The sequence below is a fragment of the Paenisporosarcina quisquiliarum genome (assembly GCF_043641925.1).
GTDB lineage: Bacteria > Bacillota > Bacilli > Bacillales_A > Planococcaceae > Paenisporosarcina > Paenisporosarcina quisquiliarum_A.
This window is the reverse complement of the sequence record NZ_JBHZRU010000001.1, coordinates 230,687-288,357: the sequence shown is the minus strand read 5'-3', so window position 1 is coordinate 288,357 and position 57,671 is coordinate 230,687. Positions and strand designations below refer to the sequence as shown.

The window sequence follows — 57,671 nt, the reverse complement described above, 5'->3', positions numbered from 1 at the left end:
CGGACAACTAAATCACCTGGTAAGTCATATGCACCTTCTTGAACTAATTGTACCATATTATATTGTTTAAACGCTCGATCAGCTAGTTCTTGATGGGATTTCCAATCATTTGAATCATTCAGCGTCACAACAATAATTTCTTGCTCGTCTTTTTTAAAGTATGTAGCAAGCGTTCTTCCCGCTGCTTTTGTATATCCTGTCTTTCCTGAAATAGCTAAAGAATTTGAACGGACGAGTTTATGTTTGTTTTCCCAGTGTACACCTTCGCTTCGATAATAATCAGTGCTCATAATTTTTTTCAGTTCTTTATTCCCCATTGCATTTTTCAACATTAGAGCTGTATCAAAAGCCGTAGAGAGATGTTCTTCATGATGAAGACCAGATGGATTTCTAAAGACAGTTTGTTGAAGTCCAGCGATTCTTGCTTTTTCATTCATCAAATCCACAAAGCCTTCGACAGACCCGCCTACATGCTCAGCTAACGCTACAGCTGAATCATTTCCAGATCGAAGCATAAGACCGTATAACAATTTTTCAATTCGTTGATTATCGCCTGCTTTTAAATAAATGGAAGATCCCTCTTGCGTAGCTGCATTAGAAGAAATTTGGGCTTCCTCTTTCATATTCACTTCTTCTGCAGTGACATAAGCCGTCCAAATCTTGGTTAAACTCGCAATTGGCATTTGTTCATGAGCATTATTACCAAATAGCAATCGACCTGTATTCGCATCAATAACCGCATAAGAAGATCCATACGCTTCAGTATTCGGACTGACATAAAGGAACATAAGAACGACTAACAAAAAAATAGAGAAGATTTTTTTCAAGCATGAACACCTTTCGTTTTTTAATCTTGTTGATCTCCAAACGTTTCTTGAAACTTCGTCATAAATAAATCCGTTTGCCCATCATCTTCTGAGTCAACGACTTCATCTGGTAAAGGCGGTAGCTCTTGTAAGTTCATTAATCCAAATGCATTCAAGAATTCATTTGTCGTTCCATATAGAATTGCTCTACCCGTTCCTTCAGCTCGACCAACTTCATGAATCAAACCTTTGGCTACTAATGTATGTATCGGTCTTTCACTTTTAACACCTCTTAAATCTTCCACTTCAATTCTCGTAATCGGTTGTTTATAAGCAATGATTGCTAATGTTTCAAGTGAAGCTTGAGAGAGTGATTGATTTGTAGGATTTTCAACTAACTTTTGAATAATTTCAGCATTCTCTTTTTTAGATATTAACTGATAGGTTCCTGCTAACTCTTTTATCTCAATTCCTCGTACATCAGAACTAGCATAGTCGTTTTGAAGGGCTTTAATCGCTTCCATCAGATCCTTCGAATGTTCTTCAGTAATAATTTCTAATTGTTTAATTGTCAGTCCATCATCGCCTGTTACGAAAAGTAGACTCTCTATTTTACTCATCAACTGTTTCAAGAGATTCATCCTCCCACTTTTCAATCAATAGTTGTACGTCTAAATCTTCAAAGTTCTTTTGTTGGGAAACGGTAATATACTGTCGCTTCATTAACTCCAAAATGGATAAGAATGTTACGACCAACGTTGTTTTATCATGCACTGGAAAGAGGTCACTGAACGAACAACGGCCTCCCCTCGTTTTAAGTGTGTGAAAGACGGATTGCATTTGATCTTTCACGGAGAGTTCTTGTCGTGCAATCTTTGTTGTAAGTGGCGCTTTTAAAACATTTCTTCTCAGCATTTTTTGAAAAGCACCAAGCATATCATAGACATTCAATGAATCATCAAAAAAAGATAACTGAGATATTTGTTGAAGATCTGTCAAATCACTTGGAGGTCTTGTGAAATATTGTGCCCGAGTTTGCTCCAGTTCTTGAAAAGTTTCAGCAGCTTCTTTATATTTTCTATACTCGATTAGACGATTAACCAGCTCGTCACGCGGATCTTGCCCTTCCATTTGAAGGTCGAGATCGTCCACTTCTCCTTCATGGATTGGTAATAACATTTTACTTTTTATAGCTAAGAGTGATGCGGCCATGACCAAATATTCACTTGCTTCATTCAATTCCATTACCTGCATTGCACGTATGTGGTCCATATATTGAACTGTCAGTTCTGCCATTGGAATATCATAGATATCAATTTCCAAACGATGTATTAAATGCAATAATAAATCGAGAGGACCTTCAAACGCCTCTAATCTAACTTTGTAAGACACAGTCTCTCCCCCTAGCAATATATAATCAAACTTTAGTATAGAGGAATGGTGAAAAGAATGCATCCGTTGTTTCATCCACTTTTTTTGCAATTTATTCTTTATTTCAATGAACAACAAGATTATTTTGAATGTCATGAAGTACTAGAGGAGTATTGGAAAAGTGTTTCACCTAATGATAAGTCACATGCTTTAACTGCGTGGATCTTACTTTCAACAGGAATGTACCATTGGAGAAGGAATAACAGAGCGGGCGCAAAACGGTCTTTAGAAAATGCACAAAAACGATTTTCATTGGATCTATATAGTGAATATTATAGTGGAATAGATATGGCAGAAATGCATTTGAACTTAGAAAATTCTATTGCCCTCATTAATCAATCAAAAGAGTTTAAACCGTTCACCCTTTCAATCCTTTCCGATGAGTTAAATCAACGAATTCAAAAACAACAGATGCCGTTAGCTTTAATTGGTGAAGAACTTATACACAAACATATGCGAAGAGACCGCAGTGAAATACTAAAAGCTAGAGAAGAAAAAAAGAAGGGTTGTTCCAAAAGTCATGAAAAGTGACTTTAGGGGCAACCCTTTTCTATTTAAGAAATGGAGGATTTTCTTTGCGGTGGACGCTTTCCGGGGACGTGGCCAACAGGATGTTGGTTTCAAAGACGTTGCCACACGATGTGGCGTTCTTAGTCTTTGATCCTCTAATCCGTGCCAGGGTCTTCAGCTCGTGCTGTTCCCCCCTGGAGTCGCCACCTCCATTCCAATCATGGATCATAAAAAAATTTTCATTAACAACTATATATGTACATCAAAAATTATCATTGGCATATCCCTGATTTTATTCTATTTAATAAATTGCTTTTTCTAGTTGACACTAGACTAAAGTGGATACTTATCAAAACTTCTGTTTTTGGTTCAGAATCGCTTTGCTTACTTCCAAATATGTAATTCCTTTAAAACTGAAATCATTGCATTAAAAAAGGAACCATCACTCAGTCACTAAAGACTTAGCAGATAGTTCCTTCTTTTTAGTTCATGCATTTATCAATGAAAGGCTTGGTAATTTCAGTAGAAGTTACGACTGTACAAGGTAAAAATTGTTGAACACTGTTCACCATTGCTTTGCCTATACCATCTCCACGATGTGACGGATTAACCGTAATGTGCTGAATCACACAAACGTCTTCAACAGACTCCACACCTATTAAGCCAACAAAGTCTTCTTCTTTTTTCCACATGAATAAATGCCAATTCGGATTTGTCTCATATAATTGCATGGAAACCTGCAATTTTTTCAAAGCTTTTTCCTCTGGCATAAACGATAAAAGACCCATCGCTATTTTTTCACATGTTTTTTTATAACGTACTAGCATATTTGATATCCCTCATTTTTGATCCCTTTAAGCACCATGACAATCCTACATGATAAAGAAAAGAATTTCAACTTAAGTTCCATTGATTAGCGATTTGGAGCAATGAAAACCCAATATATAATACCCCATATTATCGCGATTAAACCTATAAATATGAACAACATGACATTTTGTTTTTTCATTTTACACCACCAATTGAGTCATCGTATAAAGAAACATCTAAACGTATCAAATCTTCTAATGATTCCCTTTTAATGACTAAACGATGGTTTCCATTTTCAACAAAAACAACAGCTGGTTTAGCAAGACGATTGTAGTTACTTGCCATAGAATAGCCGTATGCACCGGTGCAAAAAACAGCTAAATAATCACCTGCATTCGCTTTAGGAAGATTAATTTCTTCAATTAATTTGTCACCAGATTCACAGCATTTCCCTGCAATCGTATAAGTTGTATCGGCGGTTGAAAGCATATTATTGGCAATCGCAGCATCATATTTAGCTTGATAAAGAGCCGGTCGAATATTGTCTGACATTCCTCCGTCTACAGCTAAATAGGTACGGGTTGATGGAATCTCTTTTTGAGAACCTATTGTATACAACGTAGTTCCAGCGTCACCAACTAACGAACGACCTGGTTCAATCCAAATCTCAGGCATCGGATAATCGACTTTATTTAACTCATCTCTGATCGTTTTAATCATATCTTCAACATATACCGATGGCTCTAGCGGATCATCTTCTTCGGTATAACGAATTCCAAATCCTCCACCTAAGTTAAGAACCTCACATATAAAATCATCTTTTTGATGCCAATCCTTCATTTTATTCATCAGTTTTTTAGCGGCTAATGAAAAAGCAACGGTATCAAAAATTTGAGAACCTATATGACAGTGCATACCTAATAGATGAATTGATGAATGGTCTTTTACTGATTGAAAAGCTTGATCAGCTTGTCCATTCATTAAGTCAAATCCGAATTTCGAATCTGCTTGACCTGTCGTAATATAGTCATGTGTATGGGCTTCAATTCCAGGAGTAACACGTAGTAAAATTCGTACCTCTACGTTTTGCTCACTTGCGATTGCTTTTAAACGATCGATTTCATGGAAATTGTCTACAACAATACATCCAATTTTGGAAGTGATGGCAAACATAATTTCTTCATCACTTTTGTTATTTCCATGAAAATGAATTCGTTCAACCGGGAAACCAGCACGGATTGCCGTAAATAGTTCTCCACCTGAAACCACATCTAAAGATAGTTTTTCTTCAGCTGCAAGTTGGTACATTGCAATACTTGAAAAAGCTTTACTAGCATATGCAACTTCTGCTTTTACGTTTTCTTTTTTAAAAGTTTGAATAAAAGCTCTTGCTCTTTGTCGAATTAAAGAAGTGTCATAGACAAATAACGGAGTACCATAAATTTTAGCTAGTTCAACAGTGTCAACCTGTCCAATTTGTAATACGCCTAAATCATTAATTGATTGCGTTCCATATAAATGCATCTTCATCTCTCCTGGTGATTTTTCAATATATGAACCTTACCATAGGAAAAGACTTAGATGCAATGTATGGACTATGATCTTTTACGATTAGGAGACTGAACAATAAATGGCCTTAATGCACCTGAAGATATCGGAAACCTCACTAATATTCGGCTAAATGCTTTCGGGAAAAACGGGACGAGGGGCCATAAATATGGGACGCCCATAGGTTTTAAAGAAGAAAAATACATAAATAATAGGAGTAACCCTACAAAGTAACCTACTCCTCCAAATATAGCTGTAATTACTAACAACATATTTCTAAAAATCTTCGTTGCAACACTGAGCTCATATGAAGGAATAGCAAAAGTGAAGATTGCAGCAATTGCTGTGTAAAGAACAACTTCAGGTATGAACAAGCCGACATCAATGGCAATTTGACCAATTATAATAGCGGCAACTAATCCCATAGCGGTAGACAAGGGCGTCGGTGTGTGAATGGCTGCTAACCTTAAAAACTCTAACCCAAGATCCGCAAAAACTAATTGTAAAAATAGAGGGACTTCTGCCATTTCTTTTGGACCAATAAATGAAAGGAAATCGGGTAAGTGTTCCTTCTCTTTTACGAGTAAATACCAAAATGGTAAAAACGTTAAACTCATCCAAAAGCCTGCCATTCTCGATAAACGAACAAACGTTCCAATCAATGGTGCTTGTCTATATTCTTCTGCATGTTGTAAATGATGAAAAATGGTTGTGGGTACAAGTATGACTGAAGGAGAAGTATCGACGATTATGGCAATATGCCCTTCCAGCAAATGAGCAGCGCAAGTATCTGCCCGCTCCGTATATCTCACAAAAGGAACCGGATGGAATTTTTGTTTAAAAAGCCACTCCTCTAATGATTTATCAGTCATTGTCATGCCATCGTGTTGAATTTCTTTTAAGCGTTTTCTTAAGAAATTTATATGCTCTTTACTTGCTAGTCCTTTAATATACCCAATAGCAATATCTGTTTGACCCCTTGTCGAAATTTTCGTTAGCTCAAATCTTAAGGAAACATCACGAATTCTTCTTCGAATCAGAGCTGTATTTTGCAGTATATTCTCAGTAAATCCATCCCTTGCTCCTCTAATGACTTTTTCATTATCCGGTTCTTCAGGCTGTCTTCCAGGATAGGATCGAACATCTACTGTAAAGACGAACCCCTGTGAGGTTACAATTCCTAATTGACCACTTAATATTGCCGAAACCCAGGCATCCTTAGAGTCGTAAATTGTTACCGAGTGGTAGGGAAAACAAGTGTTCATAGCTTCAAACTCGTTTAACTCATGCTTTCTTCTTAATTGATTCGCTGTAGGCTGTGTCAATGTCAATAATTGAGTTAACATACTGCTATCGATTAAGCCGTTCATATAAATCAAGAGAGTGGGCATGGACCAAATATGCATGTCCTTAATGCCCACATCAAAGCTTTCACCATCACCAAATTGGTCTTTTATAAAATTTTTAGCTGCTTCGATATTTGTAAATAGAGACTGTTTTATCGGAATTCATCCTTTGCAGTTGTCTGTTTTGGTAACAACCAACTCTTAAGCTGTGTCAGTATTTTCTTTTCTAATCTTGACACTTGAACTTGTGAGATTCCCAACCTTTCTGCAATATCACTTTGTGTACAATCTAAGTAATAACGCAAGTAAATGATCATTTGTTCGCGTTTGCCTAACTTTGAAATAATATCCCTAAGAGGTATATGGTCAAATGACCGCTCTGACCTTTCATCTCTTACTTGGTCCATCAAAGTTAAAGCATCGCCTTCACTTTCAAATAATTGCTCGTGCAACGAGGCTGGATCTCTTAAAGCATCCGAAGCTAAAACGATTTCATCCATTGTTACTTCTAACTTTTCAGCAAGCTCAGTTAATGTAGGTTGTCTTTCATGCTGTCTAATGAAATCATCTGTAGCATGACGTATTTTAAAACTCAGTTCACGAATGGAGCGGCTTACTTTAACCATTCCATCATCTCTTAAAAATCTTTGTATTTCTCCAATAATCATTGGAACTGCATACGTTGAAAACTTCACTTCATACGATAAATCGAACTTATCTACAGATTTCATTAATCCGATACATCCAATTTGAAACAAATCTTCTAAATCGGCTCCCCGCGAAGCAAATCGTTGCACAATTGACCAAACAAGGCGCGTATTGCCTTCAACCATTGTTTGTCTAGCTAACTTGTCTCCTTGTTGTGATGCATAAATAAGTTCTCTCATTTTCTCCTGTGTCAACAACACGGGTTGTTGTTCAATCGGGGCTGTCATCGTTCACCCATCGTGATTTTAGAGTGAATGGGTGAAAAATCTTTTGAAAAGGTAATCGCAGTTCCTTTCTGAGGTTCTGACCATACCGATAAGTGGTCTGAAAAACTTTCCATAATGGTGAAGCCCATTCCTGAACGTTCTCTTTCAGGCTTAGTCGTGAACAAAGGTTCCATGGCTTGTTCTAAATCGGAGATTCCACGACCTTCATCACTGATTGTCATGGTGATTTTTCTTCCATCTCTTTTCGCTCGAATCGTCACGATTCCTTGAGCGTCCTCTTCGTACCCATGAATGATTGCGTTTGTAACCGCTTCTGAGACGATTGTTTTAAACTCAGCAAGCTCATCAATCGTAGGGTCTAAAGATGCGATAAAGCTGGTCATAACCATTCGCGCTAAACCCTCATTTTCACTAATGGCAATAAACGATAGCGTCATTTCATTGTCCATTTAAAATCCCCCCTAACGCATCAATTGTTTCTTGTTCTGTTGTTTCCCACACATATGACCCTAAACCAGAATATTGAAAGATTTTTTTCATAGTTTCAGATGGATGCAAAATAACCGTTTGACCATTGGAAGGTACAAAATCTCTCATTCTTCCTAAAATTAAACCAATCCCTGAACTGTCCATGAAATGTAACTCTTGTAAATTCCAAATAATTGCCCTTAACTTACCTCTGTATAAAGATTGTGATATTTCTTCACGAATTAGTTGTGTCGCATGATGATCCAATTCACCTCGTAACCGGATAATGGCGATGCCGTCTTCGACAAATAACAGTTGATGTTTCATTTCTCATCCTCCTTTCGGTGTTTATTCGAGGTGATTAATCGTTATTCCTTCGCGTTGACAAATAAAGTAAAAACTTCTTATTTATCGACAATTCCTGCACATTGCCACCACTCCTAGTATGGAAAATCTTTCTTACATTTAAACAACCAAGATAAAAAAAGACCTTCTTTTTTTAAAAAAGAAGATCTGAACCTGCATAAAAATAAAACGATCGATTTCCATATCAACGGATGCTTTCCGCGAAGGCCAACACTGAGTGACCCTTCACCAACAGATACACCTCCTGCCTAGCGAAGCGAGTAGGGCTAATTTGGGCTGCACACTCTGCTTTCGCAGCCTTTGCTGTTGGATCGCCTTTCTCCCGAGATCGTGCTACCTCAACAATTACAACTGAGATGGCGATTCTTCTAACCAAGAATGCCTATTTTCTAACTGAGAACCCCATAATTCTAACTGAGATCACCAAATCTTTAACTGAGCGACTATTCACCAACAGAAACCTCTGCCAAGCGGAGCGGGCAGGGCTAATTGGGGCTGCATGCATAGCTTTCGCAGCCTTTACTTTTGGTTAGCCTTTCTTCTGAGATCTAGTTACCACAACAATTACAACTGAGATGGGGATTTTTCTAACCAAGAATGCCTTTTTTCTAACTGAGAACCCCATAATTCTAACCGAGATCGCCCAATCTTTAACTGAGCGACCATTCACTAACAGAAACACCTGCTAAGCGGAGCGAACAGGGCTAATTGGGGCTGCACGCAAAGCTTTCGCAGCCTTTACTGTTGGATCGCCTTTCTTCTGAGATCGTGCTACCTCAACAATTACAACTGAGATGGCGATTCTTCTAACCAAGAATGCCTATTTTCTAACTGAGAACCCCATAATTCTAACTGAGATCACCAAATCTTTAACTGAGCGACTATTCACCAACAGAAACCTCTGCCAAGCGGAGCGGGCAGGGCTAATTGGGGCTGCATGCATAGCTTTCGCAGCCTTTACTGTTGGATCGCCTTCGTAAAGGGTGTCATTTCATTTTAGATACAAAAAAGAGGTGTTCCGAAAGTCACTTTTCACGACTTTCGAAACACCTCTTCTTACTTATTTTATTCGGTAATAATTTCTTCGATTAAGTTTGGTGGTGTAACCGGTTCTGCAGAGAACTCAATATGCTTATACAAAATCTCCAAAACCTGCTGGATGTTTTCTGTGTTTGCGTGAATGGTGGCTAATGATTCTCCCGCTTCCACTGAATCCCCTACTTTTTTGTGAAGAACAATACCGACAGCTAAATCTATTTCGGATTCTTTGGTCGCTCTTCCAGCACCTAATAACATCGCTGCTGTTCCTACTTCATCAGCTTCGATGAATGAAACAAATCCACTTTCCTTTGAAGGGACTTCGAATCTAAACGCTGCTTGAGGGAGTAATTCAGGTTGATCCACAACTGCTGGATTTCCTCCTTGAGCTTGTATGAAGTCTTTAAAGACATCTAATGCTTTTCCATTTTCAATCACTTCAAGAAGCATTTTTCTCGCTTCATCTAAATCTTTCGCTTTTCCACCAACAACAACCATTTGGCTTCCAAGTACTAAACAAAGTTCCGTTAAATCGGCAGGACCTTTACCTCGCAATGTATCAATTGCTTCTTTCACTTCTAAAGCATTTCCAATTGCAAAACCTAGAGGTTGACTCATATCTGAAATAATCGCCATTGTTTGTCTACCAACATTATTCCCAATTTGAACCATCGCTTTAGCTAAGGCTCTCGAATCTTCAACCGTTTTCATAAATGCACCTTCACCCGTTTTAACGTCTAAAACGATTGCGTCAGCACCTGCAGCAATTTTTTTACTCATGATTGAACTAGCGATTAATGGAATGCTATTCACAGTACCTGTCACGTCACGTAAAGCATAAAGCTTTTTATCTGCAGGTGTTAAGTTACCACTTTGTCCAATAACAGCTAATTTAAACTCATTCACTTGTTTTGTAAATTGCTCGGTCGTTAATTCGACATGGAAGCCTTCAATTGCTTCTAATTTATCAATTGTTCCTCCAGTATGTCCTAAGCCACGACCACTCATTTTAGCTACAGGAACACCACAAGCCGCAACTAATGGACCAAGGACAAGTGTTGTTGTATCACCTACACCGCCAGTAGAATGCTTATCTACTTTAATACCTTCTATTTCAGTCAGATGAATTTGATCTCCTGATTCGACCATCGCAAGTGTTAAATCTGCTCGCTCTTGATCGTTCATATCTTGGAAATATATAGCCATTAATAGCGCACTTACTTGATAATCCGGTATTTCACCTTTTGTATATTCATTAATGAAGAAACGAATTTCTTCATTCGTTAATGCAGATCCGTCTCTTTTCTTTTCTATTAAATCCACCATTCTCATGAATGATCACCTATCCTCTATTTTAAATATGAAAGAAAACTACGACCGAATTTCGGCATTTGCACTTGGAAGTTTTCTGCGATTGTAGCACCAATATCAGCAAACGTTTCACTTGCAGGAAGTTCAGTTCCTTCTGTAAATCTTGGTGAGTATGCTAAAACGGGTACAAATTCACGTGTATGATCCGTTCCTTCAAATGTTGGGTCATTTCCATGGTCCGCAGTAATAATAAGTAAGTCGTCATTTGTTAACGCTTCTAAAACTTCTGGAAGTCTTGCATCAAATGCTTCTAACGCCTCACCGTATCCAATAGGATCACGACGATGTCCATAAAGAGCGTCAAAATCAACTAAATTCAGGAAACTAATGCCATGGAAAGGTTTTCGAACAACTTCATTTAGTTTGTCCATTCCATCCATATTGTCTTTTGTTCTTAATGATTCAGTTACGCCTTCACCATTGTAAATATCAGCAATTTTACCGATTGCTATGACATCATAATTAGCGTCTTGAAGTTCATTCATAACCGTGCGTTCAAATGGTTTTAAAGCATAGTCATGACGATTAGTTGTACGTTTGAAGTTACCTGGCTCTCCTAAAAACGGACGAGCGATAATTCGACCCACTAAAAATTCAGGCGATAATGTTAATTCACGAGCAATTTCACAAATTTTGTAAAGCTCTTCTAAAGGAACAACCTCTTCATGGGCAGCGATTTGTAACACAGGGTCTGCTGATGTATAGACGATAATCGCACCCGTTTTCATATGTTCTTCACCAAGTTCGTCTAATATCTCAGTACCACTTGCAGGTTTATTCCCAATTACTTTACGTCCAGTCTTTTCTTCTAATGCTTGAATTAATTCTTGAGGAAATCCATCTGGGTAAACTTTAAAAGGCTTATCAATGTTTAAGCCCATGATTTCCCAGTGTCCAGTCATCGTATCTTTACCTACAGATGCTTCTTGTAACTTACCAAAATGAGCGGTTGGTTTATCCACTGGGGAAATCCCTTTAATCGGTCTAATATTTGATAGACCCATCTTTTCGATATTAGGCATCTTCAGTCCACCCATTCGCTCTGCAATATGTCCGAGCGTATCTGAACCTTCATCTCCGAAGCTTTTAGCATCTGGAGCTTCTCCAATACCTACTGAATCCATTACAACTAAATGTATGCGTTTAAATGTTAGATTTTCCATTAGAATCCTCCTTTAAGCTTATAAATGTATCTTAACAAAAGTTTGGGTATATTACACGTCAGACTTCTGACATGTGCAATTAAATTAAGCTCTAGGATGAAATTGTTTATAAACTTCTTTAAGTCTAGTTTTACTAACATGTGTATAAATTTGCGTAGTGGAAATGTCAGCATGTCCGAGCATTTCTTGAACAGCCCTTAAATCCGCTCCATTTTCGATTAAATGCGTAGCAAAAGAATGTCGTAAAGTATGCGGTGTGATTTCGTTTTTTATTCCTGCTTTTAGTGCATGCTCTTTTAATAATTTCCAAAACCCTTGTCTAGTTAGTCCAATTCCACGCTGATTAATAAAAAGTGCATCCGTTCGGACTTCTTTTTTAGCTAGTTTTGGTCTACCTTCACGTAAATATTCTTCAACTGCTCCTAAAGCTGTTCGGCCTAGTGGAATAATACGTTCTTTGCCACCCTTTCCGTAACATCGAACGAAGCCCATCGTTAAATGTACATCCTCTATTGCAAGCGATATACATTCACTAATACGCATTCCACTTGCATAAAGAAGTTCTAACATTGCTCGGTCTCTTAACCCTTGTGGTTTGCTACGATTTGGGGCTTCCAGTAATTCTTCAATTTCTTCAAGCGAAAGAATTTTTGGAAGTGTTCGATCTTGTTGAGGGATTTCTAAATGAACGGTTGGATCACTAGATGAAACCTTTTCTCTAAGCAAAAATTGATGAAATGAACGAATAGATGATATATGCCTAGCCAAAGTTCTAGCCGAATGACCAGATGACTTTAAATTTTGTAAATGCGCCAAGATATGATGTCTTTCAACATCTTCAAGGGACTTAATCTGTTGTGATTCTGAAAGATCAGATATGTAGGATTTTAAATCTTTTTCATATGAAACGAGCGTATTTTGCGCTAATTGCTTTTCAACTCGTAAAAAATGCAAATAATCTTGAATCGAATCGGTCATATTTGTCGTCATTTATATGTCTCCTTAAACGAAAAAAGGACAGCTAGCAGCTATCCTTGTTAGTCGTTATTTTTCTTCTTCTAAAGGCTTACTTTCATTATCATGACATCTCCAGCATATACCATGGAATGTTAAGCGATGATCTTTAATTTGGAAGTTCCATCTTTTTTCTACGATTTCTTCCACATCTTCAAGCAAATCCTCCTGGATTTCATCAACAGCACCACATTCAATACAGACTAAGTGGTGATGGAAATGTGCCGCTCCTTCTTGTCTTAAATCATATCTAGAAACACCATCACCGAAATTGATTTTATCAACGACTTTCAGTTCTGTTAATAATTCTAATGTACGATAAACAGTAGCTAACCCAATATCAGGTGCTTTGTTTTTAACAAGAAGGTACACATCTTCAGCGCTTAAATGATCTTCTTCATTTTCTAATAATACTCTAACTGTCGCTTCACGTTGTGGCGTCAGTTTATAGCTCGCACCAGAAAGTTGCTTTTTAATTCGGTCAATACGGCTTTCCATGTGACGCCCCCCTCAAACTTCTTTCATTATAACAAATGAACCTTTCTTTTTTCAAGATAGAGAAAGGCTTATAGATTATAATGATTATTATTATAATTTAATAGAAATTATAATACGTGAATGTAAGGGAGAACAAATAATTCAATTGCGATAACCAATAAGTAGATGCAACCCAACACGCCGATTACCTTTAATTTTTGATTGGTTAACTGAGGATGCAATGCATGTGGTGGTACCATCAAGTAGCCAATTAACAATAAAAGGGAGCAATAAAGTAATTGGAATGGAAACCACCATAGCGCATAGGACCAAAATTCAGTCTCTTGAGCAATCAAGTATCCTGAGCAAATCCCCCAAAATACTGATCTCATTGTACCAATCAGCAAGATTATATACCTTAAAATTAAATGTGTAGCAAACAGGAGTAGCAGAAAAATGGATACTAATTGAGGAAGGATAGACGATAACTTACTTGGTACTTTATCATCCAAGATTCTAGGATCCATCCACTTAATCAACTGATTCACTTGTTCATTTGGCATATGCGAAAATAGCCATAGCCCACCTAGATAACCAACAACCAATAATCCTAGTAAATAAATAAGAGGAAAAGAACGGTTCAACATTACCCACCTACCTTTCTCGATAGAGTAATGTATGCATGTCCTACCTTATTTATTTCGTAAATATTCTTTTGTCCACAAAATACTAAAAGCAGTTTTGGCATCATAGATTTCACCATTCGCCATCATTTTTTCTGCTTCTTCGATAGATGTATGGAGAACATCCAAGAATTCATCTTCATCAAGTTGTGCTTTTTCTTCAGGTACATACAAATCTTCAGCTACATACAAATGAATAATTTCATCTGCAAATCCTGGTGAAGTTGCAAAGCTTTGAATATACGTCAATTTGTGGCAGCCGAATCCCGTCTCCTCTTCTAATTCTCTTCGTGCAGTAACCTCAGGTGATTCACCAGCTTCTAATTTACCAGCTGGCGTTTCAATAATTGAACGTTCGAGTGCTTTCCTATATTGATGCACTAAAAGAATTTTACCCTCGTCCGTGATGGGAATGATTGCAACAGCCCCTGGATGTTTAATTAGCTCTCTTTTTGACGTTTTTCCATTTGGCAATGAAACCTCATCAACTCGCAAGGATATTACTTTCCCATCGTATATTGGGGTGGATGTAATTGATTTTTCTTCGTATTTTTTCATATGTATCATCCTTTCTGTTTTACTAATCAGTAGCGTAATTGTACCATGAATGACATGAGGAGGATGCTTAATGAAGAAACGAGAATTAGGTAATAGTGGTTTATATGTTTCAGAAATCGGTTTAGGTTGTATGTCATTACCGACTGATAAGATTGCAGCTAAATACATAGTAGATGCTGCAATTGATCAAGGCATTTCTTATTTTGATACGGCAGATTTATACGATCGAGGAAAGAATGAAGAAGTAGTTGGCTACTCTTTAAAAGGAGTACGAGATCAAGTTATTCTAGCTACAAAAGTCGGCAACAAATGGAATTCTGATGGGTCAAGCTGGTCGTGGGATTCATCAAAGATATATATCAAAAACCAAGTTAAAGAGAGCTTAATGCGATTGCAAACTGATTACATCGATTTGTACCAGCTTCATGGTGGAACAATGGATGATAACTTGGATGAAGCGATTGATGCTTTTGAAGATTTAAAGAACGAAGGGCTCATCCGTGCATATGGAATTTCTTCGATTCGACCGAATGTCATTAAACACTTTTTAGAGAATAGTCATGCTTCCTCCGTCATGATGCAATATAGTATGCTTGACCGTCGACCTGAAGAGTGGTTGGAAACGATTTCTTCTTATGGTGCTTCAGTGGTTACTCGTGGTTCTCTTGCAAAAGGTTTATTAACGGATGAAGCAATTACACGAGCATCTGCTTCTGAGGGGTATGGGACGTATTCTAAAGCAGAGTTGTTAGAAATGCTCCAGCAATTACAAAGTGACTCAATAGATTTGCATTCAGTAGCTACAGCCTTTATTCTAAAAAACCCACAAATTTCGAGTATTCTAGCTGGTGCAAGTTCATTAGATCAATTAAACGAAACAATTCGAGCATATAAACGAACTGTCACCGACGAACGTTTGCTGGAAGTTTCTCATTTATTAAGACAGGATGTATATAACGAGCATCGAGATTAAACATATTTTTAATTACTTTCGTTCTTTCTAGAAGTAAGCGTTTAATTCAAGAAAAAGAAGAGCGAATCGAAGTGAAGTTTTCACTTTGATTCGCTCTTTGCACTATATTTCTAATACTTATTGCCCCTCATACCGTAATCGTCTAGTAATTCTTCGAAGGATTTATTCTTTTCACGTTGTACTCGTTCAAATTGTAATTGAGCTTCACGTTCTTCTTCTTTTATTTTTTCTGCTTCCTGCAATTCTTTCTTAGCCAATTTGAGTTTTTCTAAAACATCCATATTTAAATGTTCCGAATATGATTCTTTTGGCTTCTGTGATGAGGGTGAAGATTGATTTCGTTTTTGTTGTTTCTTTTTCGCCATTTTCTCACCTACTACTTAAGGTCTTTTAATAATTGTTGCCACACCTTGACCGCCACCGATACAAAGCGTAGCTAATCCAGTTTTAGCATCTTGTTTAATCATTTCATGTAAAAGTGAAACGAAAATACGAGTACCACTTGCTCCGATTGGGTGTCCAAGAGCAATAGCTCCACCATTGACATTCAATTTTTCATGATTAAATGATAATTCTCGGTCAACTGCAATAGACTGAGCAGCGAAAGCTTCATTGGCTTCCACTAAATCCATATCAGCCATCGATAATCCTGATTTTTGGAAAACATTTTTGACTGCTTGAACTGGTCCGATACCCATTACTGATGGATCAACGCCTGCTGAAGCATTTGCAATAATTGTTGCTAATGGTGTTAAGCCTAGTTCATCAGCTTTTTCTTTAGACATAACCACAACAGCAGCTGCACCGTCGTTGATTCCTGATGCATTACCAGCTGTTACACTGCCTTCTTTTTTAAATGCAGGTCGTAAACCAGCTAATTTTTCTGCAGTCGAACCTTGTTTTGGATATTCATCTGTATCGAAAATAATAGGGTCACCTTTGCGTTGTGGGATTTCTACAGGAACGATTTCTTCATTAAATTTACCTGCTTCGATCGCCTTCACAGCTCGTAGTTGAGAACGAGCAGAAAACTCATCTTGTTCTTCACGAGAAATACCGTAACGGTCACATAAATTTTCAGCTGTAATTCCCATATGATAATCATTAAACGCACACCATAATCCGTCAGAAATCATACTATCTACGACTTTTTGATCGCCCATACGGAAACCTTCACGAGCATTTTTTAATAGGTAAGGAGCTTGGCTCATATTCTCCATACCACCCGCAACAACAATATCAGAATCTCCCGATACAATCGCTTGTGTCGCTAAATGAATTGCTTTAAGACCCGATCCACATACTTTGTTTATCGTCATGGATGGTACTGTATCGGGTAAACCTGCAAAAATGGATGCTTGACGAGCAGGATTTTGTCCAAGCCCGGCTTGAAGAACATTCCCCATAATTACTTCGCTAACTTGGTGTGGTTCAATTCCTGCTTTTACTAACGCTTCTTTTATTACAAGTGCACCTAATTTTGTAGCAGGCACATCTTTAAGTGACCCTTGAAATGAACCGATTGCTGTACGAACCGCACTGACAATTACAACTTCTTTTGTCGACATGAAAATCCTCCTTCAACCCTTATGTAAAATATATTTGCTAGAGACACCATCCCATCATTACAATAGAGGTAGGAGGGATGATATGTTTAGTTTACCAAACAATGTGACAATTATCGAGGTAGGTCCGCGTGATGGGCTTCAAAATGAAAAAAATCAAGTTTCGACAGAGACAAAATTAGAATTCATACATTCTTTACAAGACGCAGGCATTCAAGAAATGGAAATCACATCATTTGTATCTCCAAAATGGGTACCACAAATGGCTGATTCTTCTCAAATTGTTCAACTTAGTTCAAAAAAAGGGCGACAAATTGTTCTGACACCAAACGAAAAAGGAATAGAACGTGCGCTTGAAGTTGGAGCTGATTCCCTTGCTGTATTTGTCGGTGTAAGCAATACCTTTAACTTAAAAAACATTAACAAATCGACTGAACAAAGCATGCAGGATTTAAAACCGGTCATAACGAAATTAAAAGAACAAGGAATTTTTATCCGAGCTTGTATCTCTACTGCTTTTTATTGTCCTTATGAAGGAAAAATAAATGAAGCAGATACAATAGCTTTATGTAAAGAGTTCGCTTCATGGGGTGTTGACGAGCTAAGTGTTGCAGATACTATAGGTATGGCTAATCCAGTAGAGAGTTACCAACTATTTTCTAAATTAGCTGAGCTTTTGCCAAATGTATTGATGACCGCACATTTTCACGATACACGTAAAATGGGCTTAGCTAATATTTTCGCTGCTCTACAAGCTGGAATCACGAGATTTGATACTTCTGCTGGTGGTCTTGGCGGCTGTCCTTTCGCTCCAGGTGCAACAGGAAATGTGGCAACGGAAGATGTTGTTAACATGTTGCATACAATGAATATAGAGACAGGAATCGATTTAAATCAATTATGTAAAGCAGTTTCAATAATAGATCCTCATGTTTCTAGACCAATCGACACAGGTATGTATCGACTGTTTGCCATAAATCATTCATAGGAGGAATTATTATGAAGCGTCGCATTCTCTGGGTTACGAGTATTCTGTGGAGTATCTTTACGGCCAGTGCGGCGATTTTTGGTTTCATTTTCACGAATCGTCTCATGTATTTAAAGAAAAAAGATGATGCATTTATTCTTGATCGTGAAATAACTGCGAAGCGATTTGATGAAGTGTGGTTTAATACCGTTCAGAAAACAGAAAAGTGGATTGACAGTCCAAACGGGTATCCGATAAAAGCGATTTTTCTAGAACCTCTGAAAACAACTAATTTTGTCGTCATTTGCCATGGTGTTACTGAGAATAAAATAAATTCAGTTAAATATGCAAGGTTGTTTGAAAGATTAGGTTTTAATTCTGTGGTTTATGATCATAGACGGCATGGGGATTCTGGAGGTAAAACAACGAGTTTTGGACATTATGAAAAAATGGATTTACAAGCTGTTGTTAATGCTGTTCACGATTATGCTGGCGAAGAAGCTATCATCGGGATACATGGAGAATCTATGGGAGCCGCTACAACTATTTTGTATGCTGGAACAGTTGAAGATCATGCCCATTTCTACATTTCAGATTGTGCTTTTTCAGACTTCACTGATCAATTGCTGTATTTAATGAAAAAAGAAACCCCTTTACGTACGAGATATGCCATTAAATTAGCTGATGTTTTCTTAAGAGTTCGAGATGGTTATTCAATGCGACTTGTATCCCCTCGTGAAGCAGTTAAACATATTGAAAAACCGGTCTTATTCATTCATAGCTTACCAGATGATTTCATTTTGCCGGAAATGACAAAAGAATTATACGAACTGAAAAATGGTCCAAAACAATTAAAACTATTTGAAAATGGTCCACATGCCCAATCATTTAATCAAAATCCTGAAGAATATGAACAAACAGTAGCAGATTTTTTATATACGTATGATTTGTTGCCAATAAAATAAAACAGCACTCACAAAGGAGTGCTGTTTTTATTTTTGCATTTTATTCATTTGATTCATCATTTGTTTTACTTGTTTTTCAGACGGTTTGCGACCCATTTGAGCCATCATCATGCGAAGCATTTGCTCGTTAACCGGTGGGTTATCTTTTAAATACTTCATCATATATTGACGAGCAGCAAAGAAACCAATTGCAACTCCAGCTGCTAATGCAACAACAATTAAAGTTATAGCTAACCATAATTCCATAATTTCATATCCTCCTTCTTGAAAGTTCCACTGAGAAGTTATCTCCATGAAGGATTATACAGTAAAACACATAATCTTTCTATACGAAGTCTAGAATTTCTGAAAACGAATGCAATGAATCAATTTTAATTGGTTTTAACCACCCAAATGCATTCTTTTCTTGTTGGAACGCTAAGTAACAATCACATGTATCTGACAAACCAGCAAATAGATCTAAATCTAACATTTGTGAACCTTCACAACTCACGTGTAAATAATAAGGGGAAAAGGACATCTCGATCGACCCCTTTACAGGGTGCTCAAAAAAGATGTGATCCTGATTAAGTGTCATATTCGTAAATACGCGCTGCAAACGATCTTGAATACATTCTTTCATGTTCTTCGTATTTAAGCTTTCACAAACAAATTTCAACTCGTCAGGCTCTTCCGTAACGAAATGCGATTCATCAAACAGTAATTCATGCAACATTTTTTCCCTACCAATGACAAAGGATTGATATTCTTTTTTGATATGAATTATTTTATATGTGCGCATATTCATTCCCCCGTTTTTTCAATAGTATAAAGGATACGTCAAGAATATTCTGTCGAACGGAGTAAGCTGTTTATTACTATTTTCAGCGAAAAAAAACAAGTAATGGCGAAATTTAGCCATTACTTGTTTTTACTATTTATTCATTAACGATTTCACACGAGCTACAACATTTTCAACTGAGAAACCAAATTCTTTCATTACTATTTCCCCCGGAGCACTTGCCCCAAATCGATTAATAGCTAAAATACTTCCCTCATCACCTGAGTAACGCTCCCAACCAAAAGGCGTACCCATTTCAATTGCAAGACGCTTTTTAATTGTTTTCGGAAGTACCGAATTTTTATATTCAGCATCTTGTTTTTCAAAGCGATCCCAAGAAGGCATTGAAACAACAGCAACATCAATTCCATCTTTCGCTAATTGTTTTTGAGCATCTACTGCTAACGAAACTTCAGATCCTGTCGCTAGAATTAACGCATCTGCTTCTTCTTTAGATGCTGGTGAAACAACATATGCTCCTCTAGCAACGCCCTCTTTAGCTAATGCTGCACTATTTTCAAGTATAGGCAAGTTTTGACGTGAAAGGATAAGTGCTGTCGGCATATCCTTCGAAGAAATGGCAAGTTTCCATGCTTCATTCGATTCGTTACCATCAGCAGGACGAATAACGGATAGATTTGGCATTGCACGTAATGATGCCAGTTGTTCTACTGGCTCATGCGTAGGTCCATCTTCACCAACAGCTATACTATCGTGTGTAAACACATAAGTAACAGGTAATCCCATTAATGCGGACAAACGAATAGCTGGACGAACATAGTCACTAAAGACAAAGAATGTTCCACCAAATACACGTAACCCACCATGAAGTGCCATTCCGTTTAAAGCTGCACCCATCGCAAATTCACGCACGCCAAACCAGATGTTACGACCTTCATACGAACTTGCTGAGAAATCACCAGCATTTTTAAGATTTGTTTTGTTTGAACCAGCTAAATCTGCACTACCACCGAACAAAGAAGGAACAGTTTTCGCAATTGCATTTAAAGCATCTCCAGCTGTCGAACGTGTAGCATGAGAAGTCCCAACCTCAAATACCGGGAATTCTGAATCGTAGTTATCTGGTAAGTCCCCTTTAATCGCTAATTGTAATTGAGCTGCTAATTCAGGAAACTCTGATTTGTACGCATCAAATGAAGCATTCCATGAAGCTTCATTGTCGCCACCTAATTTTTGGGCAGCTTCTTTGAATGTAGCGTAAACTTCATCCGGTACATGGAAGTCTGCTTCAAAAGTCCATTTGTACCCTTCTTTAGTTAATAAAGTTTCATCTTTTCCTAAAGGAGCTCCATGAACATCTGATTTCCCAGATTTATTTGGCGAACCAAATCCAATAATTGTTTTAACTTCAATTAAAGTTGGTTGACCTTTATGGTTTTTCGCCGATTCAATTGCGTTATTTAAATCTTCAATTGAATTTCCATCAGCTACATGTATATAATTCCAACCGTTTGACTCGAAACGTTTTTGAATCTTTTCAGAGAACGATTTATTTAAATCACCATCTAATGAAATGTCATTACTATCATATAATACAATCAGTTTATCTAATTCTAAATGCCCTGCAAGAGAAATAGCTTCTGCTGCAACACCTTCCATCAAATCACCGTCACCACATAAAGCATATGTGTAATGGTCAACCACTTGATGGTTTGGTTTGTTATATACAGCAGCCAAATGTCTCTCGGCCATTGCCATACCTACAGACATAGCAATACCTTGCCCTAAAGGACCTGTTGTCGCTTCAACTCCAGAAGTATGTCCAACTTCAGGGTGTCCAGGAGTCTTTGAATTCCACTGACGGAAATTTTTAATCTCTTCCATCGGTAAGTCGTACCCACCTAGGTGTAATAAACTATATAGCAACATTGAACCATGACCAGCAGAAAGAACAAATCGGTCACGGTTAAACCATGTTGGATTTTCAGGATTATGACGTAAATGCTTTGTCCAAAGGGTATATGCCATTGGTGCAGCACCCATAGGTAAACCTGGATGACCTGAATTTGCTTTTTCGATTGCATCAATGGATAACGTACGAATAGTATTAATAGCTAACTGATCTGCTTGTTGAGTCATAAACGACACCCTTTCTGAAACTAAGTTTTCTTCTTCTCTTAGTGTAGTCAACTTTGAGCATGCTGACAATGCTAACTAAGATGTTGATTAATTTAAAAACTTTTTAGATTTTGTTGCTTTTACTTTATCAGGTGTCACATCATTGCCTTCAGGATCAATAACTTTAACATGTTCAATCGTATCTCTCATTGTAGATCTAAAAGTTTCTAGATATTCTTTCCGAAGATTCGTTTGTTCTTTAGCTTCTTCCATTGTTAAGCCGCTAGTTTTTGACTTTTTAGATAGTTCATTGATTCTTTGGAGTTTTTCCGGTGATAACATAAATATTCACGCCTTTCTTAAATTAACCTTTATTAAAGGTATGCAAAAAAGACTTGAAGCGCAAGCATTTAGCCTTCAAGTCTTTCGGAATATTCAATATATCGACGATGAACAGTTGCTTTACTAACCGCGTAGCCAAACCCTCTAAGTGTTGACGCAATTTCTTCATAAGTTAATCCATTCTTTCGGAGATTAACAATTTCTTGTATTGGGATATCTTTTCTTTCTCTACCTTCTGGATTCCCTTGATTTTTTAAGTTCTTCTCAGGTTTGAAACCATGAGTAACAGCTCGTTTCATTCCTCTTCTAATTTTAGCGTTATGAAGCTTACGTTGATATTCCTCAACTAATGCCAATATCTCTAGCATCATCGAGTCCATCTCGTTCATTTGAAGTGAACCACCATCATTTATTGAAACAACTTGAACATTCGTTTTTTTTAATAAATGCAAAACAGCCATTCTAGAGTTACCTCTTCCGAGTCGAGTCTCGTCTTGAATGCAGACAACTGAAATGCTATGTTCCTTTACGTAATCTAACATTTCAAGCAAGCCTTCTCTTTCAACAGAATAGCCACTGTGTTGATCTGAGAATGTTTCTTTTACAAAGTAATTATTGTCTGCTGCAAATATCCTTAATTCTTCTTCTTGTCTAATTAAGGATTTTTCTTGCGTCTCTTTATCCGTACTTACACGTGAATATATAACTGCTGTTTTCACTGAATTGTTCATTCAGTTTCACCAGCTAATTCAACACCATGATCTGGCGCATATTGATGTAAGGTTTCAGGAATTTTTAAAACATCACCAGTTTGAATCATTTGAGTAGGTAGATGATTAGCAGCCATTACTTCCGCAATCCATGCTTCTTTAGGAATCTTTCCTCTATATTGATCAGACAATGACCAAAGAGTATCACCGTCATTAATAAAAATCTCATTATATGCTTCATTCGTTTCTACTATATTCGTTACAAATAAGATTGAACAAACAAATACCACACCTATTAGCAAAGTAATAAATTGATTATTTTTTATCCATATCATTGTAAATCCCTCCAAACAGAATGTGTGTTCGTAATTAATAAACTAACTATAAACCGAACACTTGTTTCTTGTCAACAAATAATTAGAACCTATGTTTGCATTTTTCGTTCTGAATTGATATACTATCTTTAGTTAAAGACATTATTATAGACAAAAGAGGTGAACCAGTTGAAAAAAGTATCTAAGCGTCAAGAAGATATTTTAACTTTCATTAAAGATGAGGTACGTAAAAAAGGGTATCCGCCTTCCGTTAGAGAAATTGGTGAAGCTGTTGGTTTAGCTTCTAGTTCTACAGTTCATGGGCATCTAGCTCGATTAGAAAGTAAAGGTCTCATACGTCGAGATCCAACAAAACCTAGAGCAATTGAAATACTAGATTTGGATGAATTCGCATCGTTAAGCCCAAGTGTTCTACACGTCCCACTTATCGGTAAAGTTACTGCTGGTTTACCTATTACAGCGATTGAAAACATAGAAGAATTCTTCCCTCTACCGAATACATTTGGATCAACAGAAGATAACTTATTTATGCTTGAAATCATGGGAGATAGTATGATTGAAGCAGGAATATTAAATGGAGATTATGTTGTCGTAAAACAACAACAATCAGCTAATAACGGGGAAATCGTCGTTGCTATGACAGAGGATGACGAAGCTACTGTTAAACGCTTCTTCAAAGAAAAATCGTATTTCCGATTACAGCCTGAAAACTCATCTATGGAACCTATTATCGTGAATCAAGTATCTATTTTAGGTAAAGTAGTTGGCGTATACCGACATATTCATTAATACATCAAACCATCTACCTTTATAGGAGATGGTTTTTTTATTAATCTCTATTGAATTTACGAGATAAAAATGCTATAGTAGTAACGAGCCGATATCATGCTGACTGACATTTTCATCCTCAGTCAGCCAATATTATTTTTTTGTGGAAAGAGACCCAATCAACCACCCTTCTGGGATGTTGATTGGGTCTCTTTATTTTGATACGTTTTCATGATTAGTCATAATAGATTGGATTTCCTCGGTGATGCATTCATATGACCTTCATTACTTTCAAATTTCATCTTTAATAATCAACAACAAAAAAGAGATAAAGCGAAATCGCTTCATCTCTTTTTTTATTAATACATTTTCAAATACTGTTCGCGTTCCCATGGGTGTACAGAAGTGCGGAACATATCCCACTCGATTTCTTTTGAATCTACAAAGTTTGCATAGATATGTTCGCCTAAAGCATCGCGAATCGTATCATTTTTAGCTAGCTCTTCAAGAGCAGCGTATAAAGTTGCAGGTAAATCTTCTACGCCGTTTGCACGTCGCTCTTCTTTGTTCATAACATAAATATTGCGATCTACAGCTTTCGGTGGAGCTATGTCATTCTTAATACCGTCTAAACCAGCTTTTAAGATAACAGCCATTGCTAAATAAGGATTAGCTGATGGATCAACTGATCGTACTTCAACACGTGTACTTACACCGCGTGATGATGGAATACGAATAAGTGGACTTCTGTTTTGAGCTGACCATGCAACGTAACAAGGCGCTTCGTAGCCTGGTACTAAACGCTTATAAGAGTTTACTGTCGGGTTTGTAATGGCAGTAAATCCTTGTACATGTTTTAAAATACCAGCCATAAATTTATAAGCTGTATCGCTTAATTGTAAATCACCAGATTCATCATAGAATGCATTGTCTTTCCCTTTGAATAGAGATACGTTCATATGCATACCTGAACCGTTAACACCAAACAATGGTTTTGGCATAAATGTAGCATGCAAACCATGTTTACGCGCAATCGTTTTAACAACTAATTTAAATGTTTGGATATTATCACAAGCGGTAATCGCATCTGCGTATTTAAAGTCGATTTCGTGTTGACCAGGTGCTACTTCATGGTGAGAAGCTTCAATTTCAAAGCCCATCTCTTCAAGTTCTAACACGATGTCACGACGACAATTTTCACCTAAATCCATTGGTGCTAAATCGAAATAGCCTCCATTATCATTTAATTCAAGTGTTGGTTCGCCACGCTCATCAAGTTTGAATAAGAAAAATTCAGGCTCAGGTCCTAAGTTAAAGTTTGTGAACCCAGCTTCTTCCATTTCTTTTAATACACGTTTTAAATTGCTACGTGGATCTCCAGCAAATGGCGTGCCGTCTGCTTTATTCACATCACAGATTAATCGTGCTACTTTCCCTTTACCTGTGATCCATGGGAATACAACCCATGTATTCAAGTCTGGAACTAGGTACATATCAGATTCTTCAATACGTACAAATCCTTCAATTGAAGAACCGTCAAACATCATTTTATTATCAAGTGCTTTGTCTAATTGGCTAACTGGAATTTCAACGTTTTTGATTGTTCCAAGAATATCGGAAAATTGTAATCGAATGTAATTAACCTGTTGCTCTTTTACTAACTTATGAATGTCCGCTTTAGTGTACTTACTCACTTCTTGTCACTCTCCTAAAATTAATTTTGTTTATATTGCTCGTTTTAGTGGTAAAAACGAGATAGATCACCTTGTCTTAAGGAAGCCTTTTGAAACCTTCCAGACTGTTGCATTTCAAGTCTCAAAAGTTGACGTAATTCAGAATCAGTCATTTGAGGCTTTTCAATTGAAAGTATTGGTTGATTTTTCATATCAAATACCTTTTTTATACCAGCGATATTAATACCTTGTTCGAGCAAGTCTTTAATCTCCAATAAAGTATCAACATCAATTAGAGAAAACATGCGTCGATTACCATCTGTTCGCGCAGGATGAATCAACTCATGATCTTCGTAATAGCGAATTTGTCTAGCTGAAAGTTCAGTCAGCTGCATCACGATACTTATAGGTAATAAAGGCATCGATCTTCTAAGTTGTTGACTCACAATGTATCACCTACGCTTTCCATTTCTAATACTATCTTATGTTACGTTTCCTGTCAAGTGCATGTCAGATAACCTAACATGTATTTTTTGGCGAATTATAATTTGTTTATTTTCAAACTCAATCCTTAGTTATATATCTATAAAACAAAAGACAATCCTGTCGATTTACAGGATTGTCTTTTAGCTTATTTATCTAATTGTAATGATTGCACAGCTGAAAGTATGGCAAGTTTCACATGTTCATATGTGAGCCCACCTTGAACGAATGCTGTAAATGGGGGTCTAATGGGACCATCTGCAGTAAGTTCAATACTCGAACCTTGAATAAACGTTCCAGCAGCCATAATTACATCATCTTCATATCCAGGCATATAAGCAGGTTCAGGTACAAAGTGAGCATTTATTGGCGAATTCGCTTGAATAGCTCGACAGAATTTTACCATTTGATCCGCAGTTTCAAATGAAACAGATTGTATTAAATCTGTGCGAACTGCAGAAAAATGAGGGGACGTTTTCATTCCGGCTCTTTCCAATATAGCCGCAGTAAAGATTGCGCCTTTAACTGCCTGAGAGACGACATGTGGTGCTAAAAAGAAGCCTTGATACATATCAGCCAAAGTATTTAAAGAAGCTCCCGCTTCAGCCCCAATCCCAGGAGAAGTCATTCGGTATGCACACATATCTACAAATTTTGTTTTACCTGCAATATACCCACCAATTTTCGCGAGTCCTCCACCTGGATTTTTAATGAGTGATCCAGCCATTAAATCGACACCTATATCCGTTGGTTCTATTTCTTCAACGAATTCTCCATAACAATTATCAACAAAAATAATCGCATCTTTATTTAACATACGAATTTTTGTCACCATTGCTTCTATTTCACCAACAGTAAATGAAGGACGGTTTGCATATCCTTTAGATCGTTGGATAGCAATAACTTTCGTATTTTTATGAACCGCGTTTTCCACAGAAGACCAATCGATCGTTCCTTCAGGCAATAAATCGATATGGCGGTAAGATATATTAAAATCTTTTAGCGAGCCTGTGTCTTGGTCCCCTCCATCCACGATGGATTGCAACGTATCATAAGGTTTTCCAGTAATATATAATAATTCATCTCCTGGTCGCAGGACGCCAAATAAGCTAATTGTAATTGCGTGCGTCCCAGATATAATCTGTGGTCGAACTAGTGCCTTTTCCGCACCAAAAACTTCCGCATAAACTCGTTCTAAATTATCTCTTCCTTCATCATCATAACCATATCCACTTGATGGGTGTAAATGAAAGTCACTTACCTGATGTTTTCGAAATGCAGCAATCACTTTCTCTTGATTGATAAATGCTAATCGATCTGCACGTTCTTGCTGAACCTTAATTAATTGTTCAACTTCCTTGGCGTCTTTTATTGTTTGTTCCGTTAGTGAAGTGTGAAATGTCATTAATAATTCCTCTATTCTTGAATATTTCCATTTTCATATTACCAGTAACAGCTATGGCTTCAAACCATTATTTCATAAAGGCAACCTATTATGTATCAACATACTTTATTTTAGGAATCTTATTTCTCGTAGGATAAAGTGATTAAGAAACAACCTTGTTCTTAAATCTTCCATTCAAATAAATGTATAGAATTTTGTTCAATCAGATAACAAGACAATTGAATACTTCAATTGCGGACAGAAAAAGAAGGCAAAACCAAATTACGTGGCGATGCCTTCTTGACTTTGACCATTTTAGTAGAGGGGATTATAAGCACGTTCGAGGAATGTGAAGATGATTCGCACCTACAAGCTATATGAAATTATTTGTTTTTGTTGGATTGCTGATTAAAGCTTTTGTTATTCACAATGTTTTTATCTTTAGGGATAGAGTTAAATTCTTCAGCAAATTCTTCATTCGGATTGTTCGGACTTTTGTATATTCCATTTGCATTATGGTTTCTTACATTCAAAGTCTTTTTGTTATTTTTACTCATGAATGGTTCACCTCCTAAATTCTAATGTGCTCTTTTGTGTCATATTTATTCTCCTGACTAAATATCAAAAAACTATGTATTGATTTAGAAGGTCAGTGAGTTTTAATAGTGCAATTCGTAAACAAGATTATTCTAGTGAGATGCTGAAATTTAATCCAATACTTTGTTCATTCATCCGTATCTGCCTCTTAAAATTAATACTTCTTGTATTTGTTTTAAAATCTGATACAATTTAATCCGTTCGATTGATTGATGGAGGAATGTAAAGTGGCATGGGATGTATTAAGTATTATTGGCACAATTGCATTTGCAGTATCTGGTGCAATTGTTGCAATGGAAGAAGAATATGATTTATTCGGTGTTTATTTACTCGGTATTGTAACCGCTTTTGGTGGCGGGGCAATTCGGAATTTATTAATAGGAGTACCTGTATCCGCTTTGTGGGAACAAGAAATGATGTTTCAAATTGCATTATTTGCCATTACGGCGGTATTTTTATTTCCAAATAATTTATTGAAACATTGGCATCGTTGGGGAAATTTCTTTGATGCAATTGGGCTTTCTGCCTTTGCAATTCAAGGAGCTCTATTTGCCGTTAATCTTGGATTACCTATTAGCGCTATAGTCGTTGCAGCAGTTTTAACGGGTTCTGGTGGTGGAATTGTTCGTGACGTATTAGCAAAACGTAAACCACTCGTTTTACGTAATGAGGTTTATGCCGTTTGGGCTGTTATTACAGGTTTAGTTATTGGTTTTGGTATCGCTAAGGATGATATCTCTTTATATGTTGTATTTGTTCTAACTACTACTTTACGCGTTGTGTCGTATCTATATAAATGGCGATTGCCTTTCCGTTCGATTCAAGGAACAGAAAAAGCAGTGTAACTCAATTGAGTTACACTGCTTTTATTATTTTACTTCGCCTTCCCACTCCAACATTCCACCTGACATATTGGTCACGTTGTAACCTTCCTCTTCAAGGAACTGACAAGCTTGTCCACTTCGATTACCTGATCGACAGATCATAATGTATTCTTTCGATTTATCTAAGTCTTGGTGTTTAAATTCAATTGAGCCTAAAGGAATATGCTCTGCACCGGGAATCATTCCAGCTGCCACTTCTTCGGATTCTCGTACATCGATTAAGTTTACTTGCTCGCCAGATTCTAATTTTGACTGTAATTCACTTGGTGTGATTGTTTTCATTTCAATAACCTCCATGTTGATAAATCTATTCTTAATTCTTTGAATTACAAAACGCTTATTCTTCGTCAGTTGTTATTGCAACAGGTTTTGAAGGAACAAATGTAGAAATAGCATGTTTATAAATCAACTGCTGTTTTCCATCAGATTCCATTAATACTGTGAAATTATCATAGGATTTAATCGTTCCTTTTAATTGAAATCCATTTAACAAAAACACAGTCACAAAAATATTATTTTTACGTAACTGATTTAAAAAAGTATCTTGAATATTGATTGGTTTCATCTACAAATTCCTCCTGTTTGAACAACCGGCATTTAGGTTATTTTTCTCGTTACACTAAGTATTCGCTTTTACACGGTAGAATCCTGCATTAAATTATGAATTTCGGGAATTATTTGTTCTAACCCCTGGAGAGGATCTATCCAATGAATCGCCATTTTGTTGCGAAAATATGTAAATTGTCTTTTAGCATATCTTCTTGAATTTTGCTTTAATTGCCGAATTGCTTCATCATAACTTATTTCACCCTCGAAATGAAGAAACAATTCTTTGTAGCCTATTGCTTGTACGGATTGAACATTTCGAACTCCGTTTTCAAACAGCATCTTGGCTTCAAGCAACAACCCTTCTTCCATCATACGATCAACTCGATGATTGATTCGTTCGTACAAAATATCACGATCAATATCTAAACCGATGATGAAATGCTTGTAAATAGGGATATTACCTTGATTTTGAGACGGGTCAGATTTTTGAGTCGGTGAATGTTCGGCGATTTCAAGAGCTCTGATCACCCGTCTTGAATTATTAGGATGAATCTTACTTGCTGTTTCTGGATCAATCACTTTTAATCGATCATGCATAAATTGCGGTCCATGCTTTTCCATTTCATCGTAATAATCTTGTCGCACGTCTTCGTTTACTCGGTCCTCCGTAAATTGAAAGTCATAAAGAACAGCTTGTACATATAAACCTGTTCCTCCAACAATAATCGGAATTTTTCCACGTTCTTGTATTTCGCATATTTTCTGTCTTACTAACTGTTGAAACTCAGCTACTGAAAAAGAATCGGTTGGATCCTTAATATCAATTAAATGGTGGGGAACGCCATCCATTTCATCTTTTTTAATCTTGGCTGTTCCAATATCGAGACCACGGTAAACTTGCATGGAGTCTCCATTGATAATCTCACCATTGAGTTCCTTTGCCAGTTGGATCGACAATGCTGTTTTACCTGATGCTGTAGGTCCTACAATCGCTAGGACATCATAGTTTAAATTCATTTTTTCTCCATCCATGTTAATACCTTTTCATATACGCCGATATGATTTTGTTCATTTAAAATTTCATGTCTTTTACCTTCTAAAATAACGACGGTTACATCTGATATACCTTGTTTTTTAAATTGTTCAGCTACTGGCCATAAACTTTGTCCCATATCGCCTACAGGATCCATTGCCCCAGAAATCAGTAGAATTGGGAGCTCTTTCGGAACCTTGGCAATCTCCTTAGGATTATGAATACTATTCAAGCCATCTAGTAAATCCACAAAAAATTGATTGCTTGCGACAAATCCACATAAAGGATCTTCCACGTATTTTCTTACTTGTTCTGAATCAGTACTAAGCCAATCAAAATCAGTTTCTGAATTGGAAATAGCTTTATTAAACTTCCCAAATGAAAGGTTGTTCAATAATTGATTCTCCGTCTTCTTCCCTTTAAACTTCGCAAAACCTTTAGCTACCCATTTTCCTGCTTTATCTACTGGGTTTAAAGGTCCTCGTGTTCCCGAGAGGACGATTTTAGAAATGGACTGACCATATTTTTGAATATATCGTCGACCAATGAATGAACCCATACTGTGACCATATAATATCGGTGCAGGTACATCCAGATTTAGACGAATAGCATGTAGCACTTCTCGGACATCTTCCGTAACTCGTTCAAAACCTTTGTCATCTGCAAAGAAACCAAACAGATTATCTTTTTGACCAGTATGTCCATGGCCTCTATGATCATGGCCACTAACTAAATAACCGTGTTCATTTAGAAATAGCGCGAATTCTTCATAGCGTCCAATATGTTCTGCCATCCCATGCAAAATATGAATATGTCCTTTAATGTCTGTTTCTGGTTTGTAAATAACCGTATATATTTCTTGTCCGTCAGACATGGAGACATATTGTATTGACTTTGTCATTGTGTCTCCCCATTTCTAAAGGAAGTTGCTAATTCAAGTTGGTGTTGCAGTTCAAATCGATGATAATTTACTTGTTCCATAGAATATCCCAGGATATCTTTCATTAGTAATAATACAGCTTCTTTGTGTTGCTCGACTTCCTTAATATTAAAATATAATGATCCTGTTCGTCTAATAAAGAAATCAGAAGGTGTACATACCATTTCATGATAAATACTATAGTATAGTTTTACTGCCATTACCAAGGGAATCGAAAGTGTTTGCCCTTTAAGCATATTAGCATATGAGAATAGGTGATCGACATTTGTTCCATAAAATGCTGCCAACTCTTTTGATTGTTCTTCAGATAAACCGTAAGAACGACCTTCTTCGATTTTTTTGTTAATAAACGATGAGAATTGCGTTGAACCTCCGATATCACCTCCAGATAGAGGTAAATGCTTGGTCATAGAATTAGGGTATTTCCCTTTAAGTTTACTTACAACTAAATCTACAATTGTTTCTGCCATTTTACGATAGCCAGTCAATTTGCCTCCAGCAATGGTAATTAAACCAGTTTCAGATTCCCATATCTCGTCCTTACGAGAAATCTCTGAAGGATTTTTACCATCTTCAAAAATGAGAGGTCTTACACCAGCCCAAGTGGATTCAACTTGGTCAAAAGTTAATTTAATAGTAGGGAACATAAAGGCAATTGCTTTTATTAGATAATCTACATCTTCCATTGACGCAACAGGGTTTTTAGGATCCTCATCAAAAAAAGTATCGGTAGTGCCTACATATGCTTTACCGTTTCTTGGTATTGCAAATACCATACGATTATCAGGTGTATCAAAATAAACTGCCTGCTCTAAGGGAAAATCTTTATGATCGAGAACAATATGAACTCCTTTAGTCATTTTTAGTTGTTTCCCATTGGCAATTGAATCATTTGATCGAACCGTATCTACCCATGGACCAGTCGCATTAACGATTTGACTCGCATGAATGTTTAAAATTTGTCCGGTTAATTGATCGATTGCTTGTACGCCAACCACTCGACTATTTTCATAAAGAAAAGATTCTGACTTAACATAGTTTACACATAATGCATTTTTTTCAACCGCTTTTTTTATGACTTCTATCGTTAAACGGGCATCATCCGTTCGATATTCTACGTAATACCCACCACCACGGAGACCCTTCCCTTTTAATAGAGGTTCTTTAAGAAGAGTCTCCTGTGAAGATAGCATTTCGCGTCGCTCATCCCTCTTCACACCTGCAAGAAAATCATATACACGTAGGCCAACAGAAGTTGAAAGAGGACCAAAAGTTCCCCCTTTATGGAAAGGGAGCAGCATCCATTCAGGTTCAGTGACATGCACAGCATTTTCATATACGATTTCACGCTCTTTCCCTACTTCAGCTACCATTTGAACTTCAAATTGTTTTAAATAGCGTAAGCCACCATGAACTAATTTTGTCGAACGGCTTGAAGTTCCTGCAGCGAAATCTTGCATTTCAATTAGGGCAACTGAAAGACCTCGCGTTACAGCATCTAACGCAATCCCAGCTCCCGTTATTCCCCCACCGATAACTAGAAGATCAAATTGATACGAATCCAATGATTGAATCATTTTAGGTCTAGATAATGCTGAAAACATCTTGAATTCCTCCTCAATTTTAGAACATTCTTGTCGCCTTTACTGCTCTTTGCCATCCGTTATATAATGACTCTCTTTGTTCGTCTTCCATTTTAGGTTGGAAGGTGTTTTTAGTACTCCGCATTTGTTCGATTTCCTCTAAATCCTTCCAAAAACCTGTCGCTAATCCCGCTAAATATGCAGCTCCTAAAGCAGTTGACTCGTTTAATTTAGCCAATTCTACATCCAAGTTTAGAAGATCGCTTTGGAATTGCATTAAAAAATCATTATTAACCGCACCACCATCAACTCTTAATACCTCTATCTTCAACTGCGCATCTTCTTCCATTGCGTTGAAAACATCTTTTGTTTGGTAAGCCAGTGATTCAATTGTTGCGCGAATAAAATGTTCTTTAGAAGTTCCGCGAGTTAAGCCAAAAATGGCCCCCCTTGCTTCGGAATCCCAATAAGGCGTTCCTAGTCCTACAAAAGCCGGCACTACATATACACCTTCTGTAGAGTCAACTTTCTTTGCATAAGATTCGCTATCAGAAGCTTGTTTTAACATTCGAAGACCGTCTCTTAACCATTGAATAGCAGATCCTGCTACAAAAACGCTGCCTTCTAATGCATAACTCACTTTTCCATCAAGTCCCCATGCAATTGTCGTTAAGAGTCCATGTTCAGACTTGACCGCTTCCTCACCTGTATTTAACAGCATAAAACAGCCTGTACCATATGTGTTTTTCGCCATACCTTTCTCAAAACAACATTGACCAAATAAAGCTGCTTGTTGATCACCCGCTACCCCTGCTATTGGAACAGCAGCACCAAAAAAGACAGAAGGGTCTGTATCTGCATATATTTCAGAAGAAGATGCTACTTTTGGAAGCATTGATAAAGGAATGGAAAGTTTTTCGCAAATTTCCTCATCCCATTTTAATTCATGAATATTAAATAATAGCGTCCGTGAGGCATTCGAATAATCTGTCACATGAACTTTTTCATTCGATAGTTTCCAAATAATCCATGTGTCAATAGTTCCGAATAATAAATCACCTTGTTCCGCTAATTCTTTTGCCCCTTCAACATTCTCTAATATCCACTTTACTTTCGTGCCAGAGAAATAAGGGTCTAAACGTAAACCGGTTTTGTCTTGAAACCAATCTTCCAAATTATCTTCTTTTAGACGATCTACTATTGATTGGGTTTGTCTAGATTGCCAGACAATTGCATTATAAATAGGTCGACCCGTTTTTTTATTCCAGACAACGGTCGTTTCACGTTGATTGGTGATTCCAATTCCATGTATATCTGTAGGCTGAATCCCACTCTCTGTTAATACAGCTGCAATCACAGATAAGACAGAACCCCATATTTCATTTGCATTATGTTCGACCCATCCTGGTTTCGGAAAATATTGCTGAAATTCTTTTTGTGCAGTATGTACGAGGTCACCTTTTTTATTAAACAGAATGGCTCTAGAACTTGTTGTTCCTTGATCAATCGCAAGCATGTATTCACCCATTTATAAACCCCCTCATTAATTCCTTTTAAATCCGTGGTATCAAGAAGTATGTACCCTCTAATTATACTGTTTTTCCTATTTCAATGTATATCAAACAACGTTCCCTTTCATTCACGATAAAAATATATTGAACTACCTCCATCTAAAAAAGTTTTGCTTTCCTAGAATGATTATTTGGCCAATATTGTCTAAATTTCTAAAAGAGTTTTCGCTGCACTTAACAACACACAACATCTTTTTCTTTATAAAAAAGTTGCTTTTTTGACTTTAGATGCATATAGTTGCTTTAAGGAAACTTTTTTATAACCAAGAAAATATTATGCGTTAGTAAAAGTATTTTTATAGAATAATATATTTTAAAAGGAGGAAACATTATGAGTTTAGCAATCGAAGTTAAACATTTATCCTGTTCATATCTAGGCAATACAGCCTTAAGTGACATAAATTTTTCGATAAATGAAGGAAACCTAGTTGGAATAATCGGACCCAATGGTGCAGGGAAGTCCACTCTATTAAAAGCCATGCTTAATTTAATAAAAAAAGATAGTGGAGAAATTCGGATACTTGGTCATTCAATTAAAGAAATGAAAACAAAAGTTGCGTATGTACCCCAACGAAATGATATTGATTGGGATTTTCCAATTACCGTATTAGATACGGTTTTACTAGGAACTTATCCGAACCTAGGTCTCTTCAAACGTCCTAAAAAAGAACATAAAATTTGGGCTCTCGAATGTTTGAAACAAGTGGGAATCGAATCATATAGCAATCGACAAATCGGAGAACTTTCAGGCGGACAACAACAACGGGTGTTCTTGGCGAGAGCATTGGCCCAAAAAGCGGATATGTATTTTTTAGACGAACCATTTGTTGGAGTAGATATTACGAGTGAAGAAACGATAATTTCTGTCTTAAAACAATTACGCAATCAAGGTAAAACTGTCGTGGTTGTCCATCATGACTTAAGTAAAGCAGCTGATTATTTTGATCAATTGATTTTATTAAATAAAGAACTTATTGAGTATGGTGAAGTTGCAAAAGTATTTGCTCCTGAAATAATCGGTCGTGCTTATAATCAACCTTTTCAAACTAAACCAGACACGGAGGTGTTTGTATGATGGACTTTATTGAGGGCATTATTCAATATGGCTTTTTACAAAAAGCCTTACTCACTTCCATAATGGTCGGAATTATTTGTGGCGTGATTGGCTGTTTTATCATTTTACGAGGAATGGCTTTAATGGGCGATGCTATTTCACATGCTGTTCTACCTGGAGTCGCTCTTTCTTATATGATTGGAATTAATTTCTTTTTTGGCGCTGTCTTTACGGGTGTATTAACTGCCCTAGGTATTGGATTCATCAGTCAAAATAGTCGAATTAAAAACGATGTATCCATTGGGATTATGTTTACTGCAGCGTTTGCTTCAGGGATTATTCTCATTACGATGATGAAAAGTAGTACCGATTTATATCATATTCTCTTTGGTAACGTGTTAGCTGTTCGACCAGATGAAATGTGGACCACTTTGTTTATTGGAATCATCGTATTGGTTAGTATCTATGTATTCTATAAAGAATTACTTGTTAGCTCGTTTGATCCTACAATGGCTCGAGCTTACGGACTACCAGTAAGAGTCATCCATTACTTCTTAATGGTTTTACTGACTTTAGTTACAGTTGCCTCTCTTCAAACAGTTGGCATCATTCTTGTAGTAGCGATGCTGATTACTCCCGCTTCTACAGCATATTTACTAACGAATAGATTATGGGTCATGTTATACCTGTCTGCAGGGCTTGGAATTCTATCATCCATTATTGGATTGTATTTTAGTTACACTTATAATCTGGCATCAGGTGCAACAATTGTACTTGCAGCAACTTTCTTATTCATATTGGCATTTATCTTTTCACCTAAACAAGGCTTACTATGGCGTTCAATGAAAAACTTTAAAAGAAAAACGATTTCAACTTAGATTTAATTGGAGGAATTAAAAATGAAAATAAAAATTTTAGGGTTTTTCACTATACTTATTGTTCTGTTGTCATTAGCAGGATGTGGGAATCAAGATGAGAAAACAGATTCATCATCCGATAAAATTCAAGTGATTACGACCTATTCGATTCTTTACGATATTGCAAAAAACGTTGGTGGTGACCGCGTAGAAATTCATTCTTTAGCACCGGTCGGATCAAACCCGCATGAATATGATCCTCTTCCAAAGGATGTTCAATTGACAACAGATGCTGATATTGTTTTTTATAATGGATTGAACCTTGAAGGTGGCAACTCGTGGTTTGAAAAGCTGTTGCTAACATCAGGTAAATCAGGTGACGATGCCCCGGTCTTTCGTTTAAGTGAAGGTGTTACACCTATGCATTTAACATCTAAAGGGAAAGAAAGTGAAGAAGATCCACATGCTTGGTTAGATGTTCGTAATGGGATAAAATATGCAGAAAATGCACGTGATGGATTTATAAAAGTAGATCCAGACCATGCAGATGTTTATGAAGAGAACGCAAAAGCGTATATCGCTGAATTAGAAAAATTACATGATGAAGCAGTTGCTCGTTATAAAGAAATTCCAAAAGAACAACGTCTTTTGATCACAAGTGAAGGGGCATTTAAATATTTCTCTGCAGCTTACGATTTTGAAGCCGCATATATTTGGGAAATTAATTCCGAAAATCAAGGATCGCCTGAACAAGTTAGTTCCATTGTAGATTTCATTCGTTCAAAAGAAAATCCTGTTCTCTTTGTCGAAACGAGTATTGATCCTCGTAGTATGGAAATGGTTTCTTCTGAAACAGGTGTCCCTATTTACGGAAAAGTATTTACAGATTCCATCGGGAAGCCTGGCGAAGATGGAGATACGTATATAAAAATGATGAAATGGAACATTGATACGATCTTTAAAGGTTTAACTGAAAAAGAGTAAAGAACCGATTTATTTTTTCATCGATTGAAAACATGGTATAATCGACTCTCAATCGAGTAGACCTTATCTGACAAACTCAGCAAAGATTCCTACTGAAATTAGACTGAGAAGGTGAAAAAATGATCGAAATTAAAATTTCTACATTGAGTGATGGAGAATTTAAACGTGGTGTTTTTGCTACAGAAAACATCGCAAAAGGTGTGTTGTTTCACGCAGCACCTGTACTTCCCTATCCAAATGATGAACATGAACACATTGAAAAGACATTGCTAGCCGATTATGCTTTCGAATATGGTGCAAACCATACGGCGATCGTGCTAGGTTACGGAATGTTATTCAATCATTCTTATACGCCTAATGCGCATTACGATATAAACTTCGAAAACCACACATTCGATTTTTATGCCTATACGGATATTGAAGCTGGTCAAGAAATATTGATTAATTATAATGGTGAAGTTGATAATGATGATCCATTGTGGTTTAACGAAGATATTCAGGATGAAGATTAAGCTGAAAAATATCTTATAAAGTGATTTGTTGTGGCTTTCATGGCCATTTAAAAAGGGCAACCATTTTTCTTGAGACTAGTGAACATGTACACATAGTTTATTCATCAAGCCACCCTATCTCGGTTTATCGAGATAGGGTGGTTTTGTTTTTAATGACTCTATATTAAGATATTGTTGATTTTCGTTACAGGCGAACGCTTTCCGCGGGCGGTCCGTGAGCCTCCTCGTCGCAAGCGACTGTGGGGTCTCACCAGGACACGCATTTCCCGCTGGAAAGATTAGAACCATAGTTCTAATCTTTGCGACGAAGCTAGCGCAGCGATGCAACGCCTTTTCATGTTTCGAAGCTAGCGGAGCGATGCAACTCTTTTCCATGTTTCGAAGCTAGTGAAGCGATGCAGAAACAGAAACAGGAGCAGATGTTTTACGCCTTTCACTACAATCACTGCTAACCAGCTTTAATAGAGCTTAAATTATTCAGAAATCAAAAACGCAAGAGTGCACCTCTCAATAACCATGATATAAATATCACAAAACTGAATCCTATATTTTTTAAACCATGCTGAGTTGTGAATTTCAATATACTCACTTATACTGAATAATGTATATCTGAATATTTCGAATTATTTAAAGGAGGAACTATGAATCTAGGAGCTTTTTCTATAAGTTTAAATGTTAAAGACATTCAAAAATCAAAATCATTTTATGAAACGCTAGGATTTCAAGTATTGGGTGGGGATATTACTCAAAACTGGCTTATCCTTAAGAATGAGGGTTGTGTAATTGGTTTGTTTCAAGGCATGTTTGAAAAGAACATCCTCACCTTTAATCCTGGATGGAACCAAAATGCCGAAAATCTCGATTCGTTTTTAGACATACGGGATCTTCAAAAGCAGCTAAAAGAAAAAGGAATTAAGTTGTTAACAGAAGCAGACGAATCCAGTGAAGGTCCTGCAAGCTTTACGATTGAAGATCCAGATGGGAATCCTATTTTAGTGGATCAACGCGTCTGATTTCACTAATTGAGGCTTCCAATAAGTATTTAATAAAACGAGTAGAGTAATGATTGATTTTTCTCTACTTGTTTTTTTATTGGCTTCGGAAAGCGGTAGAAATGAAAACAGCCACTTCCTTTTTGAAAGAGAAAAGAGATGTACCCAGAAATCATTTTTCATGATTTTAGGAACACCTCATTAAATTTGTTGCTAAAAATATTACATAACTCGTTTAAACATCTTTTCCACTTCATAAGTAGTGAAATGAATAATCACTGGTCGCCCATGTGGACATGTAAATGGATGTTCGGTGTTCTTTAAATCCTTGATTAACATGGACATGTCTTCCTTCGTTAAAAAGTGATTCGCTTTTATTGAACGTTTACAACTCATCATAATAGCTGCCTCTTCACGAAGTTTTTTGATATCGGGACGTCGATCATTTAGTACTTGTTCAATTAATTCCTTCACGATCTCTTCTTCAAATCCTTTAGGGAACCAAAAGGGATGCTCCCTCACGATAAACGTAGTTGGTCCAAATTCTTCTAAAAAGATTCCTATTTCCTCAAGTACAAGTTGATGTTCTTTTACTTTTAGTGCCTCATCAGCTGAATAATGGAACGAAAGTGGAATAAGAAGCGATTGTCTTTCTTCCGACTGAACGTCCCCCACTTTTTCTCGGAAAAATTCATACTTAATGCGCTCTTGAGCTGCGTGCTGATCTATCAAATAAAATCCATCTGCACTTTGACCAATAATATATGTTCCATGGATTTGACCAACGATATCAAGTTCAGGAAAAGGCTCATTTGATGCAGCGTTTATGGATTCAATATCTTCCTCTTCAGAAATAGGCATTGTGTGTGTTTCCTGAGTTTCCTTTATTACGTTATAATCCACTTCTTTATTGAACGTTGGTAAAGAAGGAACTTCTTTTACATAAGAAGACTTGACTGGTGGGGGCGTAGATTTCCACAAGTCCATCTGCTCACTTGGAGTAGATACTTTTTTTGTTTTCTCGACAATTTCTGGCGCACGCATAATCGAACGAATGGTTTTACGAATCGTCTCTTCGACTAACTGCATTAGTTCCTTTTCTTTGCTAAGTCGAATTTGCTGTTTTGAAGGGTGAACATTTACATCAGTTAGGAACGGATCACCTTCAATTTGAAGAATGACCAGCGGGTATCGATCAATTGGTAAAAATGTATGATAGGCATTTACAATTGATTGTTGCACTGTATAATGTTTCACCCATCTACCGTTTACAAAGAGTGTTAAATAGTTTTTTGAAGCCCTTGTGATTTCCGGCAATGAAGCATAGCCATAAATCCGATAGTCTGCAGACTCTCCTTCAAATGCGATCATTTTTTTCGCAATAGAGATACCATAAATCGCTGCTATTACTTGTTGTAAATCACCACGACCATTTGTTTGCAATAAAGTTTGCTCACCATGTGTTAACTTAAATGCAACGGATGGATAGCATAATGCCAAACGATTAAGTAAATCAATAATATGACCTAACTCAGTTTGAATAGTCTTCATGTACTTTAACCGAGCTGGTGTATTGTAAAACAATTGGGAGATTTTAATATCTGTTCCTTTTCGTAATGCACCAGCGGTTTGTTTTTTTATATGACCGCCTTCAATTTCAATATGAGTGCCTGATGTAACGCCATCGGAAGTCCATAGCGATACCTTTGAAACGGAAGCGATACTTGCAAGAGCTTCACCTCTAAATCCAAGTGTTCGAATACGGAACAAGTCATGCTCATTCGAAATTTTGCTTGTGGCATGTCTTGAAAAAGAAAGAACGGCATCTTCTTCATCCATCCCACTTCCATTGTCCGTTACATGGATGGTTTGCAGTCCCGCTTCTTCTAGGAAGACATCAATCGAAGTACTACCCGCATCAATCGCATTTTCAACAAGTTCTTTTACGACTGACGCTGGACGTTCAACAACTTCACCAGCAGCAATTTTATTCGACAAAGGTTCATCCATTAAACGAATTTGTCCCATAAGCACAACTCCTTTCTATTTATTCTACTTGTCTATTTTTTGTTGTAATTCATGTAAATATTGAAGTGCTTTCAAAGGTGTTGTATTAGATATGTCTATACTACGAATTACTTCAATTGTTTCATTTACTTTAAGATTAGTTTGTTGTTGGGCCGAATCAATTGATTCAGTTCCAAAGAAGGATAATTGCTCATTTAATGCATTTTGATCGACTTGGGAGTCTCTTTTATTTTCTTGTTCTAATTGTTCTAATATTAATCGGGCACGTTGAATAATCGGTTCTGGTAATTGTGCTAGTTCAGCAACATGGATTCCATAACTTTTATCTGCAGGACCATTTTTAACTTTATGCAGAAATACAACTTTACCACTTTGTTCAACAGCAGAAACATGAACATTTCTTAGCTTGTCTAATTCATTTTCAAGTCCAGTTAATTCATGGTAATGCGTGGAAAATAAAGTGTTCGCTTTTATTTCTGTGTGTATATACTCCATCATGGCTTGTGCAAGGGCCATACCGTCGTAAGTTGATGTTCCTCGCCCTATTTCATCAAATAGCAATAAACTTCGCTCAGTCGCATGCGTAATAGCAAATGTGGACTCGAGCATCTCCACCATAAATGTACTTTGCCCTGAGGCTAAATCGTCAGCTGCGCCAATCCTAGTGAAAATTTGATCGGTTATTGGCAATAACGCTTCCTCAGCAGGAACATAACAACCCATTTGAGCCATAATAACGGTGATGGCTACTTGTCGCATATACGTACTTTTACCTGACATATTCGGCCCTGTAATTAGGAGCATATTTTGTTCAGTTGTTAAGGAACAATCATTTGGAATATAGTGTTGTTTATTCATCATTTTTTCAACCACTGGGTGACGACCGTTTATAATCTTCAGTTCATGCCCGTCATGGAAGGTTGGCTTTGTTAAGCGGTAATGGTCCGCAACTTCAGCAAAGCTAGCAAAGACATCTAATTCACTAATTTGAGAAGCAACCTGTTGAACACGAGGTATAAATGCTTTTACCTTCTCTCTAATTTCAACGAACAAAGTATATTCAAGTGCTAGACTCTCTTCTTCAGCGGTTAATATAATTGATTCTTTTTCTTTTAATTCATCGGTAATATAACGTTCCGCATTCGCCAATGTTTGTTTACGCTCATATCGATTAGCATCCGCTAGATGAACGTAGGACTTTGTAATTTCAATAAAATAGCCAAACACACGATTATAACCAATTTTAAGTCCTTTGATGCCGGTGCGCTCTCGCTCTTTTTGTTCGAGTGCAGCAATCCACTCTTTCCCATTCTTTTTCGCATATCTTAGTTCATCTAAGCGCTCATGGTATCCATCTTTTATAATATCTCCTTCTTTTACTGACAAAGGAGGATGTTCTGCAATTGCGGTTTGAAGTAATTCAACAACTTCCAAGCACTCATCTAAAGCTGATGCCAATTTTGGTAAGGCTATTAACTTACTAGAGTTTAAATGTGCTTTAATTAAAGGAATTTGCATTAAAGATTGTCTTAACTGACTTAAATCCCGTCCGCTAGCAGTCCCAAATGAGATTCTTCCAATTAATCGCTCTAAATCATATACTTCTTTTAGTGCTTCACGTAAATCCGCACGAACGAAATATGCCTCAATCATTTCTTCGACAATGTTTTGACGTTCCTCGATTTGCAGACGATTCGCTAAGGGCTGATGTAACCATTGTTTTAGTTTTCGTGCACCCATTGCTGTATTCGTTTCATCTAGAAGCCAATAAAGGGAACCCTTTTGGTCTCCACCACGTATCGACTGGATCAATTCTAAATTTCGTTTCGAATGAAAATCGATCGATAAGAATGTATTTCTTTCTTGATACGCAAAAGGTTGAATATGTTCGAGCGAGCGCTTTTGTGTTCGATGTAAATATCGAATTAATCGATCACAAGCATCATGAACTTCTACCGGATTCTCTTCAAAATAAGGAAGATGTGAAGTTCCCACTTTCTCACTTTCTTCAATGGATAATAAAATCGATTGTGCTTTAGCAAATTCAGACAATAATACATACATATGTTCAGATACAATTAGTTCTCGAATTGATAATGTTTGTAATTCTTGCATCAAGCTTTTTTCATCACCATTCAGAATAGTGCTTGACCCTTCGCCAGTCGATAAGTCTAAGTAACAGAACGCATATCGTGAATCGTCTATTTCTTCTGCTGAAGCAATAAAATGATTCGATTTACTATCCATATTCTTTCCTTCAATAATCGTACCAGGCGTAATTAATCGAACGACTTCTCGCTTAACGACACCTTTTGCAACTTTAGGATCTTCAACTTGTTCACAAATAGCTACTTTATATCCTTTTTGAATCAATGTTTCTATGTAATTTTGAGCCGCATGATGTGGAACACCACACATAGGGATACGTTCTTTCGATCCGCCATCTCTACTGGTCAATGTTATTTCTAATATTTGAGATGCTTCTACTGCATCATCGAAAAAGAGTTCGTAAAAATCACCTAAGCGAAAAAATAAAAAAGCATCGGTGTATTCAGATTTAACTGTTAGGTATTGCTGAATCATTGGCGTGTAAGTTGTCATGTTGATACCTCTTTCAATTGTTGAAGCTATTCCTTCATTATAACAAAACACGTGATGAGAAAAACAACAATTGCTACATCTTTGTATTTTAGATGTTATTTCATTTCACTAATACAACTAACTAGAAATTTTGAAAGCAATCTATTCAACATTCCTGCTATTAAGTTGAAATTTCTACATACACAATATCCTTAAAAGAAAAAAAGAGCCGGATGTTTTCCGGCTCATTAAAATGAAGACGATTCTTTTGATTCGTTAAATGAGGATGTAGATGAAGATGACGAACTTTCATCTTGATATACCCATTCCTCTTCAAAATCTGAAGGGTGAACTGAAATACAAACTGTTGTTTCACCAACAACTTCAGCCAACAACTCCCGCTCCACAGTAACTTGGAACTGCTCGCCATCTGGTGTAATGATGGCTTCCGTACAATTTGGTTGTTGTAAAACTCGAACATGCACTTCTTCAGATCCGTGTGATTCTCCATCTCGATAATGAAGTTTTATACGATCTCTGTATGGAACTGTTTCAGAAAATACGGATGTTTTCGAATGGTCGTGATGCGCATACCAAACATTGACTTCATACTTCCCTGTCACTTCCACAAATTTTCCGTGTTTCTTCGCTGAATGCGTATGATTAATGACCCAACACCCTAAAATGCTGGAAGGGTTGTTAGGTGGACGAAGCATTTCACAAGCTTCGACTTTTTTCTTCCCTTTGGCCACGACGGCTTTTGTCACAATTTGACGTAGATATTTCAAACCCATCCTCCTCCGTTCGATTCCATTCATCATATGCACGGATTACCCATTAGGTGAAAGCACATTGTTTTTTCTTCGTCGTAACTTTGTGCATTTTATATAGTTTGATGTCAAAAGAAAAAGCACAACCAATTCCTTTTTAGGGGAATAGCTGTGCTTCCGAGTCAAATTATTCACAAGAACCAGGTTTACTGTTTTGAACGCGTGATCCAGTTTCACCACGAAGAATATCTCCCTCAGTGGATTCGATGATTTGGTTCGTCACTTGATTTGCAATTGTATTCGAAACAAGTTGAAGCAAATCATTTACATCCATTTGGGATTGCTTAAACTCTTGAACAATCGGAATCGTATCAATTTCTTCTTCAATTTTCTCGATTTTTCCTTCGATTAAGGACAAAGCTTTTTCTTTTCCATAATGTTGGAAATTAACAGCTTGTTTTTGCAAACTCTTCAAGCTTGCAATCTTTTCACGGATTTTTTGATTTTCATTAATTTGAGCTTCTGCTCGTTTAAAGAAATCAACTTCTTCTGTTTGTGCGATCATATCTGCAATTTCTTTTGCTTTCGCGATAATTTCGTCTTTTGTAAATTCTGTTGTCATAAGACACCCACTTCTTGGCCGGATAGGACTTCAATAAGTTCTCCATATAATGACCATGTTTTTGTTTGATTGATTTTAATTAAAACACGCTTTCCGATAATATCTTTTGGTCCTACAAAGTTAACCAATTTGCTCGTTCTTGTATAACCGGCAAGTACATCGGGATTTTTCTTACTTTCACCTTCTACCAACACTTCAACAACTTCACCATTATATCTTTCCATCGCTTCAAGAGCGAATTGATTAACCAAGTTATTTAAACGTTGCAGACGGTCTTTTTTCACTTCCATTGGCACATTGTCCTCCATCTTCGCAGCAGGTGTGCCGTCACGAGGAGAATAAATATAAGTGTATGCCATTTCGAATCCAACTTCTCTATATAAAGACATGGTTTCTTCAAATTGTTCTTCTGTTTCATTTGGGAATCCAACAATTATGTCAGTCGTTAATGCTACATTAGGTATAGCATACTTGATTTTTTGTACCAATTCCAAATATTGCTCTCGGCTATACTTACGTGCCATTAATTTCAGCATACTTGTTGATCCAGATTGGACTGGTAAGTGAACATGCTCGACAAGATTTCCACGTTTAGCTAAGACACTTATTAAGTGATCATCAAAATCACGAGGGTGACTCGTTGTAAATCGAATTCTTTCAATATCAATTAAACGTAAGTCATCCATTAAATTGCCTAATCGATACGAAGAGTCATCTAAATCTTTCCCATAAGCATTTACGTTTTGACCTAATAATGTAATCTCCTTATAACCTTGTGCAGCAAGGTGTCGCACTTCTTGAATAATATCTTGAGGACGTCGACTGCGTTCTTTTCCACGTGTATAAGGAACGATACAATATGTACAGAATTTATCACAGCCATACATAATGTTTACCCATGCTTTTATTTCTCCGCGTCTCACTTTAGGCAAGTTTTCAATTACATCGCCTTCTTTTGACCAAACCTCAATCACCATTTCTTTTGATAAATAAGCTTCGTGCAAAATATTAGGTAAGCGATGAATATTATGTGTGCCAAAAATCATATCGACTTGATCATATGTCTTGAGAATTTTATTAACCACCGATTCTTCTTGAGACATACATCCACACACACCGATTAACACATCCGGATTATTTCGTTTCAATAATTTTAAATGACCCAACTCACCGAACACTTTGTTTTCTGCATTTTCACGAATGGCACAAGTATTTAATAAGACCACATTTGCCTCTTCAACAGTGTTCGTAGGTTCATATCCAAGACCTATAAATATTCCTGCCATAACCTCTGTATCATGCTCATTCATTTGACAGCCATAAGTCCGAATATAAAACTTTCGACCAATCCCCATGTTTGCAAACTCAGGTTTAATGCCAAAATCATGTTGGTATTCTACTTGTTCTTTCCCTCTTTTTTTTGCTTCTTTTAAATTAGGAGGAACATAAACAGATTGAAAGTATTGACTATAGTCTTTACTTTCCTTGTTTTGCGGATTTATTTCTTTCACTTGAGAACTATTTAATCGCTGTTCTTCGTTCACGAGAACACTCCTTTGCCTAGTCACATCGGTTTAAATCTACATTCATTTATTATACTGAAAGAAGTACCAAACCTACAAGGTCATTACTAGAATTGTCTTGTTTTCGACAAATAAAGACACCAAGAGATTCAGTTGCTCACATCGTTTTTACATTTGATATAACACAAGATGTCTACTTATCTATGATAAGAGCTTGTCCTACATATTGATGTTTCCGTTCTGCTTATGTATCGCTTCGCTTGAGGCATGAAAGTGAGATATCAATGCACAAAAATAAGGGACCATCTCTCAGTCACTAAATGACCTTTGAGATAGCCCCTTACTGGTTATGATCTTACTCTTTTTTCAACCAACAATTTAATAGCCGTTCGATCTTCACCAGCAATAATGATATCAGTAAAAGCTGGTGAACAAATTAAATCGGTTCCACTAGGTGCTACAAACCCTCTTGCTATAGCAACCGCCTTCACTGCTTGATTTAATGCTCCAGCGCCTACTGCCTGCATTTCTGCATACCCTTTGTCTCTGATTACAGCAACCAATGCACCAGCTACTGAATTAGGATTTGATCTCGAAGATACTTTTAATGATTCCATCTCTATTCCTCCTTATACTTGCTGTGAGTTGGACTTTAGTGTCAATGTCCTTGACTCACTGTATGCGAGGTCGATGGAAAAAAGAAGAACCTAAGATTGAAACGGATAATCTTCGTTAATATAAATTCGCTCGATCGATGTCGCTTTTCCTGATTGATTATCGATATCGATAAAGACACCACTTATTACGGAGCGTCCTGTTTTAGGCACTTCAAAACGTGCCGGCATATTTGTTTGGAATCGATATAAGACATCTTCTTTTTTCATACCCAATACGCCATCATATGGTCCTGTCATGCCTACATCTGTAATATAAGCAGTTCCATTCGGATAAATTCTTGCATCAGCTGTTTGGACATGTGTGTGTGTTCCAACGACCGCTGAAACTTCTCCATCTAGATGCCAGCCTAGTGCAATTTTTTCACTCGTTGCTTCTGCATGGAAATCCACAAAAATTAATGGTGAAATTTCTTTTGCTTCTTTCACTAGCTCTGTTGCTTTTTTAAACGGGTCATCATGCGGAGGTAAAAATGTACGACCATGGAGATTGATAACAGATAAAGTATGGCCGTTTTTTGAAATTGTCGTCATCCCTTTTCCTGGTGCTTCATCTGAAAAGTTTGCTGGTCTAATTAAATAATCTGTCTCGTCAATAAAATCGAAAATTTCTTTTTGATCCCACGTGTGATTCCCCATCGTCACAACATCAACACCCATATGCAGTAATGATTGAAAAATGGATTTAGTAATCCCACGACCCGATGCAGCGTTTTCACCGTTTGCTATGACGACGTCAGGTTGATATTTTCTTTTTAATCGAGGCAAATAATCTTCTAATGTATCTCGGCCAATTGAACCGACGATGTCTCCAATAAACAATACTTTCATTCAAATTCCTTCTTTCTGTTTCAATAAAAAAAGGCTTCTTTATGAAGCCCCCCTTTACTTACTATTATTTTGCATATTCTACAGCGCGTGTTTCACGAATAACCGTTACTTTAATATGCCCTGGATAATCTAATTCTTCCTCAATTCGCTTACGAATATCTCGAGCTAATCGATGAGCAGTAATGTCATCAATTTGTTCTGGACGAACCATAATGCGAATTTCACGTCCTGCTTGAATAGCGAATGATTTCTCAACACCATCATAAGACTCAGAAATTTCTTCTAGTTTCTCCAAACGGCGAATATAGTTTTCTAGTGTTTCACTTCTAGCACCTGGACGAGCAGCTGATAATGCATCTGCAGCAGCAACTAGAACTGCAATGACAGATGTTGCTTCAGTGTCACCATGATGGGAAGCGATACTATTAATAACGACTGGATGCTCTTTGTACTTCGTAGCAAGTTCAACACCAATCTCAACGTGGCTACCTTCCACTTCATGGTCAATTGCTTTCCCAATATCATGTAGTAAGCCAGCACGTCTTGCTAATGTTACATCTTCGCCAAGTTCAGCAGCTAACAATCCTGCTAAGAAGGCAACTTCTTTTGAATGTTTCAAAACGTTTTGTCCATAACTTGTACGGTAACGCATACGACCCATGATCTTAATTAAATCAGGATGTAAATTATGAATGCCAACATCAAAGGTAGTTTGCTCACCAATTTCTCGGATTTGCTCATCTACTTCTCTTCTTGACTTCTCAACCATTTCTTCAATTCGTGCAGGATGAATTCGACCATCTTGAACTAATTTTTCAAGTGCAAGACGAGCTGTTTCACGACGAATTGGATCGAAACCAGATAAGATTACTGCTTCTGGTGTATCATCGATAATCAAATCAATACCAGTCAGTGTCTCAAGTGTGCGTATATTTCGGCCTTCACGACCAATAATACGACCCTTCATTTCATCATTTGGCAAGGTAACAACAGAAACTGTTGTCTCTGCCACATGATCTGCTGCAAAACGCTGAATAGCTAGCGAAAGAATTTCTCGTGCTTTTTTGTCTGAATCTTCTTTTGCACGAGTTTCAGATTCTTTCGTCATCACTGCGATATCAGTAGATAACTCATTTTCTACTTGTTGTAGAATAATGCCTTTAGCTTCTTCACGAGTTAACGCAGATATGCGTTCTAGTTCGGTTTGTGCTTTTGCAACTAACTCAGCCACTTTGCTTTCCATCTGCTCGATATGCTGTTGTCTTTCAGTCAGAGCGTCATCTTTACGCTCTAGACCCGCTTCTCTTTTGTTAAGAGCATCATCCTTACGATCAAGGTTTTCTTCTCTTTGTAAATACCGATTTTCCTGTTTTTGCAGTTCAGCTCGGCGTTCACGAATGTCAGATTCTGCTTCAGATCTCAATTTGTGAGATTCATCTTTTGCTTCTAATAGTGCTTCTTTTTTCAAAGCTTCCGCTTCTCTCTTCGCCTCATCGACGATGAGAACAGCTGACTGCTTCGCACCAGTCACTTTAGAATCATTCACATTTTTTACAAGAAAATAACTTACAGCGGCACCGACGATAAGACCAATCAAAGCGGAGATGAGTATTTCAATCATTCGAACACCTCCTCTTGCTATTTCATTTTCATGTTCAGTAGGCTTGTATACATAGCTTTAAACTACGTAGCCCTATTGATTTCATTTGGAAATTATACAATTTTAATTGTATAGATGTAGAAATACTCTGTCAAGGATTCACGAGTCTCGTAAGATGAAAACAACCTACCAAATTAATTGGTAGGTTATCAATTGAATCCTATTTTTCATCAATTAGTAATTCAAATTCTTCTTCTTCATCGTCATGGGCAGCAATTGTATAAGCTGTCGCCATCATACCGTAAGCCGCTCGAATTTTTTGAGCAATCTCATTACGTGTTGCTTGGTTATCTTTAAGGAATTGTTTCGCATTTTCTCTACCTTGTCCAAGACGATCATCATTGTAAGCGTACCAAGAACCACTCTTGTTAACGATATCCATTTCTACACCTAAATCTACGATTTCACCTTCACGTGAAATACCCTCACCATACATGATATCGACTTCAGCCGTACGGAATGGTGGTGCTACTTTATTTTTAACAACTTTAATTTTTGTTTTATTCCCCATGAAATCATTACCTGATTTAATAGCTTCTGCACGACGTACTTCTAATCGAACCGAACTATAGAATTTAAGTGCACGACCACCAGGTGTTACTTCAGGGTTACCAAACATAACGCCAACTTTTTCACGAATTTGGTTAATGAAAATAGCTGTTGTTTTTGATTTACTAATTGCGCCAGAAAGTTTACGAAGGGCTTGAGACATCAAACGAGCTTGTAATCCAACGTGTGAGTCACCCATTTCCCCTTCAATTTCCGCTTTTGGAACTAAGGCAGCTACTGAGTCAATAACAACGATATCAACTGCTCCACTACGTACTAATGCTTCACAAATTTCTAGTGCTTGTTCACCCGTATCAGGTTGAGATAATAAAAGCTCATCAATATTAACACCTAAGTTTTGTGCATAAACAGGATCCAGTGCATGCTCAGCATCAATAAATGCTGCTTGCCCACCTGCTGCTTGTGCTTCAGCAATAGCATGAAGTGCTACTGTTGTTTTACCTGAACTCTCTGGTCCATATATTTCAATGATTCGTCCTCGTGGATACCCACCAACACCAAGTGCTACATCAAGTGCAAGTGATCCACTAGAAGTCGTCAAAACTTCTCGATCCGTTTTTTCGCCAAGTTTCATTATTGAACCTTTACCGAATTGTTTCTCAATTTGTTTTAACGCCATGTCTAATGCTGCTTTACGATCGCTCATTTATGGTTCCTCCTTATGTTTCAAACACAAAATTAACTTCTGTCTCTACTATACTTGGTTTATGAGAAATACACAAGAAAAAAGCGAACGTTTATTCGCTTTATTTTTAGGCAAAATAAAAATTTGAGCACGAATAACTGCTCAAATCTTTATTTTCAGGCGTTTTAAGGTCTGATATTTAAATTATGACTCATTTCGATTCGTTAATTGATGGATAATTTCATAACATGTTCGCTTTACAACTCGTAATCTATTCGTATTTCTCATATCTGATAGATGTAGTTCATGGCTTTTCACGATACCATTCGGAAATGCAATAGCAATCCAAACAGTTCCTGCGGGTTTCCCTTCAAGCGAACTCGGTCCTGCTGATCCAGTAAGTCCCACACCAATATCGGTATTAAAAGCTTCTTTAATCCGCATAGCCATAGCGACAGCACACTCTCCGCTCACCACACCATGTTTTTCAATTAGCTCTTGCTGGACCCCTAACTGCGTGATTTTAGACTCAGTTGAATAAGTTACCATACCACCTATTAAGACGGCACTTGCACCGGGAATCGCTGCTAGTTCTGATTGGAACAATCCGGCAGTCAAACTTTCAGCAGCAGAAATCGTCCAGTTTTTTTCCTGTAAGACCTCTACTGTTCTTGATGCTAACGAATCGTCATTGTAACCATATAAATAAGTACCAACACGGTCCATTAACAATTGCTCTGTTTGAGAAATTAATGCCTTAGCTTCTTGATCGGTAGAAGCTTTTGCAGTTATACGCAACATCACTTCACCATCCGAAGCTAAAGGAGCAATCGTTGGGTTCGATTGTACATCTAATAAATCGTGAATCTTCGTTTCGAGCTCTGCTTCTCCGATACCATAAAATCGTAATACATGTGAAACAATCACTTCACCTTGGTTTAACCATTTTGCTAATAGCGGTTTCGCCTCAAGTTGAAACATCGGTTCCATTTCTTTCGGTGGACCGGGTAAAAGAATATAAATCTTATCTAGGTTGGAATAAAACATGCCAGGTGCCATACCATTATGGTTTGCTAAAACTTGGCAGTTCTCCAATACAAGAGCTTGCTTTTTGTTGTTTTCTGTCATTGGTCGATTAATGCGTTTGAAAAAGGCTTCTATAGAAATCATGGCTTCATCATCCATCACTAATTGCGTTTGAAGATGCTGAGCAATCGTTTCTTTTGTTAAATCATCTTTTGTTGGTCCTAACCCACCTGAGAAAATAATTAAATCCGCTCTCGATTCTGCAAGTTGAATTGCATCTTCTAATCGATCTGCATTATCGCCAACTACAGTATGATAATAAACATTTATCCCTAACTCAGCTAATTGACTTGAGATGTATCGGGCATTTGTATTGGTAATTTGTCCAAGTAATAATTCTGAACCTACGGCAATAATCTCTGCGTTCATAATTGGAATCTCCTCTATTTTGAGTCAAGTAAAACACGACGGTTTGCGTAGAAATAATCCCACCCTGACCAAATTGTAAAGAACAATGACACATAAAGCATGATTGTACCAAACGGAATATTGAACATTTCAAAAATGATGTTGTGTAAAAGTAAAGCTGAAATTGCGACGATTTGAGTCCACATTTTAATTTTGCCTAATTGTTTTGCTGCCACTACTTCACCTTCATCAGCTAATATTAAGCGTAACCCTGTAACTGCAAACTCGCGGCTAATAATCAGAATAACAATCCACGCTGCTGCAAAACCAAGTTCCACTAATATGATTAAAGCTGCGGAAACAAGAAGTTTATCAGCTAGAGGGTCTAAAAATTTCCCCATATTCGTTACAAGATTATGTTTACGAGCGTAATACCCATCGATGAAATCAGTAATTGAAGCAAAAATAAATATAATAGCTCCAATTAAATGCTCTACTGGTAAAGAAGTTCCTAATAATACAAGAGTTCCCCAACCAAAATCTACTAACATAAATACAACAAACAATGGAATCATAAAAATTCTGGATACAGTGATTTGATTTGGAATGTTCATATGCTTTCTCCTTTCGTTTCAAAGAAAATAGCCATCTTGTAAGAGATGACTATTACGGTTTATTACTGTTTAGAAAATTGAATCATCATATTTTGTGTTACTCTGTCCGAAGTTGGCGTTCCGTATTCAACTTTTTCGTCATTAATAAAAACATCCACTTGTGGAGATGCTCCTATACGGATTCGTGCAGTTTCCACATCACTCAAATCAAGATTAACTGTTTCACCAGCAGCAACATTTCGTGATAATGGTTTCACTCCAGCTTGATCTCGAACTTCTACCCATGAATTACCACGAGCGACAATTTTTAGAGCAAACGTATCAGTTCCCGATAGTGTATAATTCGTTGTTTCTCCTTCTACAGCTCCAACCTCAATTGTTTGAGTCGGTTCAGGTTCTTCAACTGGTTCTTCTTCAACCGGTTCTTCTTCTTCTGGCTCTTCTTCAACAGGAGTTTCTGGCTCTTCCTTCTTATCAATTATGACCGTATTTTCTCCTACTTCTTCTTCAGTAGGCTCATCTTTTTGCGCCATGTTTTGATATAAAAACCAGAATATAACCAGTGCACCTATGATAAATAATGCAACTAGAATCATTGGGAAAACTTCTGAAACTCGACTCGATGATCGAGAAATTGGTCTTCTTCTAGAAGGAGCAGTGTTCATTGTTTGGTATACCTCTTCCTTAGAGGAGGTCGGTACTTCCTGTTTATATGATTCTAGCAATTCATCAGAATTCAAACCAACAGCATCTGCATATTGTTTGATGAATGCACGAACATAAAATGGACCGGGCATCATACTATAATTTCCCTCTTCAATACCGGCCAAATAACGTTTTTGAATTTTCGTCATTTCTTGTAAGTCTTCTAAACTATAACCTTTTGCCGTTCTCGCCTCTTTAAGACGAGTTCCAAGTTCACTCAATTAAAACACCTACCTGTTAAAAGTTAAAACCACCAAAGTCACCATTCTGCGACATCATGTGATTTTTTTCCATCATTTCGTATGTTATTTCTTCTTCTGGATCTGTCCGTAATTCAATTATGTAATCAAAATCTTCAATAGAAAAATCTGATTGTTGAACAAACATATCAGGATGCTCGACAACTTTTATTGATGGCAAACGCATCATTTCTCTCACTAACTGCAAATGTCTTTCATCTGAAGATTGTCTTGTCACAATGCCATCTAAAATGAAAATGTTATTATCACTGAATTCATCTCCAGCTAACTGGTTTCGAACCGTTTGTTTAATCATTGTAGATGAAAGGAAAACCCATTTTTTATTTGCACAAACACTTGCCGCAACGACAGATTCAGTTTTCCCAACACGTGGCATTCCTCTGATTCCAATCAATTTATGCCCCTCTTGTTTAAAGAGTTCGGCCATAAAGTCAACAAGTAATCCCAACTCATCACGAACAAAGTGAAAAGTTTTGCGGTCATCAGCATCACGTTGGATATATCGACCATGTCTAACAGCTAAAATGTCTCTTAACTTAGGTTCTCTGAACTTTGTCACTTGAATGGTCTCCATTGTCGAAACAATGGCTTCAAAGCGTTCTAATTGTTCGTCATTTTCAGCACGAAGCAACATCCCACGTCTTCCTTGGTCTACACCATTAATCGTTACAATATTTACTCTAAGCATACCAAGTAAGGATGCAATATCTCCAAGTAATCCAGGACGATTTATTTGAATCTCATATTCGAAATACCATTCGCGCATCATTTTACGACCTTTCTAATGTGAACGTTTCCATTGTGTGAAAAAGAACAATTTTATAAGCAGCTTACAAATTCATGAAAATCATAAGTACAAGTGACCATTTTTGAATTATGTAACAAAGACCTTTAAAAGCTTTATAAGTTCTATCATATCTGATTTTGTAACGTAAGAAAAGGAAAAAAGAAAAGAAGGAGCAATGTCCTTCTTTTGATTTAATGAACATTTTTTTGTTTTACAAGTTTTACCACGATATTGGCTAATGCATGTTGTTCATCTTCATTTGCAACAGACCATAAATCTGATAAAACTCGTTCTTGTTCATTCTTAGGATCAACATTTTTAGCTAAGTAATCACCAATTTGAAAAGCAGTCGTTTGAATTGCTTTTTTAGACATACCTGTCGATTCCGCAGTTTCGACATTTGCGCCTAAGAAATTCGTCCACTTTTGCCAATTTTCTAACAGTGCCATGATAATCCCTCCTTTTCACAAGTAGTATGTGTAAAGGAATCAATTATATGTACCATCCACCATTGATGCCAATCACTTGTCCAGTCACGTAATCAGCTTTTCCGCTTGTTAAAAATCCCACTATATTTGCTACTTCCTTTGCTTTACCTAACCTTTGCAAAGGAATCTCATCCAGAATTTGTGACCGTTCCTCTGCATTTAAGCCGGCATTCATCTGTGTGTCGATGATACCAGGAGCAATGATATTTGCTCGCACACCAGAGGAGCCCGCTTCTTTAGCATATGCTTTCACAAAAGCATGCTGTGCACCTTTAACGGCTGAATAAACCACTTCACCAGATGCACCCGTTTGTCCCCATATCGAGCCAATGAGCACGATATAAGACACTTGATGATTTCTCAACTTGGATGCTAGGTTACCGATAATGTGCATTGGATTTTGCACGTGTGTTTTCCACAAATTATCCATTTCTGTAGGGGAAGTATCTTCTAATAATTTATAAAGGGATTGCCCATTTGCAAAAATAATCGCCTCTACATCAAAAATGGATTCAATTGCATTTTGAGCCCCCTGTGTAGAAGACAAATCGGCATGAATGATTAAAAAATCTTGGTCTTGATAGGTTGTTGAGAGTTTTTCTTGCAAATGTAGGACAGCCTCCATATTTTGATGGAAATGCAAATATAAACTCCATCCAGACTTCGCCATCTCTATGCATATTGCCTGTCCGATTTCTCCCGATGCCCCAAAGACACAAGCGAATTTTTTCATTTTTTCGCCTGGTCTTTTTTAGGTTGAATTGTAAAGACTGTTTGTTGACTCTCACCTTGAATTGAAGCAAATGCATGTTGAAGATCACTAACAGTCATTTTCTCTAATACTGGAACAGCATCGAACAAGTTCATATCATTAAACGCATATCTTGTGAATTGATTCGCAATATACTCAACTGAATTTAAAGCTCTAAGGAAGAAGCCAATTTTCTTTTTGCGTACTCGATCCAAATCTGATAAACCGAATGGCCATTTCTCTTCGATTTTAGTTAATTGTTTTTTTATAGCTGTTACTAACGCTTCTGGAGTAGAGGTATCAGATCCAATAATGGCAAATCCAAATCCTTTTTCTAGTGTAAAGTCAAACGAATAAGACTCGTCAATCCAGCCTTGTTCATAAGCTTCATGATAGAAATCAGATGCACGGCCAAATGCTAATTCTAAGGATAGTTGGACAGCTAATTCGTGTTTCAACATTTCTTCACCTTGAAGAGATGTTTCTTTCGCTTTAAGGCCAACATATACTTTTGGTTTTTGAACATCCATCTCTAATGTATTTTCTTTCACCGCTACATCACTTGGTTCATCTTCAAAAACACGATTAATTGTCGAAGGTTCAACAAATTCTTTCTTGCTTTGGTTCTCTTTAATATAAGACATCATTTCCTCAGGATTAACAGCTCCAACCACAAACATCAACATATTAGATGGATGGTAAAAGGTTTCATAACATGTATATAAATGCTCCGCTGTAATTTTATCGATGGACTCGATTGTTCCAGCAATATCGATTTTCACTGGGTGATTATGATACATATTATCAATTGTTCCAAAGTATAATCGCCAATCTGGAAGGTCATCGTACATCGTTATTTCTTGTCCGATAATTCCTTTTTCTTTTTCAACCGTTGAAGCTGTGAAATAAGGTTCTTGAACAAAATTTAATAATGTTTCTGTATTTTCATATAGATGATTTGTTGAAGAAAATAAATAAGCAGTGCGCGTAAAAGAAGTAAAAGCATTTGCAGAAGCTCCAAATCCACTAAACTTTTGGAAAACGTCTCCATCTTCTTTTTCAAACATCTTGTGCTCTAGAAAATGAGCAATTCCATCAGGAACATTTACAACGTCATTTTGGCCCATCGGTGTAAATGTATTATCAATCGAGCCATATTTTGTAGTAAAGGTCACAAAAGTTTTAGAAAATCCTTTTTTCGGTAAGATATATACATCTAACCCATTATCCATTTGTTCATGGTACATTTTTTCGTCTATTTGTTTAAAGTGAAGTTCCTTCATGCGCTAGTTCCTCCTTTCCAGATAGGAAGTAAACCATTTTTTTATCAATGGTCTTAGCCATTTCTTGAATATCTTCTTTCCCAACCGATTCCCATTTTGAGAACCAATTTTCAACGGTAAAAGCTTCGCCCAAATCTTTGTATTGATCAAATATTTCAATTTGACCTCTTGCAGAATCTAAGGCTTCTTTTAATTGGTTTTTAAGCATAGCAATCGTCTGATCAATTTCCATTTGTGTAATTTCACCATTCTTCATTGCTTCTAGTTGGTCATCAATTAATTTAATTGCTTTTTCTTCATTGCTCGCATCGATACCGGCCAT

61 protein-coding genes (2 of these 61 running past the window's edge) are annotated in these 57,671 nt (G+C 37.0%); 11 read left to right on the top strand and 50 right to left on the bottom strand.

Annotated features, from left to right (window positions below):
* The 3 genes in view from ACHUE4_RS01435 to ACHUE4_RS01425 are tightly spaced (at most 20 nt apart) and all read right to left on the bottom strand, a layout consistent with a single transcriptional unit that may run on beyond the window.
* A protein-coding gene (locus tag ACHUE4_RS01435) for a D-alanyl-D-alanine carboxypeptidase family protein (RefSeq protein ID WP_394187493.1) crosses the window boundary here: on the bottom strand, positions 1–827 show its 5' portion. Its footprint begins 166 nt before the window's first position; only the first 827 of its 993 coding nucleotides appear in the window; its start codon is at positions 825–827; the stop codon falls past the left edge of the window.
* Between the two features lie 20 nt (positions 828–847).
* A complete protein-coding gene (scpB, locus tag ACHUE4_RS01430) occupies positions 848–1,447 on the bottom strand; it encodes an SMC-Scp complex subunit ScpB (protein WP_394187492.1) in 600 nt (199 codons plus the stop codon).
* Positions 1,419–2,198 carry a segregation/condensation protein A gene (locus tag ACHUE4_RS01425; protein WP_394187491.1) on the bottom strand — a complete coding sequence of 260 codons (780 nt, stop codon included), beginning with the start codon at positions 2,196–2,198 and terminating at the stop codon, positions 1,419–1,421. The genes scpB and ACHUE4_RS01425 overlap by 29 nt, the downstream gene beginning before the upstream one ends.
* Before the next feature lie 45 nt (positions 2,199–2,243).
* Between ACHUE4_RS01425 and ACHUE4_RS01420 the strand changes: the two genes are divergently transcribed.
* Positions 2,244–2,768, top strand: a complete 525-nt coding sequence (locus ACHUE4_RS01420) for a DUF309 domain-containing protein (protein ID WP_394187490.1) — start codon at positions 2,244–2,246, stop codon at positions 2,766–2,768.
* 461 nt (positions 2,769–3,229) lie between these two features.
* Here ACHUE4_RS01420 and ACHUE4_RS01415 read toward each other — a convergent pair whose 3' ends face one another.
* The 12 genes from ACHUE4_RS01415 to ACHUE4_RS01360 all read right to left on the bottom strand — a co-directional run bounded on the left by ACHUE4_RS01415 (position 3,230) and on the right by ACHUE4_RS01360 (position 14,524).
* Positions 3,230–3,574: a GNAT family N-acetyltransferase gene (locus ACHUE4_RS01415; protein WP_394187489.1), complete on the bottom strand. Its 345-nt coding sequence runs from the start codon at positions 3,572–3,574 to the stop codon at positions 3,230–3,232.
* 178 nt (positions 3,575–3,752) lie between these two features.
* Positions 3,753–5,081 carry a diaminopimelate decarboxylase gene (gene lysA / locus ACHUE4_RS01410; RefSeq protein WP_394187488.1) on the bottom strand — a complete coding sequence of 443 codons (1,329 nt, stop codon included), beginning with the start codon at positions 5,079–5,081 and terminating at the stop codon, positions 3,753–3,755.
* Positions 5,082–5,152: 71 nt separating this feature from the next.
* Positions 5,153–6,607: a spore germination protein gene (locus tag ACHUE4_RS01405; protein WP_394187556.1), complete on the bottom strand. Its 1,455-nt coding sequence runs from the start codon at positions 6,605–6,607 to the stop codon at positions 5,153–5,155.
* Complete coding sequence (locus ACHUE4_RS01400; RefSeq protein ID WP_394187487.1) at positions 6,604–7,386, bottom strand: SigF/SigG family RNA polymerase sporulation sigma factor; 783 nt, start codon at positions 7,384–7,386, stop codon at positions 6,604–6,606. The genes ACHUE4_RS01405 and ACHUE4_RS01400 overlap by 4 nt, the downstream gene beginning before the upstream one ends.
* On the bottom strand, positions 7,383–7,835 hold the full coding sequence (spoIIAB, locus tag ACHUE4_RS01395; RefSeq protein WP_394187486.1) for an anti-sigma F factor: 453 nt from the start codon (positions 7,833–7,835) through the stop codon (positions 7,383–7,385). The genes ACHUE4_RS01400 and spoIIAB overlap by 4 nt, the downstream gene beginning before the upstream one ends.
* A complete protein-coding gene (locus ACHUE4_RS01390; RefSeq protein ID WP_394187485.1) occupies positions 7,825–8,181 on the bottom strand; it encodes an STAS domain-containing protein in 357 nt (118 codons plus the stop codon). Before ACHUE4_RS01390 ends, spoIIAB begins: the two co-directional genes overlap by 11 nt.
* Positions 8,182–9,285: 1,104 nt before the next feature.
* Positions 9,286–10,590, bottom strand: coding sequence for a pyrimidine-nucleoside phosphorylase (locus ACHUE4_RS01385; RefSeq protein WP_394187484.1), 1,305 nt, complete (start codon positions 10,588–10,590; stop codon positions 9,286–9,288).
* Positions 10,591–10,607: 17 nt separating this feature from the next.
* Positions 10,608–11,792: a phosphopentomutase gene (deoB, locus tag ACHUE4_RS01380; RefSeq protein WP_394187483.1), complete on the bottom strand. Its 1,185-nt coding sequence runs from the start codon at positions 11,790–11,792 to the stop codon at positions 10,608–10,610.
* Between the two features lie 84 nt (positions 11,793–11,876).
* Positions 11,877–12,770, bottom strand: coding sequence for a site-specific tyrosine recombinase XerD (xerD, locus tag ACHUE4_RS01375; RefSeq protein WP_394187555.1), 894 nt, complete (start codon positions 12,768–12,770; stop codon positions 11,877–11,879).
* A 66-nt stretch (positions 12,771–12,836) separates the two neighbouring features.
* Positions 12,837–13,304, bottom strand: a complete 468-nt coding sequence (gene fur / locus ACHUE4_RS01370; protein ID WP_394187482.1) for a ferric iron uptake transcriptional regulator — start codon at positions 13,302–13,304, stop codon at positions 12,837–12,839.
* Positions 13,305–13,411: 107 nt separating this feature from the next.
* Positions 13,412–13,930, bottom strand: coding sequence for a hypothetical protein (locus tag ACHUE4_RS01365; protein WP_394187481.1), 519 nt, complete (start codon positions 13,928–13,930; stop codon positions 13,412–13,414).
* A 45-nt stretch (positions 13,931–13,975) separates the two neighbouring features.
* The gene (locus tag ACHUE4_RS01360; protein ID WP_394187480.1) at positions 13,976–14,524 is read right to left on the bottom strand and encodes an NUDIX hydrolase; all 549 of its coding nucleotides are present in this window, start codon (positions 14,522–14,524) and stop codon (positions 13,976–13,978) included.
* A 70-nt stretch (positions 14,525–14,594) separates the two neighbouring features.
* Between ACHUE4_RS01360 and ACHUE4_RS01355 the strand changes: the two genes are divergently transcribed.
* On the top strand, positions 14,595–15,497 hold the full coding sequence (locus ACHUE4_RS01355; protein WP_394187479.1) for an aldo/keto reductase: 903 nt from the start codon (positions 14,595–14,597) through the stop codon (positions 15,495–15,497).
* A gap of 110 nt (positions 15,498–15,607) precedes the next feature.
* On the opposite strand, the gene ACHUE4_RS01350 is transcribed toward ACHUE4_RS01355, so the two are convergent.
* Both ACHUE4_RS01350 and ACHUE4_RS01345 read right to left on the bottom strand, forming a co-directional pair.
* Positions 15,608–15,862 carry a YqkE family protein gene (locus ACHUE4_RS01350; RefSeq protein ID WP_394187478.1) on the bottom strand — a complete coding sequence of 85 codons (255 nt, stop codon included), beginning with the start codon at positions 15,860–15,862 and terminating at the stop codon, positions 15,608–15,610.
* A gap of 15 nt (positions 15,863–15,877) precedes the next feature.
* Positions 15,878–17,065 (bottom strand): acetyl-CoA C-acetyltransferase, encoded by a 1,188-nt coding sequence (locus tag ACHUE4_RS01345; RefSeq protein WP_394187477.1) that lies wholly within the window; start codon positions 17,063–17,065, stop codon positions 15,878–15,880.
* 82 nt (positions 17,066–17,147) lie between these two features.
* Here ACHUE4_RS01345 and ACHUE4_RS01340 point away from each other — a divergent pair, with 82 nt between their 5' ends.
* Positions 17,148–18,050, top strand: a complete 903-nt coding sequence (locus ACHUE4_RS01340) for a hydroxymethylglutaryl-CoA lyase (RefSeq protein ID WP_394187476.1) — start codon at positions 17,148–17,150, stop codon at positions 18,048–18,050.
* A gap of 11 nt (positions 18,051–18,061) precedes the next feature.
* Positions 18,062–18,994 carry an alpha/beta hydrolase gene (locus ACHUE4_RS01335; protein WP_394187475.1) on the top strand — a complete coding sequence of 311 codons (933 nt, stop codon included), beginning with the start codon at positions 18,062–18,064 and terminating at the stop codon, positions 18,992–18,994.
* A gap of 27 nt (positions 18,995–19,021) precedes the next feature.
* On the opposite strand, the gene ACHUE4_RS01330 is transcribed toward ACHUE4_RS01335, so the two are convergent.
* The 6 genes from ACHUE4_RS01330 to yneA form a co-directional block, all read right to left on the bottom strand.
* Positions 19,022–19,240: a YneF family protein gene (locus ACHUE4_RS01330; RefSeq protein ID WP_394187474.1), complete on the bottom strand. Its 219-nt coding sequence runs from the start codon at positions 19,238–19,240 to the stop codon at positions 19,022–19,024.
* 79 nt (positions 19,241–19,319) lie between these two features.
* The gene (gene sirA / locus ACHUE4_RS01325) at positions 19,320–19,775 is read right to left on the bottom strand and encodes a sporulation inhibitor of replication protein SirA (protein WP_394187473.1); all 456 of its coding nucleotides are present in this window, start codon (positions 19,773–19,775) and stop codon (positions 19,320–19,322) included.
* Positions 19,776–19,907: 132 nt separating this feature from the next.
* Positions 19,908–21,914: a transketolase gene (gene tkt / locus ACHUE4_RS01320; RefSeq protein WP_394187472.1), complete on the bottom strand. Its 2,007-nt coding sequence runs from the start codon at positions 21,912–21,914 to the stop codon at positions 19,908–19,910.
* Positions 21,915–22,001: 87 nt separating this feature from the next.
* Positions 22,002–22,235 (bottom strand): DUF896 domain-containing protein, encoded by a 234-nt coding sequence (locus ACHUE4_RS01315; protein WP_394187471.1) that lies wholly within the window; start codon positions 22,233–22,235, stop codon positions 22,002–22,004.
* Between the two features lie 68 nt (positions 22,236–22,303).
* Complete coding sequence (locus ACHUE4_RS01310; protein WP_394187470.1) at positions 22,304–22,966, bottom strand: YneB family resolvase-like protein; 663 nt, start codon at positions 22,964–22,966, stop codon at positions 22,304–22,306.
* Positions 22,963–23,280 (bottom strand): cell division suppressor protein YneA, encoded by a 318-nt coding sequence (yneA, locus tag ACHUE4_RS01305; RefSeq protein WP_394187469.1) that lies wholly within the window; start codon positions 23,278–23,280, stop codon positions 22,963–22,965. Before yneA ends, ACHUE4_RS01310 begins: the two co-directional genes overlap by 4 nt.
* 168 nt (positions 23,281–23,448) lie before the next feature.
* Here yneA and lexA point away from each other — a divergent pair, with 168 nt between their 5' ends.
* Positions 23,449–24,069, top strand: a complete 621-nt coding sequence (gene lexA, locus ACHUE4_RS01300) for a transcriptional repressor LexA (protein WP_394187468.1) — start codon at positions 23,449–23,451, stop codon at positions 24,067–24,069.
* Between the two features lie 338 nt (positions 24,070–24,407).
* Here the strand turns inward: lexA and glnA are convergent, their stop codons facing one another.
* The 4 genes from glnA to ACHUE4_RS01280 form a co-directional block, all read right to left on the bottom strand.
* On the bottom strand, positions 24,408–25,742 hold the full coding sequence (gene glnA / locus ACHUE4_RS01295) for a type I glutamate--ammonia ligase (protein ID WP_394187467.1): 1,335 nt from the start codon (positions 25,740–25,742) through the stop codon (positions 24,408–24,410).
* Between the two features lie 44 nt (positions 25,743–25,786).
* The gene (locus tag ACHUE4_RS01290; protein ID WP_394187466.1) at positions 25,787–26,167 is read right to left on the bottom strand and encodes a MerR family transcriptional regulator; all 381 of its coding nucleotides are present in this window, start codon (positions 26,165–26,167) and stop codon (positions 25,787–25,789) included.
* A gap of 185 nt (positions 26,168–26,352) precedes the next feature.
* Entirely contained in the window at positions 26,353–27,609 is a 1,257-nt protein-coding gene (locus ACHUE4_RS01285) for a methionine gamma-lyase family protein (protein WP_394187465.1), read from the bottom strand.
* Positions 27,610–27,971: 362 nt separating this feature from the next.
* Positions 27,972–28,145: a hypothetical protein gene (locus ACHUE4_RS01280; protein WP_394187464.1), complete on the bottom strand. Its 174-nt coding sequence runs from the start codon at positions 28,143–28,145 to the stop codon at positions 27,972–27,974.
* A gap of 267 nt (positions 28,146–28,412) precedes the next feature.
* Here ACHUE4_RS01280 and ACHUE4_RS01275 point away from each other — a divergent pair, with 267 nt between their 5' ends.
* Entirely contained in the window at positions 28,413–29,030 is a 618-nt protein-coding gene (locus ACHUE4_RS01275) for a trimeric intracellular cation channel family protein (protein ID WP_394187463.1), read from the top strand.
* A gap of 24 nt (positions 29,031–29,054) precedes the next feature.
* Here the strand turns inward: ACHUE4_RS01275 and ACHUE4_RS01270 are convergent, their stop codons facing one another.
* From ACHUE4_RS01270 to glpK, 6 genes are all read right to left on the bottom strand, one after another.
* Positions 29,055–29,351 carry a rhodanese-like domain-containing protein gene (locus tag ACHUE4_RS01270; protein ID WP_394187462.1) on the bottom strand — a complete coding sequence of 99 codons (297 nt, stop codon included), beginning with the start codon at positions 29,349–29,351 and terminating at the stop codon, positions 29,055–29,057.
* A 55-nt stretch (positions 29,352–29,406) separates the two neighbouring features.
* Entirely contained in the window at positions 29,407–29,634 is a 228-nt protein-coding gene (hfq, locus tag ACHUE4_RS01265; RefSeq protein ID WP_394187461.1) for an RNA chaperone Hfq, read from the bottom strand.
* Between the two features lie 68 nt (positions 29,635–29,702).
* A complete protein-coding gene (gene miaA / locus ACHUE4_RS01260; protein ID WP_394187460.1) occupies positions 29,703–30,635 on the bottom strand; it encodes a tRNA (adenosine(37)-N6)-dimethylallyltransferase MiaA in 933 nt (310 codons plus the stop codon).
* The gene (locus tag ACHUE4_RS01255) at positions 30,632–31,552 is read right to left on the bottom strand and encodes an alpha/beta hydrolase (protein ID WP_394187459.1); all 921 of its coding nucleotides are present in this window, start codon (positions 31,550–31,552) and stop codon (positions 30,632–30,634) included. The genes miaA and ACHUE4_RS01255 overlap by 4 nt, the downstream gene beginning before the upstream one ends.
* Complete coding sequence (locus tag ACHUE4_RS01250) at positions 31,549–33,195, bottom strand: glycerol-3-phosphate dehydrogenase/oxidase (RefSeq protein WP_394187458.1); 1,647 nt, start codon at positions 33,193–33,195, stop codon at positions 31,549–31,551. Before ACHUE4_RS01250 ends, ACHUE4_RS01255 begins: the two co-directional genes overlap by 4 nt.
* A 19-nt stretch (positions 33,196–33,214) precedes the next feature.
* Positions 33,215–34,702, bottom strand: a complete 1,488-nt coding sequence (gene glpK / locus ACHUE4_RS01245) for a glycerol kinase GlpK (protein ID WP_394187457.1) — start codon at positions 34,700–34,702, stop codon at positions 33,215–33,217.
* A gap of 374 nt (positions 34,703–35,076) precedes the next feature.
* On the opposite strand from glpK, the gene ACHUE4_RS01240 reads away from it, so the two are divergent.
* The 5 genes from ACHUE4_RS01240 to ACHUE4_RS01220 all read left to right on the top strand — a co-directional run bounded on the left by ACHUE4_RS01240 (position 35,077) and on the right by ACHUE4_RS01220 (position 39,165).
* Complete coding sequence (locus ACHUE4_RS01240) at positions 35,077–35,820, top strand: metal ABC transporter ATP-binding protein (RefSeq protein ID WP_394187456.1); 744 nt, start codon at positions 35,077–35,079, stop codon at positions 35,818–35,820.
* Entirely contained in the window at positions 35,820–36,677 is an 858-nt protein-coding gene (locus ACHUE4_RS01235; protein ID WP_394187554.1) for a metal ABC transporter permease, read from the top strand. The genes ACHUE4_RS01240 and ACHUE4_RS01235 overlap by 1 nt, the downstream gene beginning before the upstream one ends.
* A 21-nt stretch (positions 36,678–36,698) precedes the next feature.
* Positions 36,699–37,640, top strand: coding sequence for a metal ABC transporter substrate-binding protein (locus tag ACHUE4_RS01230; protein ID WP_394187455.1), 942 nt, complete (start codon positions 36,699–36,701; stop codon positions 37,638–37,640).
* 119 nt (positions 37,641–37,759) lie between these two features.
* The gene (locus ACHUE4_RS01225; RefSeq protein WP_394187454.1) at positions 37,760–38,152 is read left to right on the top strand and encodes an SET domain-containing protein; all 393 of its coding nucleotides are present in this window, start codon (positions 37,760–37,762) and stop codon (positions 38,150–38,152) included.
* A gap of 641 nt (positions 38,153–38,793) precedes the next feature.
* On the top strand, positions 38,794–39,165 hold the full coding sequence (locus ACHUE4_RS01220) for a VOC family protein (protein WP_394187453.1): 372 nt from the start codon (positions 38,794–38,796) through the stop codon (positions 39,163–39,165).
* A 201-nt stretch (positions 39,166–39,366) separates the two neighbouring features.
* Here ACHUE4_RS01220 and mutL read toward each other — a convergent pair whose 3' ends face one another.
* The 17 genes from mutL to yfmF form a co-directional block, all read right to left on the bottom strand.
* On the bottom strand, positions 39,367–41,172 hold the full coding sequence (mutL, locus tag ACHUE4_RS01215; protein WP_394187452.1) for a DNA mismatch repair endonuclease MutL: 1,806 nt from the start codon (positions 41,170–41,172) through the stop codon (positions 39,367–39,369).
* A 24-nt stretch (positions 41,173–41,196) separates the two neighbouring features.
* Complete coding sequence (mutS, locus tag ACHUE4_RS01210) at positions 41,197–43,773, bottom strand: DNA mismatch repair protein MutS (RefSeq protein ID WP_394187451.1); 2,577 nt, start codon at positions 43,771–43,773, stop codon at positions 41,197–41,199.
* Positions 43,774–44,000: 227 nt separating this feature from the next.
* Positions 44,001–44,546 (bottom strand): outer spore coat protein CotE, encoded by a 546-nt coding sequence (gene cotE, locus ACHUE4_RS01205; RefSeq protein ID WP_394187450.1) that lies wholly within the window; start codon positions 44,544–44,546, stop codon positions 44,001–44,003.
* 163 nt (positions 44,547–44,709) lie between these two features.
* Positions 44,710–45,144: a YlbF/YmcA family competence regulator gene (locus ACHUE4_RS01200; RefSeq protein ID WP_394187449.1), complete on the bottom strand. Its 435-nt coding sequence runs from the start codon at positions 45,142–45,144 to the stop codon at positions 44,710–44,712.
* Positions 45,141–46,688: a tRNA (N6-isopentenyl adenosine(37)-C2)-methylthiotransferase MiaB gene (miaB, locus tag ACHUE4_RS01195; RefSeq protein WP_394187448.1), complete on the bottom strand. Its 1,548-nt coding sequence runs from the start codon at positions 46,686–46,688 to the stop codon at positions 45,141–45,143. The genes ACHUE4_RS01200 and miaB overlap by 4 nt, the downstream gene beginning before the upstream one ends.
* A 326-nt stretch (positions 46,689–47,014) precedes the next feature.
* Positions 47,015–47,284 (bottom strand): stage V sporulation protein S, encoded by a 270-nt coding sequence (locus ACHUE4_RS01190; protein WP_394187447.1) that lies wholly within the window; start codon positions 47,282–47,284, stop codon positions 47,015–47,017.
* 90 nt (positions 47,285–47,374) lie between these two features.
* A complete protein-coding gene (locus ACHUE4_RS01185; RefSeq protein ID WP_394187446.1) occupies positions 47,375–48,172 on the bottom strand; it encodes a TIGR00282 family metallophosphoesterase in 798 nt (265 codons plus the stop codon).
* Positions 48,173–48,236: 64 nt separating this feature from the next.
* Positions 48,237–49,793, bottom strand: coding sequence for a ribonuclease Y (gene rny, locus ACHUE4_RS01180; protein WP_394187445.1), 1,557 nt, complete (start codon positions 49,791–49,793; stop codon positions 48,237–48,239).
* 199 nt (positions 49,794–49,992) lie between these two features.
* A complete protein-coding gene (recA, locus tag ACHUE4_RS01175; protein ID WP_394187444.1) occupies positions 49,993–51,048 on the bottom strand; it encodes a recombinase RecA in 1,056 nt (351 codons plus the stop codon).
* Between the two features lie 183 nt (positions 51,049–51,231).
* The gene (locus tag ACHUE4_RS01170) at positions 51,232–52,482 is read right to left on the bottom strand and encodes a competence/damage-inducible protein A (protein ID WP_394187443.1); all 1,251 of its coding nucleotides are present in this window, start codon (positions 52,480–52,482) and stop codon (positions 51,232–51,234) included.
* Positions 52,483–52,496: 14 nt separating this feature from the next.
* Positions 52,497–53,075 (bottom strand): CDP-diacylglycerol--glycerol-3-phosphate 3-phosphatidyltransferase, encoded by a 579-nt coding sequence (gene pgsA / locus ACHUE4_RS01165; protein WP_394187442.1) that lies wholly within the window; start codon positions 53,073–53,075, stop codon positions 52,497–52,499.
* Positions 53,076–53,137: 62 nt separating this feature from the next.
* Positions 53,138–54,001, bottom strand: a complete 864-nt coding sequence (locus ACHUE4_RS01160; protein ID WP_394187441.1) for a helix-turn-helix domain-containing protein — start codon at positions 53,999–54,001, stop codon at positions 53,138–53,140.
* A 16-nt stretch (positions 54,002–54,017) separates the two neighbouring features.
* Entirely contained in the window at positions 54,018–54,806 is a 789-nt protein-coding gene (locus tag ACHUE4_RS01155; RefSeq protein WP_394187440.1) for a DUF3388 domain-containing protein, read from the bottom strand.
* Positions 54,807–55,018: 212 nt separating this feature from the next.
* On the bottom strand, positions 55,019–55,276 hold the full coding sequence (locus tag ACHUE4_RS01150) for a DUF3243 domain-containing protein (RefSeq protein ID WP_394187439.1): 258 nt from the start codon (positions 55,274–55,276) through the stop codon (positions 55,019–55,021).
* 43 nt (positions 55,277–55,319) lie between these two features.
* Complete coding sequence (gene ymfI / locus ACHUE4_RS01145) at positions 55,320–56,048, bottom strand: elongation factor P 5-aminopentanone reductase (RefSeq protein WP_394187438.1); 729 nt, start codon at positions 56,046–56,048, stop codon at positions 55,320–55,322.
* Positions 56,045–57,349, bottom strand: a complete 1,305-nt coding sequence (yfmH, locus tag ACHUE4_RS01140) for an EF-P 5-aminopentanol modification-associated protein YfmH (RefSeq protein ID WP_394187437.1) — start codon at positions 57,347–57,349, stop codon at positions 56,045–56,047. The genes ymfI and yfmH overlap by 4 nt, the downstream gene beginning before the upstream one ends.
* Positions 57,330–57,671: the 3' end of an EF-P 5-aminopentanol modification-associated protein YfmF gene (yfmF, locus tag ACHUE4_RS01135; RefSeq protein ID WP_394187436.1), read on the bottom strand. Its footprint extends 951 nt past the window's final position; the window shows 342 of its 1,293 coding nt (coding positions 952–1,293); its start codon lies off the right edge, out of view; it ends in the stop codon at positions 57,330–57,332. Before yfmF ends, yfmH begins: the two co-directional genes overlap by 20 nt.

Coding starts and splice junctions, on each gene's coding strand:
- scpB (WP_394187492.1), bottom strand. CDS start 1,447: ATGAATCTCTTGAAACAGTTGATGAGTAAAATAGAGAGTCTACTTTTC.
- ACHUE4_RS01420 (WP_394187490.1), top strand. CDS start 2,244: ATGGTGAAAAGAATGCATCCGTTGTTTCATCCACTTTTTTTGCAATTT.
- ACHUE4_RS01415 (WP_394187489.1), bottom strand. CDS start 3,574: ATGCTAGTACGTTATAAAAAAACATGTGAAAAAATAGCGATGGGTCTT.
- lysA (WP_394187488.1), bottom strand. CDS start 5,081: ATGCATTTATATGGAACGCAATCAATTAATGATTTAGGCGTATTACAA.
- ACHUE4_RS01400 (WP_394187487.1), bottom strand. CDS start 7,386: ATGACAGCCCCGATTGAACAACAACCCGTGTTGTTGACACAGGAGAAA.
- spoIIAB (WP_394187486.1), bottom strand. CDS start 7,835: ATGGACAATGAAATGACGCTATCGTTTATTGCCATTAGTGAAAATGAG.
- ACHUE4_RS01390 (WP_394187485.1), bottom strand. CDS start 8,181: ATGAAACATCAACTGTTATTTGTCGAAGACGGCATCGCCATTATCCGG.
- ACHUE4_RS01385 (WP_394187484.1), bottom strand. CDS start 10,590: ATGAGAATGGTGGATTTAATAGAAAAGAAAAGAGACGGATCTGCATTA.
- deoB (WP_394187483.1), bottom strand. CDS start 11,792: ATGGAAAATCTAACATTTAAACGCATACATTTAGTTGTAATGGATTCA.
- xerD (WP_394187555.1), bottom strand. CDS start 12,770: ATGACCGATTCGATTCAAGATTATTTGCATTTTTTACGAGTTGAAAAG.
- fur (WP_394187482.1), bottom strand. CDS start 13,304: ATGGAAAGCCGTATTGACCGAATTAAAAAGCAACTTTCTGGTGCGAGC.
- ACHUE4_RS01365 (WP_394187481.1), bottom strand. CDS start 13,930: ATGTTGAACCGTTCTTTTCCTCTTATTTATTTACTAGGATTATTGGTT.
- ACHUE4_RS01360 (WP_394187480.1), bottom strand. CDS start 14,524: ATGAAAAAATACGAAGAAAAATCAATTACATCCACCCCAATATACGAT.
- ACHUE4_RS01355 (WP_394187479.1), top strand. CDS start 14,595: ATGAAGAAACGAGAATTAGGTAATAGTGGTTTATATGTTTCAGAAATC.
- ACHUE4_RS01350 (WP_394187478.1), bottom strand. CDS start 15,862: ATGGCGAAAAAGAAACAACAAAAACGAAATCAATCTTCACCCTCATCA.
- ACHUE4_RS01345 (WP_394187477.1), bottom strand. CDS start 17,065: ATGTCGACAAAAGAAGTTGTAATTGTCAGTGCGGTTCGTACAGCAATC.
- ACHUE4_RS01340 (WP_394187476.1), top strand. CDS start 17,148: ATGTTTAGTTTACCAAACAATGTGACAATTATCGAGGTAGGTCCGCGT.
- ACHUE4_RS01335 (WP_394187475.1), top strand. CDS start 18,062: ATGAAGCGTCGCATTCTCTGGGTTACGAGTATTCTGTGGAGTATCTTT.
- ACHUE4_RS01330 (WP_394187474.1), bottom strand. CDS start 19,240: ATGGAATTATGGTTAGCTATAACTTTAATTGTTGTTGCATTAGCAGCT.
- sirA (WP_394187473.1), bottom strand. CDS start 19,775: ATGCGCACATATAAAATAATTCATATCAAAAAAGAATATCAATCCTTT.
- tkt (WP_394187472.1), bottom strand. CDS start 21,914: ATGACTCAACAAGCAGATCAGTTAGCTATTAATACTATTCGTACGTTA.
- ACHUE4_RS01315 (WP_394187471.1), bottom strand. CDS start 22,235: ATGTTATCACCGGAAAAACTCCAAAGAATCAATGAACTATCTAAAAAG.
- ACHUE4_RS01310 (WP_394187470.1), bottom strand. CDS start 22,966: ATGAACAATTCAGTGAAAACAGCAGTTATATATTCACGTGTAAGTACG.
- yneA (WP_394187469.1), bottom strand. CDS start 23,280: ATGATATGGATAAAAAATAATCAATTTATTACTTTGCTAATAGGTGTG.
- ACHUE4_RS01285 (WP_394187465.1), bottom strand. CDS start 27,609: ATGACATTTCACACTTCACTAACGGAACAAACAATAAAAGACGCCAAG.
- ACHUE4_RS01280 (WP_394187464.1), bottom strand. CDS start 28,145: ATGAGTAAAAATAACAAAAAGACTTTGAATGTAAGAAACCATAATGCA.
- ACHUE4_RS01270 (WP_394187462.1), bottom strand. CDS start 29,351: ATGAAAACAATCACACCAAGTGAATTACAGTCAAAATTAGAATCTGGC.
- hfq (WP_394187461.1), bottom strand. CDS start 29,634: ATGAAACCAATCAATATTCAAGATACTTTTTTAAATCAGTTACGTAAA.
- miaA (WP_394187460.1), bottom strand. CDS start 30,635: ATGAATTTAAACTATGATGTCCTAGCGATTGTAGGACCTACAGCATCA.
- ACHUE4_RS01255 (WP_394187459.1), bottom strand. CDS start 31,552: ATGACAAAGTCAATACAATATGTCTCCATGTCTGACGGACAAGAAATA.
- ACHUE4_RS01250 (WP_394187458.1), bottom strand. CDS start 33,195: ATGTTTTCAGCATTATCTAGACCTAAAATGATTCAATCATTGGATTCG.
- glpK (WP_394187457.1), bottom strand. CDS start 34,702: ATGGGTGAATACATGCTTGCGATTGATCAAGGAACAACAAGTTCTAGA.
- ACHUE4_RS01240 (WP_394187456.1), top strand. CDS start 35,077: ATGAGTTTAGCAATCGAAGTTAAACATTTATCCTGTTCATATCTAGGC.
- ACHUE4_RS01235 (WP_394187554.1), top strand. CDS start 35,820: ATGGACTTTATTGAGGGCATTATTCAATATGGCTTTTTACAAAAAGCC.
- ACHUE4_RS01230 (WP_394187455.1), top strand. CDS start 36,699: ATGAAAATAAAAATTTTAGGGTTTTTCACTATACTTATTGTTCTGTTG.
- ACHUE4_RS01225 (WP_394187454.1), top strand. CDS start 37,760: ATGATCGAAATTAAAATTTCTACATTGAGTGATGGAGAATTTAAACGT.
- ACHUE4_RS01220 (WP_394187453.1), top strand. CDS start 38,794: ATGAATCTAGGAGCTTTTTCTATAAGTTTAAATGTTAAAGACATTCAA.
- mutL (WP_394187452.1), bottom strand. CDS start 41,172: ATGGGACAAATTCGTTTAATGGATGAACCTTTGTCGAATAAAATTGCT.
- mutS (WP_394187451.1), bottom strand. CDS start 43,773: ATGACAACTTACACGCCAATGATTCAGCAATACCTAACAGTTAAATCT.
- cotE (WP_394187450.1), bottom strand. CDS start 44,546: ATGGGTTTGAAATATCTACGTCAAATTGTGACAAAAGCCGTCGTGGCC.
- ACHUE4_RS01200 (WP_394187449.1), bottom strand. CDS start 45,144: ATGACAACAGAATTTACAAAAGACGAAATTATCGCGAAAGCAAAAGAA.
- ACHUE4_RS01190 (WP_394187447.1), bottom strand. CDS start 47,284: ATGGAATCATTAAAAGTATCTTCGAGATCAAATCCTAATTCAGTAGCT.
- ACHUE4_RS01185 (WP_394187446.1), bottom strand. CDS start 48,172: ATGAAAGTATTGTTTATTGGAGACATCGTCGGTTCAATTGGCCGAGAT.
- rny (WP_394187445.1), bottom strand. CDS start 49,793: ATGATTGAAATACTCATCTCCGCTTTGATTGGTCTTATCGTCGGTGCC.
- recA (WP_394187444.1), bottom strand. CDS start 51,048: ATGAGCGATCGTAAAGCAGCATTAGACATGGCGTTAAAACAAATTGAG.
- ACHUE4_RS01170 (WP_394187443.1), bottom strand. CDS start 52,482: ATGAACGCAGAGATTATTGCCGTAGGTTCAGAATTATTACTTGGACAA.
- pgsA (WP_394187442.1), bottom strand. CDS start 53,075: ATGAACATTCCAAATCAAATCACTGTATCCAGAATTTTTATGATTCCA.
- ACHUE4_RS01155 (WP_394187440.1), bottom strand. CDS start 54,806: ATGCGCGAATGGTATTTCGAATATGAGATTCAAATAAATCGTCCTGGA.
- ACHUE4_RS01150 (WP_394187439.1), bottom strand. CDS start 55,276: ATGGCACTGTTAGAAAATTGGCAAAAGTGGACGAATTTCTTAGGCGCA.
- ymfI (WP_394187438.1), bottom strand. CDS start 56,048: ATGAAAAAATTCGCTTGTGTCTTTGGGGCATCGGGAGAAATCGGACAG.
- yfmH (WP_394187437.1), bottom strand. CDS start 57,349: ATGAAGGAACTTCACTTTAAACAAATAGACGAAAAAATGTACCATGAA.